At 69.4% G+C, this 55,551-nt stretch carries 57 protein-coding genes and 3 pseudogenes; 20 read left to right on the forward strand and 40 right to left on the reverse strand.

Features of this window, described 5'->3' with window-relative positions:
• Positions 1-359: 359 nt before the first annotated feature.
• Positions 360-680 carry a hypothetical protein gene (locus tag AB0I76_RS00005; protein WP_357027415.1) on the forward strand — a complete coding sequence of 107 codons (321 nt, stop codon included), beginning with the start codon at positions 360-362 and terminating at the stop codon, positions 678-680.
• A gap of 154 nt (positions 681-834) precedes the next feature.
• Here the strand turns inward: AB0I76_RS00005 and istB are convergent, their stop codons facing one another.
• Entirely contained in the window at positions 835-1,623 is a 789-nt protein-coding gene (gene istB, locus AB0I76_RS00010) for an IS21-like element helper ATPase IstB (protein ID WP_334606033.1), read from the reverse strand.
• Positions 1,623-1,940 (reverse strand): annotated as a pseudogene (locus tag AB0I76_RS00015) (IS21 family transposase); the annotation flags it as partial. The pseudogene AB0I76_RS00015 and the gene istB, both read right to left, overlap by 1 nt.
• A gap of 764 nt (positions 1,941-2,704) precedes the next feature.
• On the opposite strand from AB0I76_RS00015, the gene AB0I76_RS00020 reads away from it, so the two are divergent.
• Together AB0I76_RS00020 and AB0I76_RS00025 are read left to right on the forward strand one after the other, a co-directional pair.
• Positions 2,705-2,956, forward strand: coding sequence for a hypothetical protein (locus tag AB0I76_RS00020; RefSeq protein WP_357027419.1), 252 nt, complete (start codon positions 2,705-2,707; stop codon positions 2,954-2,956).
• A 359-nt stretch (positions 2,957-3,315) separates the two neighbouring features.
• Positions 3,316-3,768, forward strand: coding sequence for a hypothetical protein (locus AB0I76_RS00025; RefSeq protein ID WP_357027422.1), 453 nt, complete (start codon positions 3,316-3,318; stop codon positions 3,766-3,768).
• 143 nt (positions 3,769-3,911) lie between these two features.
• On the opposite strand, the gene AB0I76_RS00030 is transcribed toward AB0I76_RS00025, so the two are convergent.
• From AB0I76_RS00030 to AB0I76_RS00060, 7 genes and pseudogenes are all read right to left on the reverse strand, one after another.
• Positions 3,912-4,490, reverse strand: coding sequence for a hypothetical protein (locus AB0I76_RS00030; protein WP_357027425.1), 579 nt, complete (start codon positions 4,488-4,490; stop codon positions 3,912-3,914).
• 462 nt (positions 4,491-4,952) lie between these two features.
• A complete protein-coding gene (locus AB0I76_RS00035) occupies positions 4,953-5,876 on the reverse strand; it encodes an alpha/beta hydrolase (RefSeq protein WP_357027428.1) in 924 nt (307 codons plus the stop codon).
• A 235-nt stretch (positions 5,877-6,111) separates the two neighbouring features.
• On the reverse strand, positions 6,112-6,891 hold the full coding sequence (locus AB0I76_RS00040; RefSeq protein ID WP_357027431.1) for a helix-turn-helix domain-containing protein: 780 nt from the start codon (positions 6,889-6,891) through the stop codon (positions 6,112-6,114).
• A 281-nt stretch (positions 6,892-7,172) separates the two neighbouring features.
• Positions 7,173-7,400, reverse strand: a pseudogene (locus AB0I76_RS00045) (tetratricopeptide repeat protein); the annotation flags it as partial.
• A 74-nt stretch (positions 7,401-7,474) separates the two neighbouring features.
• Entirely contained in the window at positions 7,475-8,389 is a 915-nt protein-coding gene (locus tag AB0I76_RS00050) for a TIGR01777 family oxidoreductase (RefSeq protein WP_357027434.1), read from the reverse strand.
• Positions 8,386-9,177, reverse strand: a complete 792-nt coding sequence (locus tag AB0I76_RS00055; protein ID WP_357027436.1) for a DUF2071 domain-containing protein — start codon at positions 9,175-9,177, stop codon at positions 8,386-8,388. Before AB0I76_RS00055 ends, AB0I76_RS00050 begins: the two co-directional genes overlap by 4 nt.
• Positions 9,178-9,604: 427 nt before the next feature.
• A complete protein-coding gene (locus tag AB0I76_RS00060) occupies positions 9,605-10,162 on the reverse strand; it encodes a GNAT family N-acetyltransferase (RefSeq protein ID WP_357027438.1) in 558 nt (185 codons plus the stop codon).
• 229 nt (positions 10,163-10,391) lie between these two features.
• Between AB0I76_RS00060 and AB0I76_RS00065 the strand changes: the two genes are divergently transcribed.
• On the forward strand, positions 10,392-11,015 hold the full coding sequence (locus AB0I76_RS00065) for a hypothetical protein (protein WP_357027441.1): 624 nt from the start codon (positions 10,392-10,394) through the stop codon (positions 11,013-11,015).
• A gap of 329 nt (positions 11,016-11,344) precedes the next feature.
• Positions 11,345-12,520 (forward strand): VOC family protein, encoded by a 1,176-nt coding sequence (locus AB0I76_RS00070; protein ID WP_357027444.1) that lies wholly within the window; start codon positions 11,345-11,347, stop codon positions 12,518-12,520.
• 296 nt (positions 12,521-12,816) lie between these two features.
• Here AB0I76_RS00070 and AB0I76_RS00075 read toward each other — a convergent pair whose 3' ends face one another.
• Positions 12,817-13,413, reverse strand: coding sequence for a TetR/AcrR family transcriptional regulator (locus tag AB0I76_RS00075; RefSeq protein ID WP_357027447.1), 597 nt, complete (start codon positions 13,411-13,413; stop codon positions 12,817-12,819).
• A gap of 69 nt (positions 13,414-13,482) precedes the next feature.
• Here AB0I76_RS00075 and AB0I76_RS00080 point away from each other — a divergent pair, with 69 nt between their 5' ends.
• The gene (locus AB0I76_RS00080) at positions 13,483-13,857 is read left to right on the forward strand and encodes a nuclear transport factor 2 family protein (RefSeq protein WP_357027450.1); all 375 of its coding nucleotides are present in this window, start codon (positions 13,483-13,485) and stop codon (positions 13,855-13,857) included.
• A gap of 153 nt (positions 13,858-14,010) precedes the next feature.
• Here the strand turns inward: AB0I76_RS00080 and AB0I76_RS00085 are convergent, their stop codons facing one another.
• Together AB0I76_RS00085 and AB0I76_RS00090 are read right to left on the reverse strand one after the other, a co-directional pair.
• Positions 14,011-14,433 carry a PRC-barrel domain-containing protein gene (locus tag AB0I76_RS00085; RefSeq protein WP_357027453.1) on the reverse strand — a complete coding sequence of 141 codons (423 nt, stop codon included), beginning with the start codon at positions 14,431-14,433 and terminating at the stop codon, positions 14,011-14,013.
• Between the two features lie 103 nt (positions 14,434-14,536).
• Positions 14,537-15,208 (reverse strand): putative glycolipid-binding domain-containing protein, encoded by a 672-nt coding sequence (locus AB0I76_RS00090; RefSeq protein ID WP_357027455.1) that lies wholly within the window; start codon positions 15,206-15,208, stop codon positions 14,537-14,539.
• Between the two features lie 536 nt (positions 15,209-15,744).
• Between AB0I76_RS00090 and AB0I76_RS00095 the strand changes: the two are divergent.
• Positions 15,745-16,845, forward strand: a pseudogene (locus AB0I76_RS00095) (sigma-70 family RNA polymerase sigma factor); the annotation flags it as partial.
• A gap of 459 nt (positions 16,846-17,304) precedes the next feature.
• Here AB0I76_RS00095 and AB0I76_RS00100 read toward each other — a convergent pair.
• The 4 genes from AB0I76_RS00100 to AB0I76_RS00115 form a co-directional block, all read right to left on the reverse strand.
• The gene (locus AB0I76_RS00100) at positions 17,305-17,676 is read right to left on the reverse strand and encodes a DUF1330 domain-containing protein (RefSeq protein WP_357027458.1); all 372 of its coding nucleotides are present in this window, start codon (positions 17,674-17,676) and stop codon (positions 17,305-17,307) included.
• A 180-nt stretch (positions 17,677-17,856) separates the two neighbouring features.
• A complete protein-coding gene (locus AB0I76_RS00105) occupies positions 17,857-18,003 on the reverse strand; it encodes a hypothetical protein (protein WP_357027461.1) in 147 nt (48 codons plus the stop codon).
• A gap of 155 nt (positions 18,004-18,158) precedes the next feature.
• The gene (locus AB0I76_RS00110; RefSeq protein ID WP_357027464.1) at positions 18,159-19,247 is read right to left on the reverse strand and encodes a Rieske 2Fe-2S domain-containing protein; all 1,089 of its coding nucleotides are present in this window, start codon (positions 19,245-19,247) and stop codon (positions 18,159-18,161) included.
• Positions 19,244-20,068: a c-type cytochrome gene (locus AB0I76_RS00115; protein WP_357027467.1), complete on the reverse strand. Its 825-nt coding sequence runs from the start codon at positions 20,066-20,068 to the stop codon at positions 19,244-19,246. The genes AB0I76_RS00110 and AB0I76_RS00115 overlap by 4 nt, the downstream gene beginning before the upstream one ends.
• A 220-nt stretch (positions 20,069-20,288) precedes the next feature.
• Between AB0I76_RS00115 and AB0I76_RS00120 the strand changes: the two genes are divergently transcribed.
• Positions 20,289-20,804 carry a YetF domain-containing protein gene (locus AB0I76_RS00120; protein ID WP_357027470.1) on the forward strand — a complete coding sequence of 172 codons (516 nt, stop codon included), beginning with the start codon at positions 20,289-20,291 and terminating at the stop codon, positions 20,802-20,804.
• Positions 20,805-20,876: 72 nt separating this feature from the next.
• Here the strand turns inward: AB0I76_RS00120 and AB0I76_RS00125 are convergent, their stop codons facing one another.
• The 5 genes from AB0I76_RS00125 to AB0I76_RS00145 all read right to left on the reverse strand — a co-directional run bounded on the left by AB0I76_RS00125 (position 20,877) and on the right by AB0I76_RS00145 (position 25,476).
• On the reverse strand, positions 20,877-21,275 hold the full coding sequence (locus AB0I76_RS00125; RefSeq protein WP_357027613.1) for a MerR family transcriptional regulator: 399 nt from the start codon (positions 21,273-21,275) through the stop codon (positions 20,877-20,879).
• A 65-nt stretch (positions 21,276-21,340) separates the two neighbouring features.
• Positions 21,341-22,840 (reverse strand): SulP family inorganic anion transporter, encoded by a 1,500-nt coding sequence (locus tag AB0I76_RS00130; RefSeq protein WP_357027473.1) that lies wholly within the window; start codon positions 22,838-22,840, stop codon positions 21,341-21,343.
• 849 nt (positions 22,841-23,689) lie between these two features.
• Complete coding sequence (locus AB0I76_RS00135; protein ID WP_357027616.1) at positions 23,690-24,436, reverse strand: ATP-binding protein; 747 nt, start codon at positions 24,434-24,436, stop codon at positions 23,690-23,692.
• Between the two features lie 5 nt (positions 24,437-24,441).
• Positions 24,442-24,807, reverse strand: a complete 366-nt coding sequence (locus tag AB0I76_RS00140; RefSeq protein WP_357027476.1) for an STAS domain-containing protein — start codon at positions 24,805-24,807, stop codon at positions 24,442-24,444.
• 159 nt (positions 24,808-24,966) lie between these two features.
• Entirely contained in the window at positions 24,967-25,476 is a 510-nt protein-coding gene (locus tag AB0I76_RS00145; RefSeq protein WP_357027479.1) for a MarR family transcriptional regulator, read from the reverse strand.
• Between the two features lie 50 nt (positions 25,477-25,526).
• Between AB0I76_RS00145 and AB0I76_RS00150 the strand changes: the two genes are divergently transcribed.
• The 3 genes from AB0I76_RS00150 (at position 25,527) to AB0I76_RS00160 (ending at position 27,878) form a co-directional block, all read left to right on the forward strand.
• Positions 25,527-26,324, forward strand: coding sequence for a potassium channel family protein (locus tag AB0I76_RS00150; RefSeq protein ID WP_357027482.1), 798 nt, complete (start codon positions 25,527-25,529; stop codon positions 26,322-26,324).
• A complete protein-coding gene (locus AB0I76_RS00155) occupies positions 26,302-27,477 on the forward strand; it encodes a PP2C family protein-serine/threonine phosphatase (RefSeq protein ID WP_357027485.1) in 1,176 nt (391 codons plus the stop codon). Before AB0I76_RS00150 ends, AB0I76_RS00155 begins: the two co-directional genes overlap by 23 nt.
• Before the next feature lie 65 nt (positions 27,478-27,542).
• Positions 27,543-27,878: an STAS domain-containing protein gene (locus AB0I76_RS00160; protein WP_357027488.1), complete on the forward strand. Its 336-nt coding sequence runs from the start codon at positions 27,543-27,545 to the stop codon at positions 27,876-27,878.
• 42 nt (positions 27,879-27,920) lie between these two features.
• On the opposite strand, the gene AB0I76_RS00165 is transcribed toward AB0I76_RS00160, so the two are convergent.
• From AB0I76_RS00165 to AB0I76_RS00180, 4 genes are all read right to left on the reverse strand, one after another.
• On the reverse strand, positions 27,921-29,123 hold the full coding sequence (locus AB0I76_RS00165; protein ID WP_357027491.1) for a DUF2254 domain-containing protein: 1,203 nt from the start codon (positions 29,121-29,123) through the stop codon (positions 27,921-27,923).
• Between the two features lie 138 nt (positions 29,124-29,261).
• On the reverse strand, positions 29,262-30,188 hold the full coding sequence (locus tag AB0I76_RS00170) for a mechanosensitive ion channel family protein (protein WP_357027494.1): 927 nt from the start codon (positions 30,186-30,188) through the stop codon (positions 29,262-29,264).
• Positions 30,189-30,296: 108 nt separating this feature from the next.
• Positions 30,297-30,551, reverse strand: a complete 255-nt coding sequence (locus AB0I76_RS00175) for a GlsB/YeaQ/YmgE family stress response membrane protein (RefSeq protein ID WP_357027497.1) — start codon at positions 30,549-30,551, stop codon at positions 30,297-30,299.
• A gap of 46 nt (positions 30,552-30,597) precedes the next feature.
• On the reverse strand, positions 30,598-31,029 hold the full coding sequence (locus AB0I76_RS00180) for a hypothetical protein (protein WP_357027500.1): 432 nt from the start codon (positions 31,027-31,029) through the stop codon (positions 30,598-30,600).
• A 365-nt stretch (positions 31,030-31,394) separates the two neighbouring features.
• Here AB0I76_RS00180 and AB0I76_RS00185 point away from each other — a divergent pair, with 365 nt between their 5' ends.
• On the forward strand, positions 31,395-32,924 hold the full coding sequence (locus tag AB0I76_RS00185; protein ID WP_357027619.1) for a metallophosphoesterase: 1,530 nt from the start codon (positions 31,395-31,397) through the stop codon (positions 32,922-32,924).
• 43 nt (positions 32,925-32,967) lie between these two features.
• On the opposite strand, the gene AB0I76_RS00190 is transcribed toward AB0I76_RS00185, so the two are convergent.
• From AB0I76_RS00190 to AB0I76_RS00205, 4 genes are all read right to left on the reverse strand, one after another.
• Positions 32,968-38,334 (reverse strand): hypothetical protein, encoded by a 5,367-nt coding sequence (locus AB0I76_RS00190; protein WP_357027503.1) that lies wholly within the window; start codon positions 38,332-38,334, stop codon positions 32,968-32,970.
• 284 nt (positions 38,335-38,618) lie between these two features.
• Positions 38,619-39,290 carry a hypothetical protein gene (locus AB0I76_RS00195; RefSeq protein WP_357027506.1) on the reverse strand — a complete coding sequence of 224 codons (672 nt, stop codon included), beginning with the start codon at positions 39,288-39,290 and terminating at the stop codon, positions 38,619-38,621.
• A gap of 161 nt (positions 39,291-39,451) precedes the next feature.
• Positions 39,452-40,081: a hypothetical protein gene (locus tag AB0I76_RS00200; RefSeq protein ID WP_357027509.1), complete on the reverse strand. Its 630-nt coding sequence runs from the start codon at positions 40,079-40,081 to the stop codon at positions 39,452-39,454.
• Positions 40,078-40,380, reverse strand: a complete 303-nt coding sequence (locus AB0I76_RS00205) for a hypothetical protein (RefSeq protein WP_357027512.1) — start codon at positions 40,378-40,380, stop codon at positions 40,078-40,080. The genes AB0I76_RS00200 and AB0I76_RS00205 overlap by 4 nt, the downstream gene beginning before the upstream one ends.
• Positions 40,381-40,673: 293 nt before the next feature.
• Between AB0I76_RS00205 and AB0I76_RS00210 the strand changes: the two genes are divergently transcribed.
• The 5 genes from AB0I76_RS00210 to AB0I76_RS00230 all read left to right on the forward strand — a co-directional run bounded on the left by AB0I76_RS00210 (position 40,674) and on the right by AB0I76_RS00230 (position 42,644).
• Entirely contained in the window at positions 40,674-41,261 is a 588-nt protein-coding gene (locus tag AB0I76_RS00210; protein WP_357027515.1) for a carboxymuconolactone decarboxylase family protein, read from the forward strand.
• Complete coding sequence (locus AB0I76_RS00215) at positions 41,258-41,431, forward strand: hypothetical protein (RefSeq protein WP_357027518.1); 174 nt, start codon at positions 41,258-41,260, stop codon at positions 41,429-41,431. The genes AB0I76_RS00210 and AB0I76_RS00215 overlap by 4 nt, the downstream gene beginning before the upstream one ends.
• Entirely contained in the window at positions 41,428-41,607 is a 180-nt protein-coding gene (locus AB0I76_RS00220; RefSeq protein ID WP_357027521.1) for a hypothetical protein, read from the forward strand. The genes AB0I76_RS00215 and AB0I76_RS00220 overlap by 4 nt, the downstream gene beginning before the upstream one ends.
• Before the next feature lie 218 nt (positions 41,608-41,825).
• On the forward strand, positions 41,826-41,963 hold the full coding sequence (locus tag AB0I76_RS00225) for a hypothetical protein (RefSeq protein ID WP_357027524.1): 138 nt from the start codon (positions 41,826-41,828) through the stop codon (positions 41,961-41,963).
• 240 nt (positions 41,964-42,203) lie between these two features.
• Positions 42,204-42,644 (forward strand): VOC family protein, encoded by a 441-nt coding sequence (locus AB0I76_RS00230; RefSeq protein ID WP_357027526.1) that lies wholly within the window; start codon positions 42,204-42,206, stop codon positions 42,642-42,644.
• A gap of 324 nt (positions 42,645-42,968) precedes the next feature.
• Here AB0I76_RS00230 and AB0I76_RS00235 read toward each other — a convergent pair whose 3' ends face one another.
• A complete protein-coding gene (locus tag AB0I76_RS00235) occupies positions 42,969-43,643 on the reverse strand; it encodes a uridylate kinase (RefSeq protein ID WP_357027529.1) in 675 nt (224 codons plus the stop codon).
• Positions 43,644-43,994: 351 nt separating this feature from the next.
• Here AB0I76_RS00235 and AB0I76_RS00240 point away from each other — a divergent pair, with 351 nt between their 5' ends.
• The gene (locus AB0I76_RS00240; protein ID WP_357027532.1) at positions 43,995-44,435 is read left to right on the forward strand and encodes a hypothetical protein; all 441 of its coding nucleotides are present in this window, start codon (positions 43,995-43,997) and stop codon (positions 44,433-44,435) included.
• Positions 44,436-44,686: 251 nt separating this feature from the next.
• Here AB0I76_RS00240 and AB0I76_RS00245 read toward each other — a convergent pair whose 3' ends face one another.
• Positions 44,687-45,211 (reverse strand): hypothetical protein, encoded by a 525-nt coding sequence (locus tag AB0I76_RS00245; RefSeq protein ID WP_357027535.1) that lies wholly within the window; start codon positions 45,209-45,211, stop codon positions 44,687-44,689.
• Positions 45,212-45,322: 111 nt separating this feature from the next.
• Positions 45,323-45,874 (reverse strand): GNAT family protein, encoded by a 552-nt coding sequence (locus AB0I76_RS00250; RefSeq protein WP_357027537.1) that lies wholly within the window; start codon positions 45,872-45,874, stop codon positions 45,323-45,325.
• A gap of 50 nt (positions 45,875-45,924) precedes the next feature.
• Between AB0I76_RS00250 and AB0I76_RS00255 the strand changes: the two genes are divergently transcribed.
• Positions 45,925-46,545 carry a TetR/AcrR family transcriptional regulator gene (locus tag AB0I76_RS00255; protein WP_357027540.1) on the forward strand — a complete coding sequence of 207 codons (621 nt, stop codon included), beginning with the start codon at positions 45,925-45,927 and terminating at the stop codon, positions 46,543-46,545.
• A 354-nt stretch (positions 46,546-46,899) separates the two neighbouring features.
• Here the strand turns inward: AB0I76_RS00255 and AB0I76_RS00260 are convergent, their stop codons facing one another.
• The 5 genes from AB0I76_RS00260 to AB0I76_RS00280 all read right to left on the reverse strand — a co-directional run bounded on the left by AB0I76_RS00260 (position 46,900) and on the right by AB0I76_RS00280 (position 52,069).
• Entirely contained in the window at positions 46,900-47,358 is a 459-nt protein-coding gene (locus AB0I76_RS00260; protein ID WP_357027543.1) for a hypothetical protein, read from the reverse strand.
• A gap of 341 nt (positions 47,359-47,699) precedes the next feature.
• A complete protein-coding gene (locus AB0I76_RS00265) occupies positions 47,700-48,677 on the reverse strand; it encodes a S66 peptidase family protein (protein ID WP_357027546.1) in 978 nt (325 codons plus the stop codon).
• Positions 48,678-48,989: 312 nt separating this feature from the next.
• Entirely contained in the window at positions 48,990-49,679 is a 690-nt protein-coding gene (locus AB0I76_RS00270) for a hypothetical protein (RefSeq protein WP_357027549.1), read from the reverse strand.
• Between the two features lie 318 nt (positions 49,680-49,997).
• A complete protein-coding gene (locus tag AB0I76_RS00275) occupies positions 49,998-50,912 on the reverse strand; it encodes an RNA polymerase sigma-70 factor (RefSeq protein ID WP_357027552.1) in 915 nt (304 codons plus the stop codon).
• Entirely contained in the window at positions 50,909-52,069 is a 1,161-nt protein-coding gene (locus tag AB0I76_RS00280) for an FAD-dependent oxidoreductase (RefSeq protein WP_357027555.1), read from the reverse strand. The genes AB0I76_RS00275 and AB0I76_RS00280 overlap by 4 nt, the downstream gene beginning before the upstream one ends.
• Positions 52,070-52,224: 155 nt before the next feature.
• Between AB0I76_RS00280 and AB0I76_RS00285 the strand changes: the two genes are divergently transcribed.
• Positions 52,225-53,184, forward strand: coding sequence for a sulfotransferase (locus tag AB0I76_RS00285; protein ID WP_357027558.1), 960 nt, complete (start codon positions 52,225-52,227; stop codon positions 53,182-53,184).
• Positions 53,185-53,190: 6 nt separating this feature from the next.
• Here AB0I76_RS00285 and AB0I76_RS00290 read toward each other — a convergent pair whose 3' ends face one another.
• From AB0I76_RS00290 to AB0I76_RS00300, 3 genes are all read right to left on the reverse strand, one after another.
• Positions 53,191-53,658, reverse strand: a complete 468-nt coding sequence (locus AB0I76_RS00290) for a hypothetical protein (RefSeq protein WP_357027561.1) — start codon at positions 53,656-53,658, stop codon at positions 53,191-53,193.
• A gap of 81 nt (positions 53,659-53,739) precedes the next feature.
• Positions 53,740-54,453, reverse strand: coding sequence for a hypothetical protein (locus tag AB0I76_RS00295; protein WP_357027564.1), 714 nt, complete (start codon positions 54,451-54,453; stop codon positions 53,740-53,742).
• 40 nt (positions 54,454-54,493) lie between these two features.
• The gene (locus AB0I76_RS00300; protein WP_357027566.1) at positions 54,494-55,390 is read right to left on the reverse strand and encodes a sulfotransferase domain-containing protein; all 897 of its coding nucleotides are present in this window, start codon (positions 55,388-55,390) and stop codon (positions 54,494-54,496) included.
• Positions 55,391-55,551: the final 161 nt, after the last annotated feature.

Below are 55,551 nucleotides of genomic sequence, written 5' to 3' on the forward strand. Positions count from 1 at the left end.
GGCCGGGCCGCGCCCGATCGGCGCGGCGCAGGGAAGGGCACGCCAGGTCCGAGCGGCGGTCGCGGCGGCGAGCTGGTCGCGGTTACCGCGCCTCCCGCGGGGGCGCAACGACTCCGAGATGGTCGGGGGTCCGTCGGCGGGTTGCGGTCCGTGGGTGGTTGCGCTGGGCCATCCCGCCAGCCGTCGACCCGGGCGAGCCGAGCAGACCACCGATCGGCCCGCCAGCGTCCGTACGTGCGTCAAGGCCGTCTTGATGTGGCGGACCGATCGGCGGCCCGCTCCCTAGGTGGGCGGGTCGGCGGCAGACGGGATGGCAGAGGATGCGCTCTACGGCATTCGCCGGATCGAAGGAGGACGACATGATGCCTGCGCGGAATGAGGACCAGGAGGCGGCCGAAGCGGCCGTTGCGCACCTACTGACGGAGTCCCTACTGATGATTCGCTACCTGGCAGCGGCTGATGGGGAGCAGCCCGTGTCGGACAATCGCCGCCAAGAGCAGGTGCATACCCTGGCCGACCTGTGCCACAACCTTCCTGCCTGGCTCGATCCGACTCGCCGCGACCGCATCCATGAAGGCATCGCCTACATGTGGCGCACCGCTTCACCAAACAAGCGACGATGGGTTCGGCAGTGCTGGGATGCGATCGGCTACGACTACCGCTGGCTCATGAGTGACTAACGGGGTGACGACGCCCACGAACAAGGCCGGACGTCTACGGACGCTGACCGACTGTTTGGGCTGCCGACGCCGCTACCCGCCCAGTGTCAACGCCGGCTCAACCTTGACCCCTCTGCTCCGGCCGAATTTTGACCCCCTCGCTGGTTGTTGATGTTCAGTCGTTGGTCTTGCTGGCCGCAGGGACGCGGCCGAGGTCGCGGTCCTTGAGTCGGTAGCTGTCGCCCTTCATCGAGATGACCTCGGCGTGGTGAACGAGGCGATCGATCATGGCTGCGGCGACGACGTCGTCGCCGAACACTTCGCCCCACCGGCCGAAGGGCTTGTTGCTGGTGACGATCAGGCTGGCTCGTTCGTAGCGGTTGGAGACGAGCTGGAAGAACAGGTTCGCGGCTTCGGCTTCGAAGGGGATGTAGCCGACCTCGTCGACGATCAGCAGCGGGATCCGGCCGAGCTTGACCAGCTCGTCTTGCAGCCTGCCGGCGTGGTGGGCGTCGGCGAGGCGGGACACCCACTGGGCGGCGGTGGCGAACGCGACCCGGTGTCCGGCCTGGCAGGCCCGGATCCCGAGACCGATCGACAGGTGAGTTTTGCCGGTGCCGGGCGGGCCGAGGAAGACGACGTTCTCCCGGCCGGTGATGAAGTCGAGGGTGCCCAGGTGGGCGATGGTCTCCCGCTTCAAGGACCGCTGGTGGTCGAAGTCAAACTCCTCCAGGCTCTTGCGGGCCGGGAACCTCGCTGCCCGGATGCGTCCCTCACCGCCATGGGCCTCACGGGCGGCGACCTCGCGTTGCAGGCAGGCGGCGAGGAACTCCTCATGCGTCCACGACTCCGCCCGAGCCCGCTCCGCCAGGCGTTCCACCGACGCGGCCAGGGACGGCGCCTTCAGGGCACGGGTGAGGAACGCGATCTCCGAGGCGACGTTGCGGCTGGTCTTGGCGGCCATCACGCAGCCACCTCATCGAGGCCGAACAGGCGGTCGTAGTCGCTCAACGGCCGGCGTTCAACCTGCGCGTCGACGGCGGTCGTCGGGGCGCGTTGGGCAGCGATGCGCAGGTCGGCGGCGGCTTGGCGGTGGGCGGGATCGGTGATGCTCTGATGGCTCGCCCAGCAGCGGTCATGCCGAGCCACCGCCCGACCGTCGCAGAACACCGTCACCTGGTCGCAGTCGGCGGTGACCTCGACCCGCCGGCCAACCACCGACGGATGCACCGAGTAGTCGTTGCCGTCCAAGCGCACGTAATGATCGCGAAGTTTTCGGGTCAGACCGCCCCAACGGCGCCGCCCCTACATCCTCACTGTCAGTTTTCAGGCGGAGCCGACACCCAGCTCGTCGGCCGCCGATCATTCCTTCACACCGAACCGGTCGGCACGTAGCAGGGCTAGGGGCAAGTGGACTCAAGCGAAGCCCTGCACTACACCAGTATGAGGCGAGGGTAGGAGCTGGACCTGCCAGAAGTCAGCACTCGGACCAGGCCCCGCTTGACGATCTGGAGCTGCTGATCAGGCAAGCGAAGGGTGAAATGGACCTCCGTCGGTAGACCTAGTGTCGTTGCAGTCTGATCAGTGAAGACCAGCCGCAAGTCACTCGTGTCACTGGGAGGCATCATGGGCAGCGCTGGCTGCCGCGAGGGCGTGACCTCGCATTCGATCACCTCCCCATAGCAGCCACGCTCGCCGTACGGGCCGACCCCGATCCAGTAGGTGTCCCATCCGCGCGGTTTGTCCTCCTCGCTAGCGCCGGGGCATTCCTGGAAAATCAGCGACCACGACTCTCGAAGCGGCTTCTCGCGGATCCCGAGGATGTAGACCAGGTCGTCCGCCTCAGCGGCGTCTCGCAACACCGCAGGCAGGTCGTTGCTGGCAGGTTCCCACGTCACTCGTCCAAACCTAGAGGCATGCAGCGCGCAAGGGGCGCGTGCCCGATCCGTGCCCGACACAAGGGTCAGCAAGGGCCAGCGGCGGGTTGCTGGCAGCCCTGGCACGAACGCCGAGTACTCCTTGACCGGCCGCCACGACTACTCCGCGTGCAGACCAATCCGATTCCCAAGCTGACAGTCGTCCTGCAAGATGGCCGGGTGGACGCCTGGGAGTCGATCGACGACCTCATCATGCAACGACGGATCATCTTTGCGATGCAGGCGATCCGTGAGGCCGAGGGGTGCAGCCTCCAGCGAGCGATTGACGTCTTCGCGGAGCGGTACGAGATTCTGCGGCGGACCAGGCCCGATGACTTCGAGGTCTCCCGTGATGAGTACGGGCGCGGCGTCTACACCTGAATGGGTGGGTGACGAACTGGCTGACAACCACGGCGTACCCACGTTAGGCAGCTACGAGAGCGCTCGTGAGGGCAGCAGGGCTGACGGCCCAAATCGCACCCCGGGTCCCGCCCATTACTGTGCGGACGACCCTGCTGCCTACCGGCCAGTCTGCCACCTGTGGCGTCTCCTGTTGCTGCCGACAGCAGCGGTGACAGCAACCCGCGCGGACGAAGCCACCCAGGGAGGACCGACGCCGGACGATGGCCCGAGGCCAGAGACGCCGACGGACCATGCCGGACGAAGCGCCCAGAACTTACAAGCGAGGGGTCTAGCGCAACCGGGTGGACGGGGAACAGCGGAGCCACGAAACTCGGCGTGTGATCGACATGCGAGAGGTCGGGGTGCGGGTCCTGGCCGGTGACCTGGCTAGCGAGGAGCTGCCGATGATTGCGGCGCAAGCGCTTGCCGAGGGGCTGGATAGCCCATCGTTGCGGGAACTCGCTGGGCTCTCGCGAGGCGAGTACCGCGAGGCGTGCGAGCTGCTGGACCAGGTGGTCGACGAGTTGGGCTTGCCTGCGCTGCCAGACGCCGACCAGGCCGTCTGGGAGGTGGTGGTCTCGTATGCGCGACGTTTGGTGTCCGGGGCCCTCACGCCGGTGGATGGCGCACATGCCATCGCCGCCTGTGCCGGGTCTCTAGGGTTCCCGGAGCCCCTTGCCACGTTCGCCTTCCTGGCCGACCTGTGGGAGAGCAACGCGGCTGAGCACGCCCAACTTGAACAGGACATGGTGCGCGAGGCGGAAGCCATGCTGCGGGGCGTGGGTGACTAACTGAGTGACGATGGGTCGGATTCCACTGGACGAGCACGGACGAGCATTGACCATGCCAGCAGCCCGGAGCCCGACAGAGCAGCAGGTAAGCGCGCTGTGATTGTTGCCTGGGGGTCAAGCAGTCGGGCGTCGGCCCTCCCCTCTCACACGTAGTCACGCCAGAAGGTCACAGTCACCCTCGGCTCTCGGAACTCCTGATCGATGTAGTGGGCGAGGTCGTGGGCATACACGATGGTGTCGGTCAGTTGGTGGATGGAGAGCACGGGATGCCCGAAGGAACCGCGGCTGGCCGGCAGGTAGCGGTGGGCGTATACGGGAACCATCCGGGGAACGTCGGCGAGAAGTCGCTTCGCCTTGACCATGCGCCGGACGAGGTCGTGAGGGCGACTGCTCCACCCGGGTGGCCACTCGCCGTTCTGGATGTCGTCGAGCGCGGTTGCGAACGGCCATTCGATTTGCTCTTGCAGGGTGGTGGAGCCGAGCTGGCGCCAGTTCGGCCAGCCCCAACTTGCCTTGTCGGGGTGGTCATCGTGGCCAGGTGTCCAGACTGGCAGCCCGGCCGCGAGGAAGGCGCGGTGGTCGTCGGCGAACTCGAAGCCGAACCGTCGCTCGATGCTGACGAACTCGGCGTCGGTGAGCCCCGGTTGGATGTCCACCAGGCCCAGGTCGGCTAACCGGCGAGCGGCCTCGATACCCAACCCGACACCGGCACCATTCGTCACCAGAGAAGCGTAGCGACCTGGCCGCCGCGTGCGGGTGATGGGAGGCGCGGGAGCAGCAGAGAGGCAGCGAACGCTACGGCAACCGATAACACCGGAAGTGGCTGGAGCCCGAACAACGTGCACGGACTGAGGGTTTCTGGCAGCCGACGACAGCCGTCGGTGCCTCGCAGCCGCGTTCACACCGAAGAGGTCACTGGTTCGGTCCCAGTATCGCCCACGCAGGTAGAGGCCCGGATCACATTGATGATCCGGGCCTCTCTCCATTCCTGAGTTACTAACTGAGTGACTATCGGTCCGCAGGACCGAAGATCGCATCCATGACCTGTGCGCCACCGAGTAGCACCGGCCTTAGTTGGTGCCGGTAGACCCTCCCCAGCAACCGTGCCGGGCCGTGTCTCGCGGTGGGGTCGATATTCGCCGGTGGTATGGACTGCTCGCCGGCCTCATCATGGCCAGTGGCGGTCATCCCTCTGCCTCTCGTGGCCGGCCTGACGAATTCGGGCGTAAGTGACCGCGCAGGAAAGCGAGGATCTCGCGGCGCGCAGGCCGTGCGGCCGGTACCAGGCGGGGGGTGCTGAGGAAGGTGTGGGTGGCGTTCGGATAGCAGGTCAGGCGGGCATCGGTGCCGTCTTCGCGGAGCCGTTCGACGTACCGGCGTCCGTGGTCCGCTACAGGGTCCAGCGCGGCGGTGACGACCAGTGCCGGTGGCAGGTCGGCGAGATTCTCGAACTTCACCGGAGACACGGTGCGCGGGTCGAGCGTCGATGGCACGCTGAGTTTGCGGGCTGCGCGCAATCGCGACAGCGGAAGCGTGGGGTTGTCAGCGTTCTCGGCCATCGAGGGGTAGTCGACCATCGTCTCGGTCCAGTCCGTGGTCGGATAGTTGAGTACCTGGGCGCGGAGCGGCGGGCCGTCCTTGCGGGCACGCAATGCGACGAGTGCGGCGATCATGCCGCCGGCACTTTCGCCCATGACCGCGACGGCGCCAGGATCGATGCCCCAGCCGATGGGGTCGTCCAGAATCCGGGTAAGCGTGTCGTAGCCGTCCTCGATCGGCTGAGGCAGTAGGTGCTCCGGGGCGAGGCGGTACTCCACCGCGACGACCACGGCCGGGCAGCGGGCCGCGAGGTGGCTGTTGAGCCAGTCGTTCTGCGCGGCGGTGCCCGCGATGAAGCCTCCACCATGGAACGAGACAATCAGCGGCAGCTTCCGTTCTGCCTTCTTCGGGCGGTGTACTCGCAGCATCAGCCGACGGCCGGGAAGATCGATCATGGCGTGCTCGATGCGGGTGCGACGGTCCGGCAGACCGGTGACGATACGTCCGGCCACAGACGATGCCGCCCGGTTGGCCTTCTCGCGCGCGGCGATCACCTGATCGTCGGTCATGGCCTCCCAGTCCCGGACGTCCCTGAGAATTCGGGTGCCCAGTGGCGCTTTGCCCCTCACGTCGTCCCGGGCCCGGGCGTGTGCTCTGACATTGGCTGTCTCCTACCGTCTGTCAGGCGGCTCAGGGTTCACCGCCCGCTCGCAGGTCATGACTGCCAGCATCGCCAGCGCCTCGCTGGGTTGTCTTGGAGAAATGTTCCGCTCTGCAGGTCAGCCCCAAGAGCGCCGGCTCAAGTCACACCCTGGGCGCCTGCTCCTGCGCAGGCCACGCGATATGGTCGACCGCGAGCCACGGCGCGATCGCCACGGCGGTGGGTGTCATCCCGGCAATGGCCATGACATCCCGACAGAGGTGGGACTGATCGACAAAGCCATTCTCTGCCGCCACACGGGCGGCGCTGTGCCCCGCGGCGAGGCGGTGCGCCACGTGGTCGAACCGGACGAGCGTCGCGGCGCGCTTAGGCGTAAGACCGACCTGGGATCGGAACCGGGACCACAGCCGCTTACGGCTCCATCCCACCTCGGCCGCCAGCCGCTCGACCCGAACCCGCCCCCGGCTCCTCACCATCTGTCCCCAGACGAAGGCGATCTCTGGATCCATCGCCGGGCCTGTCTCATGTCGTCGAGCGAGCGCGGCCTCCATGACCGTGAACCGGGCGTCCCACGACCCGGCAGCGCGCAGTTGCTCCTGGGTCCGTTCGGTGTCGCGCCGCCCCCAGAGATCCTCGAGGGTGACCACGGTCGCGCCCGGCTCAGCCGAGGCGCCCAGCACCGCGTGCGCGACCACCGGCGATAGCCGTACCTGCAGCACGTCGACATCGCGCCCGCATCCTCGAACGCTGCCCGCGGCCATGCCGACGACGGCGCTGCCTCGCTTCCGCTCTCCACTGATGTCATCGACGAGTTCCGCGTCGCCGAAATCGATGAACACCGTGAATGCCGGGTACGGGACCATCTGAAGATCGACCGGACTGTCCGTTCGACCACGGAACCCGGCCATGCTGATCCCCGCCATGCGACCCAACGCTGACGGGACTGCGACGTCCACCACAGCCCCAGCGACACGAACCAGTCCTCCAGGTCGCACGCTGTCATGTTACGAGCCACCCGAGCGGTGTCCGCATTCCAGCCCACCGCCGCCGTCCCACGGGTCTCTCGGCCAGGTTCAGATCTTCCAGAAAGCGCTTGACCTGTCCGCCAGCTCGACGACGACCGTCTCGTGTACACCTCGACGCCACGGTTCGCTGGAGTTGAAGCACCAGCGTGGGGGTCTCCGAGTGGATCGAGGATCTGAAGTGCCTGCTGCCAGCAGCGCTGCGCCTCGTCAGGTTGGTCGGTGGCGTGGAAGGTGTCGCCGAGGGCGGCGAGGGTGAGTCCTTCGCAGCGTCGGTCATCGAATCTACGGAAGAGTTCCAGAGCCCGATGATGCTGTTGGAGGGCTTCGTCGAGTTGGCCGGTCTGCTGGTCTGCCAAGCGGAGGGGGTAGGAGCACGTGCCGGATTGAGCTCGATGTCCACGACTCACCGGCGCGAAGGCCGGGCCGGCCTATTCGGCGACGCTGTTCGCCGATCCTTGCCCGGTCGGGCCCACGGGTGCAGTCATCGGCGGGCTGCTCCGCTGAGTAGGTCGGCGACCGCGGGTCCCAACTCTGGATGAGTGAACTGGAAGCCGGCATCGCGCAGCCGCTTCGGGACGCACCGACGGCCGGTTAGTACCAATAGCGGATCGGCGCGCATGAACACCGATCCGACCCGGACCAGAGGCGCAGGGGTGGGAACACGGGCGGCACGACCTGTCGTCCGGCGGAGCGTGGCCATGAGATCGCTGTTGCGTACGGGGTTGGGGGAGGTTGCATGCACGATGCCCGACAGCGCGGGGTCGTCCACGCAGCGGCGCACGATCGCACACAGGTCGTCGATGTGCAGCCAACTGATCCACTGTCGACCGCTGCCCATCCGGCCACCGAGACCCCACCGCACGAGTCCGGTCAGTCGATCGAAGGCCGGGGTGTCGCGGTCGAACACGATGCCGGTACGAAGCGTGACCTGGCGCGCCGCGGTGATCTCCGCCGCGGCGTCCTCCCACGCCCGCGCGACACCGGCCATCTGCGGTGGATCGTCGGCGGGCGGGGCCGACTCGTCGAGCTCCGCCTCGCCGGCGTCGCCGTATATTGCCAGCGTGCTCATCTGTACGAGCAGTGGCAACGGCCGGTCCAGACCAGTGCAGGCGCGGGCGAGCGCCCGGGTAGGTTCCGTTCGGGAACGTGTCAGCAGCGCGATGTTGGCCGGCGTCGGCCGCCGGAACACCAGTTCACCGCAAAGGTTCACCAACGCCGCGTCGGACAGTTCAGCTGCCCAGGGGCCGACGGTTCGGCCGTCCCAGTGCACCTGCCGCCCCCACCGGACCCGCGTGGCCGAACGACTCAGTATCACCACGTCGTCGCCCCGACCGGTCAGGTCGTGGGCGATCCGTTGCCCGAGCGCCCCGGAACCGCCGGCGATGACGACCTTCATCGGCTGCAGGTGACCGGGCCACCGGTGGGTCGCACCGCCATCGGAGGCAGCGGATTCCACGTGGCTGGGACATTTCGCATGAGCAGCCCACAGTCGGGTATCGCGGATCCCGGGGGGAACCGGGCCGGGTCGTCGAAGAACGTGGACCGTACCGAGGCCAGGTCCACCGGCGTGACCTGCCAGCCCTGGGTGAGCAACTCCATCCCGTCGAGGTGGCTCGGATCTGGCGTGGTCGAGAAGCCGGTGGCACCGCGCCGGAAAAACCCTGACGCCTGATCGACGTCATGGAATAGATGGCTGCCCGAGAGGGTGGCTGCCGTGCGGACGTGGACGCCGACGCGTACCGCATCGACCGGATCGGCGAAGGCGATCCGCAGCTCGCTCGCGCTCTCTCTCACGTCGAAGCGGCTGAGGTGGTGCCGCCCGGGGAAGAGCCTGCCGCCGACCCAGGAGTTGAGCCGGGAACCGGTGTCACGGCGTGGGATGTAGACGCCGCGGGTGACGCCGTCGGGTGTGTCCCACTCAACCGCGATCCGGTGCGCGGCGTTTTCGCTACGCAGGCCGAACGGTGCGGGCACGGCTGGGAGCCGGACTCCGCTCAACCGGATCAGGCAGATGCCCGACACGGCCCATCCGTTGACGACCTGCGGTCGCAGTGGGGCGGGCAGCAGCCGTGCGGTGGCCTCCGGTTCCGTGCGGTAGTTCACGAGGAGGCGGCGCTGGACGACGCTCACCAGTCGGGGGGCTCTCATATGGCCGCCTTCCCTATTCCGGCGCACCGCCGGCATTGCCGGAGTAATACCTGCTCGGACAGAACGCGCTCCCAGGTTTGAGCGATCGCTCAAACGGAAGCTTACGACGTTTTGAGTGAGCACTCAATCCGGCGGTCACGGTCGGCCGAGCATTGAATAAGAAGTCTGATAACGCGATATGTCAACAAATTGGGTGCGCGCCTGTGTCGACAGGGAGGAACTGATGGGTTCCAACCGCATGTCGTCGGGGCTGACTGTGGGGGCAATGTCCGGTGCGCCGGTGCTGGTGGCGGCAGCCTCGAACGGAGGGGTTAGAACGGTGGGGTCGAGCAGGTAGAAGGGCTTTGGCGTGGCGAGTAGCGGGACCGCCATGTAAAACGGAGCCAGCTACCGACTCAAGAACCGCCTTACCGGCATCGACGGCCACGCCAACGTCGCCTGAACCCCGGCCCAGGACCCCCACTCATGCATCTCGAGGACGAGGGCTTCGGATCTTGGAGAAGACCACCGCGTCAGCGCGACGGCCGGGGAAAGTCAGGAAGCTGCGCAGCACACCCTCCTGCTCGAAGGCAGCCGCGGTGAGAACCCGCCGCGACGCCTTATTGTCCGGCTCCACCCACGCCTCCACCCGCTCAATGCCCACGACGTCCAACGCCCACGACGACACCAGCCTCGCCGCACGAGTGGTGATTCCCCGCCCCCGCGCAGACGGGATGAGCCAGTAACCGAGACCAGCCACCCCCGGCTGCGGCCGAAGCATGAGCACGACCGAACCGAGCGCTTGATCAGTGACCGCGTCAGCGATCGCATGGGAGACGCCCTCACCGCTATCGGCTCGACTCCACTGCCGACGGAGGAATGCCCGTCCTGCGTCGACTGAGAACACTTCCGGAACCGATGTGGCCTCGACAATTCGCGGATCCTGGGCTGCGGCTCGAACACACTCCAGATCATCTTCCCGCCATGAACGAAGACGAACCGTCCCATCAGTAAGATCAACAGCAGGGTAGGTCAACGGCACTGAACCAAGCTATGCCACAGGCCGTCCCCCGGGAATCCCCGCCGACGCCGCCCAGCCCGATTGACCTCCCGCGGCCCGGCCATGTTCATCCGTATCTACCTGGGGACGCGAACTCGTAGGCCGACAGCGTGACAAGTATCGGAGGTCGATGTCACGACCGGCCGACCGCTGGCTGGCGCGAGCCCAAGGACCGCCGACAACCCGCTTCGTGTGAGGGAGCGCCCAAGCCGTGGGTGTCGGCAACGCGACAGGTTGCCGGGCGTGGGCGGGCAGCGTGTCGACGGCGGCGGACAGCATGATCTGTCGAATGCGTACCCCATTCAGCCTCACTACCTGCGCCATCGCCGCTATCCTCGGCTTGACTGCCTGCGCCACCAGCACGGGCACCGGTGAGACAACCCCAACGGCTCCCAGCCCTGCGGTCAGCAGCCCCGCCGTTCAAAGCCCGCAGCCTGCGGCTTCAGCCAAGGTCGACGCCAAGGCCGTGCTCGCGAAGCTGACCGCCGCGAAGGTCGGGCTCACGCGCGGCGCGGTCCAGAACGAAGACACCGATCCGAACAACCTGCTGGGACGGCCGAACGGCTACACCTCGCGGGCGTCCGCTGACCTGCCCGGCGGCGACACCACCAGCGACAGGTACGGCATTGACCGCGGCCTCGTGATCGAGGTCTTTCCCTCCGCCGCCGACGCGGATCGGCGCTCGACGTACATCCAGGGCCTGCTCAAGAACGCCCCGATTCTCGGCACCGAATACCACTACCGGACCGGCGACGGCACCGTGTTGGTGCGGGTCGCCGGTCGGGTGAAGCCGACAGCTGCGAAGAAGATCGAGCAAGCGGTCACCCAGGTCTGATGCGGCTGGCTGGAGATCAGCCCTGCCATGCGAGTGCGGAGCCAGGGGAATAGCTATCGCGCTTGGCGCTATCCCTGGTGGGTGGGGCCGGCGTAGCGGTACATCGGCGGCGTGCCGGTGCTCGACTGGCTGCAGGGGGTGTTCCTGCGCGCCGAGGTGGAAGCCGTCTTGGTAGAGCAGCACCACTGGTGGCAGCGTTCCCGCCTCACCGACCTCGACCGGTGCGAGCCACCCATCGGCCGCCAACGGCGTACATCAATGCTTTTCGGCCGGGGCATGGTCACTATCCGGGAAGGAGATCGTCCGGAACGGGCTCTACAGTGTCGGGCATGACAGAGGTCGGAACGGATTGGCGGGTGGTCGATGGCGTTGCGACGGCATGGTTCGACGCGCCTTCGCTGATCGAGGGGGCTGCGCTGGCCGGGCGCATCATGGAGCTGTCGCCCGGGATCGTGGTCGACCTGCGCGCGACAGGCATGCGCGTGCGCCTCGACTCGGACGGGCACGCCGAGGCGGTGTCGGCGGCCGCGCGGGATCTCGGGCTCGCCGCGAACCCTGCCGTGCTTCAGCACCTGAGCGTCGTGTTCGAGTCCGCGAACCCGTCTGTGGTGAGGCGGTTCTGGCAGGGCGTGCTCGACTACGCGCCTGGGGATGACGGCGGTTTGGTGGATCCGCTGCGGCGCGACCCCGCGATGCGGATCCGGCAGTCGACCGAGCCACGGCCGTTGCGGAACCGCATCCACCTCGACGTGGTGCGGCCGGCCGCGGCGGTCGAGCAGGCGGGTCTTGGTGAGGCATCGGGACCGTTCGGGGTCCGTCACGCCGACCCCGACGGCAACGAGGTCGACCTGGTGCCGGGCGATGCGCTCGGCGAGGGGATCGGGACTGCCGACTGGCAGGCGGTGTTCAGCGCGATGGCGTGCTACCGCACCACCTCGCCGACGCAGCAGCGTGACCTGGCCGTCGCCGCGGCGGCGCTGGCCGACGACAGGGGCTTCCCGTTGCTGGTCGACCTGCGCCCCGGGCTAGTGATCATCGACAGCGGCAAGGACCAGTGGGACGACGACGCCCACGGCCTCGAGCTCGAGTTCACCGACCTCGCCGGAAACCTCCAGACAGCCGCGCGCGAGGTCGGGGCCACTGCGGATCCGGGGCTGTCGCGCTTCGCTCAGCTCTTCCTCGACGCCGCCGACGTCGCCGCGGTCCGCGCGTTCTGGGTCGCCGCACTCGGATACACCCACGACCGGCGACCCGGGGTCAGCGACATCCGCGATCCGCGGCGGCTGAACCCGGTGCTGGTGTTCCAGGAGCTCGACGCTTCGGAGACGGAGCGGCGCCGGCAGCGCAACCGCATCCACGTCGAGCTCGCCGTGCCGTCGGACCTCGCGCAGACGCGCCTCGCCACGACCGTCGCAGCCGGTGGCCGGCTCCTTGACGAGTCAGAGGATCGCTGGCGGGTCGCCGACCCCGAAGGCAACGAAATGGTGATCGTCAGTGGGGGATGAGCTGGCGTTTGGCCGAGTTCCACGCTCGGCGGCTTCCCGTCAACGAGCGCTGTATCTCCGCCGCAACCAGGGTCGGACACGCACGCCACGCTTGAACGCCAGGGACGACGCGCCGTACAACGACGGTGATGGTGTCTGCCGACAGCTCGGCCTCGGGCGCCGCTCGACGCGACCTGAGGCGGCTCTGCGAAGTTAGCGGGGTCAGGCGGCTCTGCAGCTATCTGTCGCGGGCCTCGGTAACCGTCGTGGCGGACCTTGGCGTGATGGACCCGGGAGTGGCAGGAAGCCGTCGCTGATCAGGGCTCGCGGGCACCGTACACGCGCAGGATGCTGTGGCGCAGCGCTGCCGCCGTCTCCGCGGTGGTCATGCGGCCGGCGGCGACCTCGCCGCCGGCCGCGTGCCCGAGCGCGATGGTCGCGGAGACCAACCAGGCCGGGCTGAGGGTGCCGTCGAACTCGCCGGTGGCCTGGCCACGCCTGATCAGCCGCTCCAGGCGTTCGATGACCGCGGCATGCTGACGGTCGGAGTCCGCCTGGTCAACGGCGGTCACCGAGGGGTGCAGGAGCAGCGGGTACCGGTCGAACAGCCGCCAGGTGACGTCCAGCCAGTGCAGCAGCGCGTCGGTGACGGTGCCGCTGTCAACATCGGCGGCGTCGAGGGCGGCGACGGCTTCGGCGGTGATGCGCTCGATGACCGCGGCCACCAGCAGCGGCCGGGACGGGTAGTGGGCGTAAACGGTTTGGCGGGTGACGCCAGCTGCGGCGGCGACCTGTTCCACCTTCGCGTCTGGATGCCGACCGAGCACCTGGACGGCGGCGTCGAGCACAGCGGCGGCGCTGCGCTCGGCGTCCGAACGCCGCCGGCGGCGCCGACCACCCGTTATCTCCGACACGTTGTCTAATCTACCGCCTGGCATTATCGTATACACGATGTCAAAGATAAGCTCAGTCAGGGAGATCGCATGACGCCCCGTACCGATCTGACCGGCTATCTGGTCCGCTATCCGCAGGAGGCAGGACTGGGCGACGAGGATCCGGCGACTGTGCTGGACCGCTACCACACGCCGGACTATGAGCTGGTCAACGACGGCGTGCTGCTGGACCGGAAGCGGCTGCTGGATCACATCCGTCCGGCCCGTAGACGGGCCGCTGGTCTCCGTGTCGAGGTGGAGCAGGCGCTGGTGGACGGCGACCAGGTCGCCGCCCGGTACCGGCTTATCGCAGAGCTGCTCAAGGGCGGCACCATCACCACGGAGATCTACATGTTCGGGGAGTTGGCTGCCGACGGCCGACTGCGCCGCGCCATCCAAGCCACCCGGACGATCCCATCCGCATAGGTCCACAGGTACGCCAACCGGCGCTTCGACGGTGATGCCCACCGTGAGGTTCGCGCCCGCCCGATTGGGGCTCTGGCTTGAAACGTCTGGTGCCTCGCTCGGCACCCGGTGGCGTGCCGGTGTGGTCCGGCACGCCACCATGCCTACCGACCCCTAGAAGCGGTGGAGGGGATAGCTCGGGTAGACGTAGCCGGCTCCCCAGTACGGCGGGTATCCGTAGTAGCCGTACAGGGACTCGTAGTACTCCGACTCGTCGACGAGGTCGGGGTCGTAGCGCGGCGCGTCGGACACCCGGTCCCGGGACTCACTCACCCATACGGTGTCGTCGGAGATGTTGGTGACGGCGTCGACCAGTATGAACGAGTGGGTGGCGCCCAAGCCGAGGATGCCGCCGTGTTCCACCCGCAGCATCCGCACCTTGTGCTGCTGGCTGTCGACGAGCAGGTCGTCGACCTTGCCAAGGTCGTTTCCGTCCCGGTCGCGGACCTTACGCCCGCGGATGTCCCGGGCCGGGTCGGCGAGGACCTGGCCGCTGTCGCTGATTCTGGTCAGCGCGATGGGGCTCTGGCGCTTCATCGTGGTGTCCCTTCCCAATGCCGGTTGCCCGCAGGCTGTCCGGCTGCCACTACCGTGTTGGTGCGGCGGGCAAACGGCCGAGCCGACCCCGCCATGCTCACAGTCAGGCGAGGTCGATCGGTGCTCGTCGGGCGACGCCGGGCCAGTGATTGACGTATCCGTCTCTGTCGAAGGAGATCGTGGCGTTGCCGGTTTCGGACTCGATGCGCACACCACCGCCGGGCAGCGGCTGCCGCTGGCTGTTGACGACGACGACGGCCAGGGACGGCGGCACGACCAGGCCGACCCGGGCATTCGTCGGGGCCCCTGCGGCGCTGTGCCGCCGTGGCAGCGTGGCGAACAGCGGTGCGCGGGCGACGGCGATCTCGCCGACAGCGTCGAGGCGGTCGGTGTCGTCGATGCCGGCCAGTGGCGCTTCCGGCCGTCCGACACGGCGTAGTGCGGCATCGAGATCGCCGCTCTCGTGGGTGTCAACCCGCCACTGTGCGGCGTCGCGCTGCAGGTGTACCCGGCGGCGCCAGCCGGCACCCTCGGCGCTGACCGACAGCGTGATGCACCCGCCGTCGGGGTCTCGGCGCAGGCGGTAGTGCAGGCAGTAGGGCAGGATGCCGCCGGTGACCGTGACGCCGTCAGCGGCATTGAGCTGCTGGTCGACGACTGCCAGGTCGGTCCCGACAACGTCGAGGCGTTGCCACAGCAGCGCACGGCCCAGGGCCGGATCGAGCAGGGCAGCTTGCTCCTGTGCAGTGTCCCTGGTGAGGGTGAGGCCGAACATGTTCGTCTCCCTTCGTCGGTCGTGGCGGCTGGCTCTACCCGTCCCGGTCGCCTCCGACGCGCGGCCGTCCACGGTTTCCGTGGCGATCTGCCCTCGGTCAAACGTGCCTCCGGGTAGCGCCAGGACGGTCCGGCACCGACCAGAAACGAGCCGTCCGACCATCTGCGGCATCCGCAGGCGGCGACGTGTCCGTGCGTCAGTCACTGCCGACAGCTGAGGCACCAGATGGCCGCAGGGCGTTCGTGGGACCCCTCCGCCGAGCTGCGGGGGTGGACGACCGCCTCCTCGGCCTGCCGCTTTGTCGTTGCACGGCCCGATGACAAGTCCGTGACGATCTCCCAAAGACGGTTTCCGGCCGGGCGTCGAGGAGACTGCTGAGGTCGAGGCACCGGACGGCAGGCACAGTACCCAGCGCCCGAATGGCAGGCGCGATTCCTCAGGAACCCGTACCGGCTCCGCGACCGCCCGTGCGTGCGCGGCTCGCGGCCGCACGGTTCCGACGACTGCCGTCACCCCTCGACGACCACGGGAGCGACATGTCTTCGATCGACGCTGTCCTGGACACCACTGCCCCCGCCGACGTCGGCGTCGGCGGGACCGGGCCGCGGGAGCAGGCGACCGTCGCGGCGATCCGCCGGCTACGCGATCCGCGCTGCGCCGGGCAGGAGCGCGACCGCCTGCGGCAGTCCGTGGTGTGCTGGCACCTGCCGCTGGCCCGACGACTCGCACGGGGCTACCAGCACCGCGGCGAGACCCTCGACGATCTGCAGCAGGTCGCGGCGCTGGCGCTGGTCAAGGCGGTGGACGGATACGACCCGAACCGGGCGAGCAGCTTCACCGGCTACGCCACCCCGACCGTCCTGGGCGAGCTGAAACGGCACTTCCGGGACCGGGTGTGGAGTGTGCACATGCCGCGGCGGCTGCAGGAGCGGTGCCTGGAGGTCACGCGCGTGCGCGACGAGATGACGCAGCGCCTGCACCGGCCGCCATCGACCGGCGAACTCGCCGCCGCCCTCGGAGCAGGTGAGGCGGAGGTGCGCGCGACCGAGGGCAGCATGTCGGCGTATCGGGCGGACTCCTTGAACCGGCCGGCGGGGCTCGACGGCGGCTGCGATCAGCAGGACCTGCTCGGCGCGCGAGACGAGGCCCTGGAAGCGGTGTGCGACCGGGTGACGCTGCACGCCGCCGTCGAGCGCCTGGCACCCCGGGCCCGCCACGTGGTGCGCCGATACTTCTTCGGCAACCGGACCCAGGCGCAGATAGCCGCCAAGCTGAATACCTCGCAGATGACGGTGTCGCGGGTACTCACCCAGGCCCTCGCCGAGTTGCGTGCGGTGCTGTCCGAACGGAAATCGGAACTGCTCCCCGTCGGGAGCGGCGGCGGGGACCTGGGCGTGCGGACGTATGACGCCGGCCGGGGTTGCACCGTGGTGACGGTTGACGATGTCGTGGACGCCGCCGCGGCAGCGCGCCTCCGGCAGCTGCTCATGGACGTGGCGCTCGCCCGGCGGCCCCGCATGCTCGTCGTCGACCTGCGTCACACAGGGCGCCTGCCGATGGTTGCCGCCCGGGCCCTGCTCGACGCCCGCCACGCCTGCGGACACGTGCGATCCCGCATCTGCCTGGTCAACGTCACCGCCGAGGTGTACCGCACCCTCTGTCGCACAGGCCTCAACCGATTGTTCGACGTCCGCCCCGTAACGGGGCCAACTACCGGTCGTACACCTGCTCCGCCCGCCACAGTTGGCGACCGCACCGCAGCTGCCCACCCGACCGGCGCGGTGCGGTACCGTGCCCTCGACGCGTCCCGACCGCCCGCTCATGTGCCAATCGGAATCGGCCAGCGGACCCCGGTCGTCGCCCTCCGCGCCCTGCCGGTACCGCCTGTCGCGATGGCAGGAGCCTCCCCGTCCATTCCTGCCGCAGCCGCCCGTACCGCCCGGTTCACACGGCCTCCTCTGCACGCGACCAGACCCCGCCGCAGACCAGTACCGAGGTGTGCCGGTACGACCTGGCCTGTGGCGGTCACGTCGCTGCGGAACCAGCCATCGATCGCCTCGTTGCCGGCCGGGGCCGCGCGCCTGCTCGCCAGCCGGTCAGCCGCTGACCCACGGCGAGGTCGGCTGCAGGACCGCCTCCCGCAGGGCGATCGTTCGCCACCGGGTGACCTCCTGGTACTCAGGGTCGGCCACCATCCGGCTGAAGGCCGTCCGGCTCGGGTACCGCACGAGCAGCACGGCGTCCCACGCCTGGCCCTCCTCGGCCACCAGGGCCGGGCCGCCGTCGCCGGCGTAGAGCACCTCACCGCCGTGGCGCGGCAGAAACGTCTCCCGCAGCGCGGCCGCGTACCGCTCATACGACGTCCGCCCGCCGTCGGCGAAGCGTAGGAGGTTGAGCATCACCACGGGCGCGTCGGGATCGGCGGCGAGAAACTCCTTGAGGTCGCGACCGGTCGGGTCGACTGCCATCGTGGTGTCTCCTGTCGTCGAGGGTGGCGACATCAGACCACAGGTTCCCGGCGTCGGGAACCACCAGGCGCCGACGGCGCACTCGCGTCCACGAAAGACGTGACAGGGTGACAAGGGGTGCGGCTTTTCAGGCCGTGCAGCTCAGTAGGTTTCAGCGGCTGGGAAGCGAACCGGCCTCGTTCAGTGCGTGACGCGGTAGCCGCGGAAGTCGTACTGATACAGGCCGGCGGCGTCCGAGCCCGGACGGCCGGTGGTGGGGTCCTCCCGCAGCACGTACACCATCCCCCGTTGCGGCGCGGCGGTCCTCGTCGCGGGCGAGGCGGTCATCGGTTCCTCCAGCGGTTCGACGTACACCGGTTGCAGATCGATCTAAAGCCGACGGTTTCCGTCGAGCGGGCCCCCGTGGAACTCGGCGACGTCCTGTCGGTTCACGCGGCGCCCTCCGGCCTCGGTTGCGTCGTCCGTCGGTCGAGTCCTGTTGGTCAGGGACGTTCCCAGAAGTCGGGGCCGATGGGTTCCTGGTAGTCGGAGGAGGCGACGAAGAAGCCCTCGTCGTCGACCTCGATGGGGAGTTGCGGGAGACGCCGGCTGGCGGGGCCGAAGATGGGTCTGGCGTTGTCGGTGATCAGGAACTGCGACTGGTGGCAGGGACAGAGCAGGCGGTTGGTCTGCTGTTCGTAGAGGCTGGCGGGGCAGCCGGCGTGGGTGCAGATCTTGGAGTAGGCGATGTAGTTGCCCCACATCCAGTCCTGCTTGCCGACCTCCTGGTTGTTCTCACGCGCCCGCAGGGCGTCCAAGGGTCGTAGATGGATGAGCAGGGTGACGGAGTCGGCGTACTGGTTGCTGACGCCGTGTGGGATGCCGGGGAAGACGGTGACCTGCGCTCCGGGGAGCAGGTCGGAGGGGCGTACCGGCCGGCCGTCCTCGCGGACCAGACGGACGCGGGTGACGGCGCCCTGCTCGTCAGCGGGAGCGAAGCCGGTACGGAACAGTTGGTTGTCCTCGTGGGGGTCGGAGATGAGGCCGCCGACCAGGGGCGCTGCGGCGACCGCACCGACGGGAACCAGGCCCGCCAGCAGGGACACACCCAGCAGGGGACGGCGTCTGACCCCGAGTTCGTCGGCCATGTGCAGCATGGTCTGACCGGTGATGACCCGATCGTCGGAGGTGACCGCCCCCTCGTGGCGGTCCTGGATGGACACCTCCTTGGGCAGCAGCTTCTTGCCCCACACGAGGATGCCGAACCCGACACCCAGCAGGGCGATGCCCATCGTCGTCCCCAGCAGGGGGGTGTAGTACTCCTCGATCTCCCCCAGGAGGCGGTACCGCCAGGGCCACCAGATGAACACGGCGAGGAAGGCGGTGCTGGCCAGGCCCGCGGTGAGGAAGAGCAACGCGACGGTACGGACCAGCCGCCGTTCGGCCTTGGAACCGGCGACGATCTGCGGCTCGTAGTGGACGATCTCGATGTCGTCGCGGCGGGCGCCCTCGCGGACCACCTCGAACCGGGACAGCGCCCGATCGGTGACGTCGACCGGTTCGCGGCTCTGTTGGGTGCGGTGCTCGGTCACGACTTGCCCGCGATCCAGAGGCTGGCGAAGACCAGCGCGACGATGCCGACCAGGAAGATCGCCAGCCCCTCGGTGGAGGGACCGTAGCGGCCGAGGTTGAACCCGCCGGGATCGTGGTCGGTCTGGATGACCTGCTGGATGTAGGCGATGACGTCCGCCTTCTGCTCCGGCGTCAGGGTGTTGTCGCCGAAGATCGGCATGTTCTGCGGACCGCTCAGCATGGCGGCGTAGATGATCCGGTCACTCGCCGGGTAGAGGCTGGGAGCGTACTTGCCGGAAGACAGGGCCCCGCCACCGCCGCCGAAGGCGTGGCACTGCGAGCAGTTGACGCGGAACAACTCGCCGCCGCGGGCGAGGTTGGCGTCGTCGACCAGCGCGTCGACGTTGTCCGGCACCACGGGTCCCACGCCGAGGGAGTCGATGTACGCGGCGAGTTGACGTACCTGCTCGTCGGTGTACAGCGGGGGTTTGCGTTGCGCCTGGGCCTCCTGGCGGGCCAGGGGCATCCGGCCGGTGCCGACCTGGAACTCCACCGACGCGCCACCGACGTTGATCAGACTGGGGCCGCGCCCCTCGACGCCCCCGGCGCTGCGGCCGTGGCAGGTGATGCAGCCGACTTCGAACAACGCCTCGCCCTCGGCCGCGGCGGCGCTCAGCCGAGGCTCCTCCTGCGCCTGGGCGGCGGGCGTGAACAGGGTGTAGGCGCCACCGGCCAGCACCAGCGCGATGACCATCCGTACGACGCCGGCGGTCCGTCGTCGGAAGCGGCTGAGGCGGGGTCGTTCCCCCGGCCCGGTGGAATGACGGCGTGGGTTGCGCATGACGTCCTTCTGTTTCGCAGGCGGGCGGCTGGGCGACTGCTGCACGTTCTTATACCAAAATGCGGCATTCGCACTAGTCATGCGGGCGCTTCACGCCGCTACCCGTCTTCGGAGCACCAACGCGCACCGGCCCCTTTTTCGGGCGGCTGCTCTTGTCGCGCGGGGAGGCTCGCGGATCGCCTCTCGCGTGCCGGGCGGACATCGTGGGTACGGCACTGCGATGCTGCTGAAGAATCCCGCCGACCTGCTCCGGCTGGCGGTCGTCGCGCTGATCGTCTACCCGGCGCTGGTAGTGATCCTGCGGCTGTCCGGTAAGCGAACCCTGTCCAAGCTCAACGCGTTCGACCTCGTGGTCACCGTCGCGTTGGGTTCCACCCTGGCCACGATCCTGCTGTCCCGCGACGTCTCCCTGGTGGAGGGGATCCTCGCGTTGACGCTGCTGGTGGCGCTGCAGTACGTCGTTGCTCTGCTCGGCGTGCGCTGGCCGTCGTCGCAGCGGCTGATCAAGGCACGACCGACCATGCTGCTGCGCGACGGGCGGATGCGGCACGCCACCATGCGCCGCCTCCGGGTCGCGGAGAGCGAGATCCGCCAGGCCGCGCGTAGCCAGGGCGTGGGCGACACCCGGAGCCTCGCGGCGGTGGTGTTGGAGACCGATGGAAGCCTGAGCGTCCTCACACGGTCACGGCTGGGCGACGGCAGCAGCCTGGCCGACGTCGTCGACCATGGCCGGTAGCGGCGCTCCTCGAGGAGGCCGTTCCTCATGGCGGGCCGGCTCCCCGAGGCAACCGCACCCCGGGCGGCCGGTTCAGCGGTCTCGTTCCGGCAGGTGACCGCCATGGTGGTCGAGTTTGGCGCGGAGTGTTCCGGCGAAGCCTTCGGCCGTGGCGAGTTGCTCGCGCAGCGCGGTGACGCGGGTGGTGGCGGCGGTGTGGAACATGTCGAGCCGGTCGAGCAGGGCGGCCCGGTCGGTGCCGGTGGCGGTGTCGAGGGCGTCGAGGAGGGCGAGGAGGTCGCGCATCTCGTCGAGGGTGAAGCCGAGGGGTTTCATGCGTTTGACCACCGCAAGGCGGTCGAGGTCGGGTTCGGTGTAGAGGCGGAAGCCGCCCTCGCTGCGCGCGGAGGGGACGATGAGGCCAACTTCCTCGTAGTGGCGGATGGTGCGGATGCTCAGCCCGACCCGTTCGGCTGCCTCGCCGATCTGCATGAGCCGGCCGGTGACCGGGCCGGAGGCGTGCCGCCCCGGCCCGGTGTCGCGGCCGGTGGCGGCCATCAGTGGCCGACGCCGAGTTGGCCGGCGAGGGTGTCGTGGATGCGGGCGCTGGGCTTGTTCAGCTCGATGATCTCGACGGTCTTGCCCCGGTTGGCGTACCGGGTGGTGATCGCGTCGAGGGCGGCCACGGAGGAGGCGTCCCAGACGTGGGCGTGGGTCATGTCGATCACCACCGTGTCAGGGTCGCCCGCGTAGTCGAACTGGCCGACGAGGTCGTTGCTGGAGGCGAAGAACAGCTCACCGTGCACGGAGTAGATGCGGGTGCCGCCGTCGGGGTCCAGGACGCTGGTGACCTCGACGAGGTGGGCGACCCGCCGCGCGAAGATGACCATGGCGGTGAGCACGCCGGCGACGACGCCGACGGCGAGGTTGTGGGTCGCCAGGGTGGTGACGACGGTGGCCACCATGACGATCGTCTCGCCGTACGGCATCCGCTTGAGCGTGGCCGGGGCGACGGAGTGCCAGTCGAACGTCGACACCGCCACGATGATCATTACGGCGACCAGGGCGGCCATCGGGATCACCGCGACCACGTCTCCGAGGGCGACGACGAGGATCAGCAGGAACACGCCGGCCAGGAACGTCGACAGCCGGGTACGGGCACCGGACGCCTTCACGTTGATCATCGTTTGGCCGATCATGGCGCAGCCCCCCATGCCGCCGAAGAACCCGGTGACGATGTTGGCCACGCCCTGACCCCAGGACTCGCGGGTCTTGCTGGACGAGGTGTCAGTGATGTCGTCGACCAACTTCGCGGTCATCAACGACTCCATCAGCCCGACCAGCGCGATCCCGAGGGCGTACGGGGCGATCAGGGTGAGGGTGTCCATGGTCCAGGGGATCTGCGGCAGGCCGAGGGTGGGCAGGCTGTCCGGCAGGGCCCCCTCGTCACCGACGGTCGGCACGGCCACCCCGACGGCCACGGTGACCACGGTCAGCGCCACGATGGCGACCAGCGGCGCCGGGACCGCGCGGGTGAGCCGGGGGAGTCCGACCATGATCGCGAGGGCGACGGCGACGAGCGGGTAGACCAGCCACGGCACGCCGAGCAGGTGCGGCACCTGAGCGGCGAAGATCAGGATCGCCAGGGCGTTGACGAAACCGACCATGACGCTGCGCGGGATGAACCGCATCAGCTTCGCCACGCCGAGCACCGCCAGGAGGATCTGGATGGCGCCGCCGAGGATCACCGCCGCGATCAGGTGGTCCAGCCCGTGCTCCTTCGCCAGCGGCGCGACCACGAGGGCGATCGCGCCGGTCGCGGCGGAGATCATCGCCGGCCGGCCACCACAGATCGCGATGGTCACGGCCATGGTGAACGAGGCGAACAGCCCCACGCGCGGGTCGACCCCGGCCAGGATCGAGAAGGAGATCGCCTCCGGGATCAGCGCCAGGGCGACGACCAGGCCGGCGAGGACCTCGGTGCGGAACACCCTCGGCGACAGCCAGGACGGACGGGACGGGCGCGGCCGGGAGACCGCGGACATCACAGAGGGCATACAGCCATTTCCACTCGGGCGCATCGCGGACGCGCATGGTTCCAGGCCCCGAGTCGGGGCAACGCAGCTGCTCGCTGCCTGGCGACGCTCGGCTTCTCGTATTCGACCCCTGCGGGCGGCGTCGCCGAGCAGCACCATGGTCACTGCAAAGGACACCCTGGTCCCGCCGATGACCGCGATCGAACCCTACCCTCGCGTGAGGGTAGGGTCTGCCGCCCGTGATGATCATCACGCGCCCTGGCGGCAGGCCCGAGGCCGAGCAGGGGCATGTCCGTGAACCTCGGGGCCTCCGGTGGCGCCATGGCTGTTCACCATCGTCCGTCGCGCGGTAACGAACCATCTGCGGGACCTGTACCGGCAGCCCGACCTGGTCGAGAGCGACGAGGCCGTGGACGACGACGTCGCCGGTGTGCTGGACCGCAGGCAGGTCAGCGAAGGGTTGACCGGCACCCACGTCGCGTTCTCCGTGATGATCGTCATCGGCCTGTGCTGGGCGGGTGTCGCCGGCTGGGCCCTCGGCCGCCGACCGTTGTTCGCCGCGGACCGGGTGATCTCCGCCGGCCTCGCGCTCACCGCCAGTGTTCTCGTCACTCTCGCCACCGTGGCGATCACCCTGGCCCGGGGCAGCGTGGTGGGACTGCTGGCCGGACGGCGTTGCTCAGCCGCCGATGGGATCTTGAGGAACGGTCGGACGTCGACGTGCCACCCCGACGTCGGGAGGGTCACGATCGATCGCTCCTGCCCGTCGGTCCGCTGGCTCTGGCCCTGCGCCACCTCTCCACGAACAGGCGCGCCGCGGCGGTGGCCACAGCCCTCGCGGCGGCTCTCGTCGCCGGAATCGTCCTGCTGTCACGCTGACGGCGGCAGCGCCGGGCTGTCGATCTGCGCCCAGACGGTCTTGCCGTCGCCGAAGGCGAAGAAGCCCCAGTCGGTCGCCAGGGCATCGACGATGGGTAGGCCCCGGCCGCCTTCGGGTAGCTGACCCGAATCCGTCACCACGGCCGGGCGCGGAGTTCCGACCGCCCGGTCCCGGACGCTGATCCTCAGGGACCCCGACAGAGCCGTGGCCGTGATGTCGACCTCGGTTGCGGCATGCAGAACCGCGTTGCTGATCAGCTCCGAGGCGATCACCATCGCCCGGTCGGCTGTCGAGTGCATGCCCCAGGCCCGGCAGTGTGCGGCGACCAGGCGGCGAGCGGCGGCGGGCGACTGCCGGTCGGCGGGCAGGCTCAGGTGCGCCCGGCGGGGATCGACTGCTTCCTGCCGGGCGGGACCCTGAACGGTGGCTGTCCTGAGCGTCGTCTGCCTGCCGAGGGTGGCGTGCAGCAGCCGGCCGGTGGGGGTCAGGGAGTTCACCGACAACACCAGTTCCGGTCCGTTCGTCCGGTCGGTCGCCCACCTGCTGAGGAACGCGGCGACGGTTGCCGCGTTCGAGGTCGGGATCGCATTCAGATCGAGGACGAGGGCCAGCGGAGCGTCGAGACCGCCCTCGAGCAGCAGATCGGCAAGCCGTGGTTCCTGGTCAGGGGTGAGGGTGCCCATGAGGGTGATCGTGGTGCTGCCGCCGTCGAGGTCGCGGAGGATCCGCCAGGTCATCGGAGTCACGAGTGCCGTCCGCGGGCCGACGAGCCGTAGATCGTGCCGGTGGGTGTGGTGGCGGGACGGCTGAGGGTGGCCGCGACGCCGGCGACGCGGAGTACCTCGGCGACGATGCCGGTGGCGTTGCGGAGGATCAGGACGCGTCCCTGCCGGGCGGCCAGCCGGTGGGCGTCGACCAGTTCCTTCACCGCGCTGGAATCGATCAGGGTGGTGTCTCGCAGATCCACGATCACCCACTGGGAGGCGGTCGCCGCCAGGGTCGACTCGACAGCGGCGCGTACGTGACCGGAGAAGGCCATGTCCATTTCTCCGGCCAGGAAGAGGGTCCTCGGCGTAGGGCCGTCGCCCGAGGTCCGGATGGTGAACACGAGGAGTGTCTTCGCCTTTCCCGATCCAGGTCTTCGCTGACGGATACCTGCACGGTTGCAGCTAATGCGGATCGGATGCAACCGTAACCTCCCTGGTCGCGAATGAGCAGGGAGGGGCCGCCCTCGCGGGCAGGGGCTCCGGCGGTGCGGCCCGGGAGCCTAGGGAATCTCGGCGGACTGCTCCCAGCGCTGCCACCACTGGTCCTCCGTGGGCTCGCCGGCCGCGATCACCAACGCGTTGATCAGCTCGGCGGCCGTCCGGTGCCCGGCGCCAACCGCCTGCACCAGGCGTCGGATCTCCTGGGTCCGGTGTCGCATGACGTCGCCCACCAGCGTCTTGCCGGCCTCGGTGAGGGTCAGCAGAGCCACCCGTCGGTCCGAGGGCCGCTGGTGCCGAGCCACCAGGTCCCGGCGTACCAGGCGGTCGCACGTCCTCGTCGCCGTGGACGGGTGCACGTGCAGCGCGGCCGCCAGGTCCACGGTGCGCAGCGGACCGCAGGAGGCGAGGACGACCAGGGTCCGGTACTGCGACAGGGTGACCTCGACGTCCAGGGTCGCCAGGGTTCGAGCGGTGATTCCCACCACGGTGCGGCTGAGGGCCGAGAGTCCGTCGACCAGTTCCTCGCCGCCGGCCGTCGACCGGACATCGCTCTCCGCGTAGAGTTCCACTGGAAGATGATTGCACGTGTACACGCAAAACGTTCGGGGTGGAGCCGTTCATGCAGACGAGCAACCACACGCTCCCGGTCGACCGCGCCACGAGGTGGGAACACCGCACGGCGCTGCCGCTGACGATCCTGTCGGTCGTCTTCCTGGTCGTCTACGCGGCACCCATCCTCCGGCCCGACCTGGACCGGCCGTGGCAGCGGGTGTGCGAGGTCGCCACCGTCGTCATCTGGCTGGTGTTCTGGGCCGACTTCCTGGTGCGCCTGACGCTGACCGACCGCCGGCGGAGGTTCCTTCGGCAGCACCTGTTCGACCTGGCCGTACTGGTCCTGCCCGTCCTTCGGCCGCTGCGGGCACTACGGCTGATCACCGTGGTGCTGACCCTCAGCAGGCGGACGGAGACGTGGGCCCGTGGTCGACTCGCCGTCTACGTCGGTGTGACCACCACGCTGCTGGTGCTGGTGTCCGCGCTCGCCGTGCTGGACGCCGAGCAGTCGTCCGCGGAGGCCAACATCGCCTCCTTCGACGACGCCCTGTGGTGGGCGACGGTCACCATCACCACCGTCGGCTACGGGGACCACTATCCGGTCACCGTCGCCGGGCGCTTCGTCGCTCTGGGGCTCATGGTCGGCGGCATCGGTCTGATCGGCTTCGTCACCGGTTCGCTGGCCACCTGGATCGTGGAGCGCGTCTCCGACAAGGGGCAGCCGCCCGCCGCCACGAGTGAGGACATCGCCGTCCTCCGCGCCGAGATCGCGTCCCTGCGTCGGCAACTCGCCCCGCCGGCGCCGCGGAGCGGCGACGACGACGAGCAGGAGTTGCGCACCGATGCGTCCCATCCCTCCCGCTGACCGTACCCAGGGCAGGGAGCCAGCCGCCGGTCAGCACACCGACGGTCGCGTCTCCAGTGGTTCCACCCGCTGGCGGGGGCTGCCCCTGGCCCTGGGGTTCATCGCGACGATCCTGCTGGTCGACGTCGTGGCCGGCACGCAGGCCGTACTCATCGGCTTTCTCAGCCTGGCTCCGCTGTTCGCCGCCGCCGTCGACACCCCCCGCCGCACCGCCCTGGTCTCGGCCGCCGCGATCTCGGCGGCGGTGGCCGCCGGACTGCCCAGCGGAATGCTCGGCGGCCTCGACCACCTGCTCCGGGTGGCGGTGGTGATCGCCGTCAGCCTGATGGCGGTCTACGTGGCACGGGCCCGCACCGGGCGAGAGGAACGGCTGCGCCGGATGACCGAGATCGTCCGGGCCACGCAGGCCGCGATCCTGCGCGAGCCGCCCCGGCGGGCGGCCGGAGTCCAGGTCTCCGCCCGGTACGTCTCCGCCCACGAGGAAGCCGGTGTGGGTGGCGACCTGTACGAGGTTGTCGCCGACCCGGAACAGCTCCGGATCATCGTCGGTGACGTCTGCGGCAAGGGGCTCGACGCGGTGCGGCTGGCCGCCGCGGTGACCGGGGCGTTCCGCCAGTCGGCGATCACCCGGTCGAACCTGACGCAGGTGGCGTGCGACCTGGACGACCTCGTCGGCCGGGAGCCGGTGCCGGCTCGGGGCACGACGTTCGTCACCGCGGTCCTGGTGGAGCTGCGCGGGGCCGAGATCCGTCTGGTCAACTGCGGTCATCCCGCGCCGATTCTCCGGCACCGCTCGGGCGAGCTGGAGGAACTCGGTACGCGTCCGCCGGACCGTCCGCTGGGCCTCGGCGGATCCCGGTCGGCGGCGACCGTGCACCGCTGGGAGGTCGGTGAGCGGCTGCTGCTGCACACCGACGGCCTGGTCGAGGCACGTGACCGCGCCCGGACCTTCTTTCCGTTGGCCGCGCTTCGGACGTGCCTGGCGGGGCCGAGCGTGGACGCGTCCCTCGACGCGGTGTGGAACGCCGTGCGCCGGCATGTGGGCGGTGAGCCCCATGACGACATCGCCCTGCTGCTGGCCGAGCGCCTGCCCGCGACCGAGGGATCGGGGCCGTATCCCCGCAGCCTGGTCCGCGAGACCGGCGCCGGGTAGCCTTGTCCCAGGGTTTCATGTATGGATGCAGGTATCCGGTGCCTCGGCCTGGACGGGAGAGCAGCGTGGAGTTGTCGACCGACACGATCCGCACCGGCTCTGCCGTACGGATCCGGCTCAGCGGCGAGATGGACGTCGCCACGAACGGCCTCGTGCACGACGCGGTCCTCGCGTCGTTGACCTCCGACTCGGTACGGCAGGTGGTCCTCGACCTCGCCGACCTGACCTTCATCGACTCCTCCGGGATGGGCACCCTCGTCGCCTGCCAGCGGGCCGTCGACGTGCGCGGCGGGACCCTCCGGCTGGCGAACCTCACACCCTTCGTCCGACGCCAGCTCTTCGCCGCCGGCCTGCTCGGCCTCCTCGGCGGGATGGAGAGCGACCCGGCCGGCGGAGCCTGACCAGCCTCGCGTCGGTGGCCGCCACCGACGCCCTGCAGGTCGTCAATGGTCGTCACCGCCCGGCGGTAGCCGACGGCTGATCGCCGTCCGGTGTGCGGGAAGCGCGACGGTTGCCAGATCGCGGAGTACGGCGTCCAGCAGCCGCGCGACACGGGGCTGCTGACCGGAGACGAGTCGGATGTCGTCGACGATCATGGCCAGGAGATCGTCGTACGGGACCCCGTCGACCCGGACGCGGACCCGACCCTCGTCGTCGCGGACGACGTGAACCGGGTCGGGGCGCGTCGCGAGTCGACGGAGGAGGTCGTGTGCCTCCTGCACGGCCCGTACGGCGGTGGTGACGTCGTTGACCGCCGGGGACAGCGCACGTTCGGCGATGTCGGCCAGCTGCCGGAAGCCGAAACCGACGTCCCGTCCGGGGACGCGCTCCACGCCGATGGTCACGCCCTGGTCGACCCGTTCGGCGGGGACCGTGCGAGCCGTGCCGCCGGCAAGCTGGTGTACTCGCACCAGGGGTGAGCCCGCGACGACGAAGTCCCCCAGTGCGGGGACGACGGTGAAGGCGCAGTCGTACTCGCGTGCCAGTCGAGCGAGCAGCGCGAGATCGACATCGCTGACCATCCCGGGTTCCGGGGCCGGCGCGGTCTGCGTGACCGCGCCGGGCACCACCACCGCCTGTTCGTCCGGTGGGGGAAGGTGGTCGATCGACCGTCGGGTCTGCGCGCCGATCGAGGCGATGATGTGCGACACCCGCATCACGGTGGTGATGTGGTGCAGGTAGTAGATGAAGAGGCCGGTGCTGGCCAGGACCAGCGACATGGCCACCGCGAGCGACAGGTCCGGGAACCGCTCCGACTCGCGATCCGGTAGCGCGGCGAGCACCACCATGGCGAACAGGAAGGTGGCGACGAACGTCCCCAGCGTCGCCTGGATTGCCCGATCCTGCAGGAAGGTCCGGAGCACCCGGGGGGAGTACTGGCTACTGGCCAACTGCAGGGCCACCACCGTGATGGAGAAGACCAGTGCGGTGAAGGAGATCATCGCCGTGATGATCGCCGACAGCAGCGACCGGGCCCCTTCGGGTCCGCTGGGCAGGATCCCCTCGACGGGAAGGTCCAGTTGAAGCTCCAGCACCGACAGGCCGACCGCCGTCGCCACCGCGCCCAGCGCGAAGACCGCCGGCACGAGCCAGAAGCTCTCCCGGACCGCGGCGAGCCCCGCGGACAGGGTACGGGGACGGCTCACCAGGTCCACTTCCTCGACGTCACCCGCTCATCGTGGCGCACTGCGTGCGAACGTGCGCCCCGTCCGCCGTGCTGGCCTGGCCACCCTGATCGGCGCTGGGACGGTCGTCCTCGTCCGCCGGGGGAGAGGCGGCGACCGTCAGCGGTTGTCGGCGTGGACGGTGAGGGTTTGCGATGCCTGCGGTGGGTGGATGGTGATGTCCTGCGTGATCGACGCCACCCGTATGCCGTTTTCCGCGAAGCGGTCCAGCACCCGCCGGGTGACCTGGTCCTTGACCTGTCGGGCGGCCCGTACCGGCACCACGAACCGTGCCGACAGCTCGACCCAGTTGGAGGTGGCGCGGACGAACACGCGGGGATCGACCTCCGCCTCGGCCACCGGGTAGCGGTGGCGCATCTGCTCGATGGCGCGTCGCGCCTCGACCGTCGAGGAGATGTTCTGCGCCTCCTCGCACAGGATGCGCTCCGCCAGGTGCCAGTCGGCCTCATAGGGGACGGGCAGGGCCAGTTCCTCCCACAGATGGTCCAGCACCGTGCTGCTGTTGTAGACCGGTGTGTTGAACACCAGGCGGTTCGACAGGGACACCACCCGTCCCGTGTACTGACGGCCGCGAATCCAGGAATCCGGGTCGGAGGAGGAGCCGCTCTCCAGGATGCGGGTACGCAGCGGAGTGATGTCCAGGACGTCGCCGCGTACGCCGCACATCTGGATCCGGTCACCGACGCGGTACTGCCGGCCGGTGAGGATGCTGATCCACCCGGCGAACGCGCCGATGACTTCCTGCATGGCCAGTGCGAGCCCGGCGGCGAGCAGGCCGAAGACCACGCCGACCCGGCCGGCGAACGGTCGCCAGAGCAGGGCCAGCGCGAACAGCAACGCCACGACGGTCAGGTAGTGCACCGCCTTGCGCAGGTAGTAGCGGTTGGTGGTGTCCTCCACCCGACGGGTGGCCAGACGTCCGGCCAGTACGGCGAGCACGATGGCCAGCACGATCAGCACGAGGCTGGTCACGAGGCGACCGCTCACGCTGCTCGTGTCCCAGACAGCCTCCAGGAACCGCTCCATGCTGATTGCCCATCGTCTTCGGCGGCGACCCGCGATGCGGGCCTGTCGCGTCGTTTCCACCATAGGCAGCCGCCAGCGGCGGAATCCCGGAAACGGCTTGGCGGGGAGCTAACCTCCGGAGCGACGACCGGCGCCGGTGGCGGCCAGGATGACGGTGAGGCTGGCGCAACCCGCCTGGGCGATGAAGCCGGGAAGGCCGAGACCTCGGACATCGACCCCGCTCAGCACGGCGACGACGGTGGCGAGTAGCGCTGCGGTGACGCCCAGGACCGGGGCCAACCAGCGCGGAATGGCATCGCGCGCCGGTACTGCCAGGTGACCGAGCGCGCCGGCGACCAGACCGACGACGATGGCGCCCAGCATTGCACTGACTGTCATTGCTCCTCCCGTGTAGGTGGAATCGGGTGGCTCACTCCCAGGTCCTCAGCGCCTGCGCGACGAGTGCGGGCCTGCCCTCGAAGGCCCGGTACGGGCCGGGCGGCCCGAGGGCGTAGTGGTCGGCGAGGTCACGGTGGGAGAACCGGATCACGGTGCCCTGCACGGTCACCAGCTGCGGCGGAGCCGGCGCGGACGGGCCCGCCGACAGCACGAGCAGGATCCCGTTGGTCAGGTCCACGTCGCGTACGACGAAGGCCCTGTCGGCGATGACCCGGTCGACGGTGGCGGTCACGGTGAGCCGGTCGCCCACCTCCGCCCGGGCGATGGTCCCCAGTCGGGTGGCCGGCGCCGGCTCGGGGCTGGGCTGGGGGACCGCGGGCGGGTTCGTGCAGCCGGCGGTGAGCAGGATCACCGCCGACAGCGCTGCCAGGGCCGGATGCATCGGGCCGAGCCACCTGTCCACCAGCGATTCCTTCCCCTCAGTGGTGCCGCCTGTTCAAGGACTTCCCGCGCATGTGGCGACCCGACCGCGAAACCATGACGGTTGCGTGACCATCTCGCCGGCGGTTCGGTCGCGGCCCAGTGATGGTCCGGTGGCCGCGACATGAATCTGGCCGGTGCCCATCCCCGCGGGTAGCCTGACAGCCACACGGACTGCTGCATGCATACATGTTTCGTGGGCCGAGCACCGCGGACGGAAGACGGAGGTCCAGCAGGGTCGGGCCGGAGCCGTGGTGCTGCGCTTTCCGCCTCCCCTCCTTCCCCGCAACAGATCGGACTCCGACCGTGACTCCACACCCCGGTGCCCGTCGGTCGCCCTACCGCCTGGTGGTGCCCGTGCTACGGCGCACCGCGACGGGTGCGTCGCGAGTCGTCCGTTCCCGGTGGTCCAGGCGGATCGTGACCGCGGCGGCTCTGGTGACCGTCACCGTCGTCGGTGTCACCATCGGCGTCCTGCTGGGTGCCCGGGGCGAGAGCGACGTAGGACCGTTCCGGGTGGCGTTCCACCTGACCCTCGGCACCGAGGGGGGCACCGAGGTCGCGGTGCCACCCCTGGGCTCACTCTTCGTCGACAGTCACGACGGCCCGGCCCAGCTGACCGTCCGCCTCGACTCGCTGGACCAACGACGCACCGAAGCGCTGATCAACGATCCCGCAGCCCTGGCGCAGGCCGGAGACACCGCGCCGCAGGACCTCCGCGACGCGCTGGTCCGCCTCGGGCTGCGTACGCTCGGAGCGTCAGTCCTGGTCTCGATGCTGCTGGCGGCCGTGACCCTCCGGTCCGTCCGCCGGGTCGCCTGGTCCGGCGGTCTTGCCCTGCTGATCACCGGCAGCACCCTCGGCGTGGCCGCCGGAACGCTACGACCGCAGGCGTTGGCGGAGCCGCGCTACGAAGGGCTGCTGGCCAACGCCCCCGCGCTCATCGGTGACGCCCAGCGCATCGCCGACGACTACGGCCGCTACGCCGAGCAGCTGCAACGGCTGGTGGGCAACGTCGGAAAGCTGTACGCCACCGTGTCCAGCCTGCCCATCTACCAGGCATCCCCGGACACCACCCGACTGCTGCACGTCTCGGATCTCCACCTCAACCCGGCCGCCTGGCCGGTGATCCAGACCGTCATCGAGCAGTACGACATCGACGCGGTGATCGACACCGGCGACATCACCGACTGGGGCAGCGAACCCGAGACGAACTACGTCTCCATGATCAGCCAACTCGACGTGCCCTACGTCTACATCCGCGGCAACCACGACTCGCCCCGCACCGCAGCTGCGGTGGCCAGCCAGCCGAACGCCGTCGTGCTGGACAACTCCGTCACGGTCGTCGCCGGGGTGACCATCGCCGGCATCGCGGATCCTCGCTTCACCCCGGACAAGCGGGACGCTGCCTCCGGTCCCTGGGACGAATCACCGACGACGGTCGAGGGCACCGGGGAGCTCCTGGCCACCACGATCCGCGCCCTGGACACACCCGTCGACATCGCGCTGGTCCACGACCCGGCGGCCGCGCCAGCGCTCAACGGTGCCGCGCCACTCGTGCTCGCCGGTCACACCCACCGCCGAGAGGTGACGGTACTGCCACCCACCGACGGGATGACCACGCGACTCGCGGTGCAGGGCTCCACAGGCGGGGCGGGTTTGCGCGGACTCGAAGGCGACGAGCCGACTCCGCTGGCCATGTCGGTGCTGTACCTCGGCCCGGACCAGCAGCTCCAGGCGTACGACGACATCCGGGTCGGCGGCACCGGCACGGCGCAGGTCAGCCTCGACCGGACGGTGACCGACGAGGCTCCGCCGATCAGTGCCGCCGTGCCGTCGACCGCGCCCACCCCGGTGGGTCGCCCCAGCGACCGGTAGGTCCACCGGCTTAGGTCAGCGGCGCCGACCGCGCGGGGATGGGTCACCGCTGACGGCCGATGCGTGCGATCCTGCTGCGCAGCGCGCCGATGATCGCCGCATGGACCGGGTGCATCGCCTCCTGCTCGTCCACCGACAGCAGGTTTCCGGCCGCCGCCCGGCGTAACGCCGCAGCGAGTCGCGCGCCGTCCGGCTTCGCCGCCAATTCGGCGAGGATCGGTTCGCAGGCCGTTTGCTCCCGCAGCCCGCCGGTGTAGGCGGCCGCCACCGCGGCGATCGCCGTCTCGTGGTCCGCGACCACCTGGTCCAGGCCGAACAACTCGGCTACCGGGATCCGGTATGCGGCTCGCACCGCATCGGCGACCGCCGCCGCCGCCCGGCGCGGGGTGCCGATCACCTGCGTGACAAGTTCCCCGAACCGCACGCCGGGCACCTCCTCCACCACGGCGACGATGCTGTCCAGGGTGGGAATGACCCGGGCGCCGTCCGGCTGGTACAGGTGCGGTGCCACGTACCGGACCGTCAAGTCGGCCGAGGCGTCCTGACCGTCCAGCCTGCAGACGACCGCCGACGCGAGCAGATGCGACGCCTTGGCGGTCGACGTCTTGGCCGGTCCGTCACCGATCGCGAAGTAGTAGTGCTCCAACGCGATCAGTGGAAGGCTGACATCCTGGCTGTCCATCCCCTCGTACGCGTCGGCCAGCGCCTGCAGGCGCCACGGGGCCTCCGGCGCCAGCGCTCCTGCCGCCCGGTCCAACGCCACGTCGAACCGCGCCCGAGTCTCCGCGTCCAGGTTGCCCGAGATCACCGCTCGCACCTCGTCGTTCACCTCTGCGACCTCGGCGGTGCGTCGAAGAGGGCTTAGCAGCGTGACCCGGTCCAGGCTGTGTAGGGCGAGCTCGACGCGACTCGCGCCGCGCAGCTGCATGTTCGCCGCGAGATCGTCGTGGAAGTCGAGGGCCAACTCCCAGTCCCGCAGGGCAGCTGCGGCCAGCAAGCCGAGGGTCAGCAGCTGGTCTCGCACCGTGGACGGGTTCACCGGGTCGGTGCGGCTGGGTAGGTCCGGCTCGCCGCGCAACTCGTCGCGCAGCGGTGCCAGCTCCGCGAGGACCTCATCCCAGCGGCGCAGGTCGTTGAGGAGCTGCAGCCGCCGCCCGAGGTCGAATCGCTGGCTCCACGGCCCGAATCCGGCCCGCCGGCGATGCGCGATGGCCTGATCGGCGTACGGCAGCGCCTCGGTGAACTGCTTGCGGACGCGCAGCAGGCCGCTGAGCTCCGCCGCCCGCAGACCCGCCCGTACGTTGTCGTCAGCGTCCACCGCAGCGCGGTAGTCCGTCTCGGTAAGGGCCAACCGATCCTCCTCCGGGCAGCCCCGTACCTTGTCCCGCCACCGAATCGTCCCCAGCACGCGGCGAATGACGGCGGCATCGGCGGGATGAAGCTCGGTGATCAGGGCGGCATCGTCCCGCTCGCCGCCGACAACCCGGCGGATCGCCGCGGCCAGCCCTCCCGCGTCGGTTCCCGGATTCATCGGCTGCAGGATCGCGGTGAGCTGGCGGTCCGCCTGCGCGTCACCTGCCGCCGCCATAGCGATCATCGACATCAGACCCTCCCAGCGCGGCAGGTTGCCGGTCAGGTCGAAGCCCTGCTCTTCGGCGGCACGCCGGACGTCAGCGAGCAGTCCACGGAACTGTTCCTCGGCCCGGCTGCGACACTGCTCCGACGCCTCGGCCCCCCGAAAGATGCGGTCCTGTTCCGCCGGATCGGCGGCGAGCAGCGCGTGGACCACCTCGCGGAAGCGTACGCCGTCGACCCGCTCGACCCGGGCCGCCAGCGTCGCGAGGTCGGCCGGCAGCCGGCTCTGCCCGTAGGTGTGCAGATCGGTGGCGACCGTGTGCAGGAACCGGGACAGCAGGGCCGACCCGGTGATCCGGGTCAACAGCGCGGCGGCCAGATGGTGGCCGAGCTGTCCGGCCGGATCGGTGCCGAGTTTCCCGAGATGGTTGCCGAGCAGTTGGTGCCCAGCGGCGAGGTCGGCGGCGAGCGGATGCCGGTAGCCCAGCCGCAGCGCGGTCTGTTCCAGGGCCACCGCCTCGGTCAGGTTGCCCTGCTTCGCGGCGAGCAGGGCCTGGGTGCCGATCACCCGGGACAGGCTCAGCTCCGCGCCGTGATCGTCGAAAACCCGCTGACAGTACGTCAGCACCTTCCGGGCCTCGTCGAAGCGACCAAGCTGGATCAGTGCGTTGGCGTCGTTGAACCAGAAGAACGCGACCTCCGCCTCGGCGGCACCCCGCCGCTGGACGCTGTCGAGGAGAAGCTGGTTGTGGTCGAGCGCGACCTGCCACAGTTCCAGGGTCAGGGCGGCACTCACCGCGAGGCTGAGGGCCGCCTGCCGAACGATCCAGGCCACTTCGCCCTGCGGCGGCCCGCCCGGCGCGGTCGGCTCCGTCGACAACGTACGCAGCTCGTCGAGGACCTTGGTCACCTCGGTCAGTGCCTGCCCGGCCTGGCCGCTCTCGTGCAGCACCTGCAGCCGCGTCACCCGGGCTCCGGCCCGTCTCCATGGACCCGCGCGCTGGACCAACTGCTCATGTCGCTCGGCCAGCTCCAACGCTTCGGCGAGCCGTCCCTGCTGGTGCAACTGGTTGGCCAAGGCGTTGGCGGCGAACGCTGCCGTCTCCTCATCAGGATCGGACAACGCCTGCCGCAGCAGCCGTTCCGCCTCGACCGGGTCCAGGGGTTGCAGCGCCTTGGCGACGACCAGGTCCCGTCCGGGTGTGGCGGGGTCCAGGGCAGCGGCGTAGGACAGGGCGATCCGCGCGGTCCGCGGACTGGTGTCGCGGACCAGCGCCGCGCCGAGGCATCCGGCCGCGCGGGCGAAGCGTGACTGCCGGAGCAGGTACGGCACCGCCGCGAGAAACGCGCCGACCACCACCGAGGTGCTTTCCCGGTCGCCGCGGTCTTCCTGCGCCTGGGCGATCTGGTGCCAGGCGTCGGCAAGAGCGAGGTCCACCGCGCTGGCGACGTGCGCCGGCGTGTCGGCCCGTACCGTCGCAGCGACGGTCGGGTGCAGGTCGTACCGGATCACGTCGGTGGCACCTGTCCCGTCGACACCTGCCGGCATCGAGGTGCCCACGAGTGTCCGCCGCTGGGTCAACGCCGCGGCGGCGAGCACGGACAGCATCGCGTCGGACGGTGGGGCCGCGCCCTGCCGACCCACCGTTTCCCAAACGTCCGCCCAGACAACGCGAAGGGTGCCGGGGAGACGGTGTGCCGGCTCGACCGCCGCGAGCATCTGCACCATCAGCAGCGCCGCCGGATCGAGCCGCCGCGTCGTTTCCCGGGTCCAGCCCGTCAGCGTGTCGCCGAGCCACTGCTCGCCGCCGGCCGCCTGACCGGTCACCTGGAGCAGGCGGGCCAGTTCCGCCGGGTCGACCGCCGCGGCGTCGGCCAGCTCCAGCAGCTTCGGATGACCCTGCGCGGCGGCCAGCACGGCAGTCACCAGCGCCCTGTCCAGGCGGTACGCCGATTCGTGCGCCGACGTGGAGCCGGCCGAACCGGGTCGGCCGGCGGGATCGTCGATGTGCAGCAGCCGCCGAAGGTTGGGCAGTTGCCGGACCAGGACACGCGCCTCGCTGTCGGACAGCGGTTGGACGCTCATCTGGCGTACCCCGGCACCGATGGGCGCGGCCGGCGGGATCCGGCTGGTAACCAGCAACCGGGTCGGTCCCGAGCGGGCAGCGAGCACGGTGAGTAGGTCCGACCAACGTCGATCACGCCACTGCCCGCCCGCAGTCAGGAGCGACTCGGCATTGTCCAGCACGAGCAGGGTCCGGTGCCGGTCGCACCGGTCGAACAGGTCGGCGGCCGCCTCCAGCCACCCCTGCTGATCGTTGGCCGCGACGAGCGGGGAGGCCACGGCGTCACCGACATGACAATCGACGGCGTCGACGAAGGCGGCCACCGTGTCCTGCTGGTCGGCGTCCCGCTCGGGAGCGGACCAGAACACCACCCTGTCGAAGTCGTCCCGATGCCGGTGCACGAGTTCCACCGCGCAGGCCGTCTTGCCCACCGCCGCCATCCCGGTCAGGACGATGACCGGGTTGCCGCTGTCCGGTCGCAGCCCGGCCCCCGCGACCGTCATCACCTGCTCCCGGCCGACGAACCGGTCCGGCGCCGCGGGCATGGACCCGGTCGACGGTGAGGTGAAGCCCGTCAGCGGGTCGATGGCGACCGGCTCTGTGATTGTCGGCGCGACCAGCAGGTCCGCTCTGACCACGGTGACGTCGTCCGGACCGATCAGCACCGGCGCTGCCAGCGACAGCGCCGGCCGGGCCGCCGACACGCCCGCCGCAGCGACCTTCCGGACCGCCTGCGCCGCCGCCGTGCCGGCATCCGATCCGCCGTCGAACAAGGCGGTGTAGAAGGCGATGGCCACGTCGCCGGCGACATCGTCGGTCACCGGGTAGCGCATGGCCAACACGGTGCAATCCAGCTCCCGGGCCAGCCGCACCCCCAGACTGGCCGGCACGGCGGCGAGGTCCGTCACCTGAGTCCCGGGCTGGTCGAGATCCACCCAGCGCGGTGGCGCAGCCGCCGACTCGCACGCCGAGACGAATACCAGCCGCAGCCGGCCACCGCCCGGACGGAGCAGGTCCACCAGGGACGAGGCGTCGATCTCGTCCGGCGCACCGCCCGGACCTTCCAGCAGCAACCCGCTCTGCCGTCCGTGACCGGACAGGTGCAGCACGTCGGGGCCACCGTCGCGTGCCATCCGGTCGGCCAGCACCTCGCGGGTCACGCCCCACTGAACGATCTCCACATCGACCGGGCGGTTCAGCTTGCGGATCAGGCTGGTCAGCTGCTGCCGCTCCGAGCGCAACCGCAACGCGGTCGATCCGGTGGGCAGGCTGAACACCGCCAGGAGCCGTACACCGGTAGCCGATGGCATCGTCGTGGGGGCGCTGTCAGCGTTGACCGTGAACGACACCTGCACCCTTTCGCTCCGAGCCAGTGGGACGCCGTCCAGGTGGGCCAGCTCCAAGGGGAGCGCGGTCAGGAACGTCGCCTCAGCCACCCGAATCCGCAGGCGCACCGGAGTGTGTCCGCCAAGCTCCGCCATGACCCCCGGGCCGAGGACCTCCAGCGCTATGAACCCGCCGAGCCGAGCCACGACCTCAGCGGCACTCGCCACCCGCCGGTCCGGCTCCGCGCGCCAGCTCAGGTACGCGTGCAGGTCGGTAAGGGCAGCAACCTCCCAGCGCCGCCGGTCGAGTGTGACGGCGTGTTCGGCGAGCTGCCGTCCGGTGCCCGGATCGACCAGCACCCATCGCCAGTGCAGCGGATCGATCACGTCGACAGCGCAGAGGTCCAACCGTCGTACCGACGTCTGCTGGTCGGTGTCAACCATGGCTCTCCCATCGCTGAAAGGGCGGTTGTCGGGCGAACGGTGTGCCTCCACACTGGCACGGTGACCGAAGAGGAACCCAGCCGTGACTGGCCACCGGAACAGCCCGATCGGTGTCCCATCTGTCAGGTCCCGCCCGAGGCCAGACACCTCGACACCTGCCGGTTCACCGGTATCTGGCAGGAAAGACGCGACCGGCGTAGGTAGCGCGACGGCACCCGGCTGACCTGCCTGTACCGCCGCTGTGGCAGAACCAGCGGCGATCCGCCGGAGAACGCCTGGTCGGGTCAGCCAGCCGGCTGTGGTGTCGGATCACCGTCAGCGGCCCGACCGTCGCCGGGCGGATCCGCCGGCCCGGGACGCGAATGTTCGGGCCGGTTCGGATCCTGCGGAGGGACCGGGGGATCCGGCGGGGCGATCCAGCGGACCAACCGGTTGAGCCACCGCAACGGGCGGCGGCGATCCGCGTCCGCGGCCCACCACCGTGCCCACCAACCAGGGCGACGCCAGGCGATCAGGATCGCCACGGTCTCCGCGACGCATCCCCACCCGAGTACGGCGATCGCGGCCCACCGCGTACCGGTCAGGTCCTGGGGATCGGCCGGCACCAGGAGGACTGCCGCGCCGATCAGCAGAAACAGGACCCCCAGGTTGTAGTGGCGGCGGGCACGGCCGATCCAGAACCGCCACGCGGCCTGGTGACGTCGCAACTCCCACTGGACGACACGACGCCGCTGCAGGTCTGCGGCGTCCGGATACCAGGCGAGAGCTTCGCTCGGCGTCACGGAATAGCCACGAGCGCGGGCGTGCGACTGGACCGCCCGCAACAGCAGGATGATCGCCGCCCCGAACAGCAGCAGGGACAGGCTCGGCCACCTCAGGGCGTTCTCGATCTGCAGCACCAGGCCGAGCAGCGTGACCGCTGCCGCCGCCAGCAGCGGTGCCGCTATCCCGCCCAACCCATCAGCAGACTGGTAGGCACCGTAGGGATTCGGAGGAGCCACACCATGGCTGGCGAAATCCGTCGGTGGTCCATTGGGCTCTGTCGCCATCGGGCCATCGTGCCAACCGGCCGCCACAGGGGGACTTACCCGAGAGGTGCCGGCCTGGGAGCCCTCGCTCAGCGGCGACGCCTGGCGGTACCTCCGGCCTGGTTTCCCGCCGGGCGAGCAGCTGGGGAGGACGATCGGTTGCGCTGGCGGGGCGCCTTCTCCACGACGATGGCCCCGCAGGCGCCACAGAACCAGCTCCGACGCCACAAATCCCGGTCACGTTCGTAGCGGGTGCTGCTCTTCGCTACCCGCTCGCGATCGGCCGCCGCGTCGGCGCGGAACCTGAGGTACTGCCGGGCGGGCCAGAGCACTGCCGCGATCAGGGCGACCGTCGCCCCGACGAGAAAGAGGTCGTTGCTCAAGAAGGATGTGAAGACCCACAGCGCCAGCAGAATCACGAACGGACGGAGATACGGCCTGACGCGGAATGAGCGGTGCCGCAATCGTGGACGCCGGGGCGGTGCCACCCGCGACGCGAGGGAGTTGAGCACCATGGTGCCGTTGCGGACCCGCCGGGTGCTCTCCTCCCAGACGATGGCGGTCTGCCGCATCGGCGCGGCGCTGCACTGTGGGCACCGTTTACCGCCCCGGCCGTCGGCGATCTGGTTGACCACCTTGATGGACGCGGCGTTGTACTGGAGGTCGACCTGCTGACCGGCCTGGTCGAAGATCAGGTCGTCACCGCCTGGTTCGCTCACTGGAGGCCCTGCACGACGGTGGCGATGGCGGTGGCGATGGCGGCGGCCGGGCCGGCCACCTCCGCTGCGCGACGCAGCAACTCGACCGCCCGGCGTGGATCGCCGCCAGTGGACGCCGTGCGGGCCTGCTCCAGGTAACCGCGGACCGGCACCATCGCCTCGGCGTCGTTCTCGTGGGCCGCCCGGGAGATAAGACCGTCAATCTTCTCGACGAGGAGCCGGTGCCCCTCGTGGACGTGAATCGTCTCGCCGTTGATCTGATTCTGGACTCTCTGGTGCTGCTGGTGGAACGTGGCCACGGCATCTCCACATGCTGTCCATGCATCGAGGAAGGGAACGTTACCAAGGCGGTAACACGCGCCAGAAGACAGACGAGCGACCCCGTCTGTCGCCCTTCCGATAGCAGCCCGACCGCCGCCTACTGTTCCAGCTGGCCGACCGCGCCGTTGACGCAGCGATGGAGTGCACCGATGCCATCTGCGACGACAGACCAACGGATCCTCGGGCACGATGTCACATCCGCGGCCATGCCGGTGTCTTAATGGCGCGACGACACCAACCCGTCGGCGCAGTCACCGACACAGGAGGAAACGTGGAGCACACCCGCATCCCTGCGGCCGAGATCACCGGCGTCAAGGGAAGGCTGATCAAGCGGATGATCGAGAAGAAGCTAGGCAAGGTGCCGACGGCGGTGGGCGTCTACTGGCACAACCCCAAGGTGCTGTTCGCCAGCTTCGGCTTGGGCGGCAAGCTGCAGAAGTGGGACGCCTGCGACGAGGGCTTGAAGTCGTTCGCTCACATGGCGGTCGCGTCGCTGGTCGGCTGCACGTGGTGCCTGGACTTCAACTATTTCGAGGCCCGCAACAAGGGGCTCGACGTGGAGAAGGCGCGCGAGATCCCGCGGTGGCGGGAGGCGGACGTGTTCACTCCGCTGGAGCGCGACGTCCTGGAGTATGCCGAGGCGATGAGCCAGACACCGCCGACCGTGACCGACGAGTTGGTGGATCGGCTGCACGCCGAGCTGGGGCCTGCCGCGGTGGTCGAGCTCACCTCGGTGATCGCATTCGCGAACATGAGCACGCGTGGCAACGTGGCGCTCGGCATCGAGTCCGATGGCTTCGCCGCCGCGTGCGGCTTGAAGCCGCTGGCCGAGCGGCCGGCAGTACCGTCCGCGTCGTGAGCGAGGACCCCCTCGTCGCCCACCGCAGCCTCCTGTTCGCCGTCGCCTACGAGATGCTCGGCTCGGTCGCCGACGCCGAGGACGTGGTGCACCTGGCTGCGGTGGGCGACGTCGGTCGACGCCGAGCGCTACGAGGTGCGGAGCCCCGGGGGTACGTCGTGGGATCGTGACCCGGCTCTGCCTCGACCGGCCGCGCACGCTCGCGCAGCAGCGCGAGGAGTACGTGGGCGAGTGGCTGCCCGAGCCCTTGCTGACCAGCCCGGACGTCGCCGAGGACATCGAGTTCGCGGAGAGTGCGGCCACGGACGGTGGGGCCCGCATGACCGGCGTAACGTGCGCAGGATGACGCGGCGCGACGAGTCGCGCGGCGTCGACAGGTCAACGCTGCTGAGAGGTCTGCAGGCACGACACGGAAGGCATTGATATGCCGGCACTGATGGTGACTACATCACCTCACTGGACGGGTACGGTGCGGCCGAGGGCTGGCCGGGCTTGTGGGGCCTGGGGGGTCCGGAGTACTTCGCGTGGCTCGGCGAGGACGCCAAGAGTGAGTAGACCCTGCTGATGGGGGCGAACACGTACCGCTTGTTCGCCGGCTTCGCCGAGTCCGGCCAGGAGGGGATCGAGGAGCTCGCGGCCATCCCGAAGGTCGTGTTCTCCCGCTCCTCGGCTGCGGTCACTGCTGAGAGCGGTGCTGGTTGACCGGTACCGGGTGGTGGTGTTCCCCGTCACCAACGGGGTGACCGGCAGGGACCGGATCCACGACGGATGGCCTGCCGTGGCACTGCAGATGGTCGACTCGCGCACCTTCGACGACGCCCGCACCGAAGCCCTCCGCCGCCTCAAGCGACCTCGCTCACCCATCTTTCAACACCGTCAAACCAGCCCTTCGATCACGGCAGGCACCTCGTTCCGGCCGCGGTCTGACATAGGAGAGATTCCGTGTCCATCAGACTCGACAACGTCGGCATCGCCGTCCGCGACCTGGAAGCCACGATCGCCTTCTTCACCGACCTCGGCCTGACGGTGCTCGGACGCGCCCGGATCAACGGCGAGTGGGCTGACACCGCCGTGGGTCTGGACGGCAACACCGCGGACATCGCCGTGCTCCAGACACCCGACGGCAACGGTCGCATCGAGCTGTTCCAGTACGTGCACCCGGACGCGATCGAAGCCGAGCCCGTCCAACCGAACACCATCGGCATGCACCGCGTCTGCTTCGCCGTGGACGACATCGATGCAGCCCTCGAGGTCGCCACCAGGCACGGCTGTCACCCGCTCCGCGGCGTCGCCACGTACGAGGATGTCTACAAGCTCACCTACCTCCGCGGCCCCAGCGGCATTCTCGTGATGTTCGCCGAGAAGCTGCAGAAGGCGGATTGACGCCTGGGCCCGCCAGCAGCGCTCGAGGTGGCCGGGCCACGTCCGAGTGTGTTCTGAGGGCTGTGCTGGCCGCTGTCGTCGTCAGGGTTGGTGCACACGTCATCGAGCTACGCCCAGTCGTAGAACCTCGGCCTTCTGGAGCCGGCGCCTGCGGAACGGCGCAGCTGCGCCGAAGCGGGAAGGTCGGCGGCGATGCGGTCGGCGCGAACTCCGGTCTTGGCGAGTTCCTCCTCGGCGCGCCGGCCCGCGGCCGCAGCACACCACGGACCGCAGCCGACGTGGACTGCCGCCGACGTCCGCACCACCTGGTCGAATTGAGTGCGGTCAGTGTGTTCGGGTCTCCCAGACCGGCTGCTGCGGCTCGTCGTTGTGCACGATGATGTCGACGTGATCGGTCGGGCGGACCGTAGAGAAGTAGAACTGTTGGGACGGGATGTAACGCTCGCGCCAGCGCCGTTCGACCTCGACCCGGGAGGACACCCGGTGCTCTCGGACCACGGCACGATCCACCGTCTTCTCGAACGCGGTCGACACGAGGATGCGCAGGTCCCACCGATCAATCAGTTCCGGGCGCATGAGGAAGACGCCGTCGAAGACCAGTACGGCGTCGGCGGGGGCAGTCCTGATCGGTGGGGACAGGGCAGTATCGGTGGTGCGGTCGTAGACCGCGTATTGGAAGCGCCGATCTCCTGCCGGACCAAGCGGATCGAGCAGAACCCGGTTGAGCGCGTCGTAGTCGTGGGTGTCGAAGTAGCAGCCTTCGGCCGAGTACTCGCCGCGCGGATAGCGCTGTGCCCGGGGGAAGAGGAAATCGTCGATCGTCGCGCGGATGACGCTGCGGCCCTGTCTGCGCAGGACGACGGCCAGCTCGTCGGCGAGCGTGGTCTTGCCGGCGGCGGGCGGCCCGTCGATGGCAACCCGCGTCGGGTGTGCAACGGTGACGGATCCGACTGCCTCAGCCAGGCGGCCGAGCACCTCGTCGCGGGTGCCGTGGTCCATGTCCTGCCCCGTCCTGGTCTCGCGAAGGTCGCCGTGTCGAGCCGACCTTATGCCCGCCAGCCTTTCGTGCCCGTCACTCCCCGAGGGAACGAGATTGCCGCGGGCTGTGGTCGCGGCGCGCGACGGACTGTGATGCCGGCGCTGATCGCTCGGTATCGCGTTACCGGTCATGCCGCCGGCCGGGTGGCTGACCGGGTAGCGCCAACCGTCCCTCAAGTTCTGGCCCCCAGCTACGAGGGAAATTGCACGATGGCTCTCCGTTGGATGCACCGGTGAACTGTGAAATCCGCACGACTGACTGGTGACAACAGGAGGCTGGCCGTTGTGTGCCCAAGTCCGCAACCTGGATCCATGACAGGAACAGTGATCCACAAAGCCGCCTCCCCTGCTGTTGCCGTGCTGCGGAGCCCCGCGCTGTGGTTGGGCGTTGCGCTCGGGGCGATCGAGCTGACTGCCAGGGGCCCCTTCGACCCGTACAGCCCGACAACGTTCATCCCCCCACTCCTCGCCCTCATCTACCTGATCTTCGCCGCCTTTCGGCACGGTGCGGACCGGTCCGTCGCGATGCGGATCCAAGCCGTCGGGCTGGTCTGCTTCACCGCACTGTCGGTGGTTGCACTGGTCGTGGATCCGGCACTCGGCCGCCATGTGGTCGCGGCAGGCTGGCTGGCCCACGCCGCGTGGGACTTCGCCCACCGTGACGGCCGCGTCGTACCGAAATGGCTCGTACGGTTCTGCATGCCGTTCGACCTCCTAGTTGCCACCTCGCTCGTTGCGGGGACCTGGTCATGAAGCGAACGTTCGTAGAGGTGGCCAGGAGCTCGTGCTGCCATGCCGTCTCATCGGCGGCGCGTCATCGGTGCCGCCGTGTGCATTGCCGGTTCGGCGGTTCCTCGGCAGGCCGAAGAGCAGAGGGGCTCCCTTCGCATGGCACTCGAGACAGGTGGGAATCACCTTGCCACGGTGCCGAGCTTGCGATGACCCACTTGCCGGACGATCGGGCGTGGCAGTCACATGGGTCGCTCTGGGCCGTGTGCGTCAGGTCAGTCGCCGCTGTACCCCACGAAGTAGATTGCGCGCGGCACGTCGCCGTCGTACCCGATCACGTAGCGGCCGTGCCATCGCTCAAGGCCGGTCAGGGTGCTGTTCTCGATCGCCTCGGCAACCGTGGTGGCAGCCGGTCGGTGTGTACCGAACAGCTCGTCCAGTTCCTCGGCTGGCACCGGTGCCACCATGTGCGGTGCCGATGTGGCCGAGACCCCGGTCATGTCGATGATCGAGTGGGTTCCGGAGAACGGCTGCGACGCCAACAGTGAATTCGGATCTGTCACCTCGATCTGCGCAGCGCGCCATGCCGCTCGCGACATGGTGTCGTCCGGTTCCCAACCGTCGTCGCCGAACGCGTCGATGACGCTCTTTCGAATCTCGGCAAGGTCCCACGCGACATAGTCTTCTTCGCCCATCGAGCGGGCCTGACTGTTCGGCTCTTCACGATAGAACGAGCCCCGGGCGTACGCCTCGCGGCGAGCTTCCTGCAACGCGCGGCTGAGATCCTGCTGATACGGCACCTGCCAGCTCCACGCCGATGCGCCCACCGCGTTCCCTTCGCCTCGTCACCGGGCAGGAGCGTACGTGCCAGCCGCATCGAGTCGGGAAGCGCGTCAGCAGGCCACCTGACCTCACTGGCCCAAGGCCCGCCATTCGGGAGCGAGGACCGCCCAGAGCTGTTTGTCGTAGCGCACGCCCTCGTACGGCCATGCCTCGCGGCGTACCCCTTCCAGCGTCATCCCGAGCCGCTGGGCCACCGCGGAGCTGCGATCGTTGTCGGCCCGGCAGTGCCACTCGGCCCGGTGCAGCCCTCGGGACGTGAACGCCCAGTCCAGCAACGCGCCACAGGCTTGTGTGACCAGGCCGTGGCCCTCACCGGACGGCTCCAGCCAGCAACCGATCTCGCACGAGCCGACAGCGGCGTTGAAGTCGGTGAACATCACGCCGCCGACCAGCGCCCCGTACCGCCAGATGCCGTACAGACGGGCACCGTCGCCCGCTTGGCGTTCCGCATACCGCTGAAGTGTGGCCCGTGCCCCGCCCAGGTCATCGGTGACGAACGCAGGCCCGACCCACGGGCGAATGTGCTCACGCGCCCGGTCGAGGTGGTCGGCGAACTCTTCGGCGTGCCAGACCTCCAGCGGGCGGAGACAGGCGTCGTCGCGCAGCGGCAGCGAGAACATTGAGACTCCTCATTTGCATAACAGATGTTGTGGAAATGTACCGTGGTGGCATGCCACGTACCAAGGGAGATCACGAGGCGCGCCGACGCGATGTCTCCGAAGCGGTCTGGCAGGTCATGGCCGCACGCGGCTTCACCGGCCTGACCCTGCGCGCCGTCGCCGCCGAACTCGACGCGACCACCGGCCTGCTCACGCACTACTTCCCCACCAAGCGCGCCCTGGTGGAGTACGCCCTCGACCTGCTCGAACAGCGCACGCTCTCCCGCCCTCGCCGCGACTCGGGCAGAGGTATGGCCGCCCTACGGGACGCGCTGCTGGACATGCTCCCGTTGACTTCCGAAGCCACCGACAGCAACCGGATCTGGGTGTCCTCCTGGGACGCCGCACTCTCCGACCCCGCTTTGAGCGCCGACTACGGCCGCAAGTACGCCGCAAGTCGTGACAGGCTGAGCGAGCGGGTGGCTGCGGCCCAGGAGCTCGGCGAACTGCGCATCGGCGACCCTGCGGAGATCGCGGCCGGGGCTCAATCCTTCGTACTGGGTCTGGTGGTTCAGGCCCTGTTCGCCCCGGCAGCGTTCCCGCCACAGCGGCAGGTCCAGCTCCTCGACGACTACCTGGCCGCCCTGGTCGCCCCGGATCGCTCTGACGCCAGGCAGTCTGCGCAACGATGACGGCGAACCGCATGCGGTACGCACCCCGCAGATCGGTCGTGCTGCGGTGGGAACGGCCGTGATCGGGTGTCGGCGTCGTAGACGGTGACGGTGTGCTCGTCGAGGCGGGGGAGCGAGATGGGGCTGCGAGACCTCCCGTGACGGTGTTGCGACGGCCGTCGCCGTCAACGTCGACCAGGTGCGGCAGGTGGTCGGGCACCGCGGGCTGGTCCAGGTCGAACGTCTTAGCGGCGTCCTCGGCGCGGCCGTCCCGGCCGAACCGAAGAACGGGGGTGGGGCAGCCGATCAGCCCAGCCGCGCCACGGCGGGGCGGTCCTTCCGCCCCGCCGTGGTCCTGTTACGGCGTGGTCGAGGTCAGTCGCCGGCAGGCGGCGCCGTCAGTTCGGCGTGCCGCACCGTGTAATCCCCGCGAGTCACCGTGGCGAACGCAGCCGGCGCGAGGCACGTACCGACTCGGGCCGGGCCCCACTGGCCCGCCTCGTTCTGGTCGGCGCTGGCCGACCAGGTGAAGCCGACCCGGTCGCGGCCGCGACCGCGACCGCCGTCCTGCACGCTGAAACCGACCCGCTTGCCGAGGAACTCGCTGGCTTTCCCGTCGGCGCGGGTGACGATGCCGGTCAGGGTCGCATGACCGGGGCTGGTGATCATGCAGTCGACTGCCGCTTCGAACCGTACGGTGATGTTTTCGTTGGCCAGCCAGTGCGCGACCCGCACCGTGCCTGTCGCGTCCGCGGGCGATCCCTGCTCCCCGCCGGGAAGCGGGATCGGGCGGCTGTACGGCGCCGACCGGGCGTCGAAGGCGAACGAGCGCACGTCGCCGTCCTGGCCGTACGGCAGGACGAACTCCGCCGATCCGGTCACCCGCGCCGGTCCGCGGTCCGTAGCTCCGGCCTGAGCCGCGGGTGCCACCGTGATCATCATCGCCGCGGCGATGCCCCATCCGAGTGTTCTGCGCATGGTCGTCCTCCCGATCCGGCCGCGGGGCCGCGGCTCTGCGTGACCTTCACGGTCCGCGATGCGGGTAGGGGATCCATCCCCTCCGAGGGGGGAACCGCTCCCTCGCGTGCGGGAAAACGGACCCTGCCGGGATGGCTACCGGACACCGGCGCGGCGTGGGCGGGCCGGGCAGACGGCGGCCCACCGATCGGCGTTGCTCAGCCGACCGGCCCCGCTGTCACGTGCGGCTGTACCGCTGGTTCGAGCAGTGACAACGTCCGCTGCTGCGCGTCGAGGCCGACGCGGATACCGACCGGCATCGGCAGATTCGGGCCGGCGTGTCCGAACTCGACGTTCCCCAGGACCGGGATGTCACGGTCGCCGAGGACGTCGAGGACTATGTCGGCAAGGGTCGGGGACGCGTCGGGCGCCCCGAGCCCGTCAATCGCGTACGGGACTCCCACGACCATGCCGGAGATCCGATCGAGGATGCCGCAGTGTCGCAGCACCTGCAGATAGCTCCACACGTACGACGCTTGGCCGCCCATCTCCTCCCAGAACAGCACCGCGCCGTCGAACCATTCGAGCGGCAGCGCGTAAGGCGTCGCCTGCGTCAGTACGATGCGATTGATCACCCCGCCGATCAGCGGGCCTTCGGCACGACCGGCACGCCAGCACTCCCACGACGGGCTGGCAGGCAGCGCACCGATCGCCTCTGTACCGGTCAGCAACGTCAAGTAAAGCTTCTCAAGCTCCGCTCGGCGCGCTGCGGGCGCAGCCTGCCACGCCCCGCCCAGTCCAGGCGTGGCCAGGTCGGCGTGAAACCCGACCAGACCCGTACGTGCATGGAGCACCAGATGCAGCAACGAGATGTCGCTGTAGCCGAGGATCGGCTTGGGGTCGGCAGCGATCGCCTCGACGTCGATCAGGTCGAGGTAGCCGAGCGCCGTCTGGCCGCCGTCATGCGCGATGATGGCGCGCACCTCAGGATCACGCAGAAGAGCGTTGAATTCCGTGGCGATTTCCGCCGGCGTGGCCGCGCTCCACCAATGGTGCCGTCCTGCCTGGAGCAGCGGTGCCCGACGCACCCGGAATCCCATCCGCTCGAGCACGACGACCGCCTGTTCGAGGTCGGGCTCGTAAGCGGCATGGAGCGGCCCGGACAGCGAGGCGACAACGACGAGATCGCCGGGCACCAGGGCACGAGGTCGAAGCGGTCGAGGCAGTGCAGCACCGGTCACCGACGCAGTGTCCCCACGTGCGCGACAACACGCCACGCACATACCGATCGATCGCCCCAACCGAAGCCGTCAGCTTCCCTTCAGAGGCGAGAAGACTGCGCTACCACTTCTCTCGCCACCACACCGCAGCATTCCCGCGAGTCCCACGAGGACGATGCATCCAAAACCACCGCAGAGTAGTAGAGCAAGGGCACCGAACAGCCCGAAGTCCCCGTAGTCCACGGCCTGACCATACGTACGCGGGCAAGGTCGTGCGTCGGGTCCGGGCTACCGCTTCACCAGGTTGCGCAGCGCGGCGAGCAGCGACCGGTGGCTGACCTCGGCGTAGATCTTCTTGTCCGGACCGAACAGGACGACGTACGGGCAGGCCTGGTCGTCGCCGCCCATGGCCTTGTCGAGCAGCTTCCGGCCGGTCGCCACCTCGTACACCCGAAGGCGGTAACTGGCCTTCAACAGCGTCAACGTCTCCGGCTTCGGGTCGTCGTACGTGCAGCGGCGGATCGTCGCGCCGGTGCTGACCCGGTCCAGGCCGGCGACCATCTGCACGTCCTTCGGATCCTCCGACGCCCAGGTCTGTTCCACCCGCTTGGACAGGCCCTCGTCGTAGTAGTAGCCATTGTCCTGACGGCGGTGGCCTCCCGGGCCGTCTCCGATGAGCAGCACCACCGGGTGCGGGGCCTTGCCGGCGCGCTTGGGCGACTGGGGGTAGTAGAGGATGCCGTCACACACGTTGCTCAGATCGGAGATCTCGGCCGCGGGAAAGTCGCTGGGCTGCGGCCCCAGCGGCACCGGCTCCGCGCTCTCGGGTGCGCCAGGGCTCGGGGTCGAGCTACCGGCCGCGGCCGGCCGCCCCGTCTCCGTCGCCGGCCTGGCCGCGTCGCGCTCCGTGGAGCGCAGGAGGAAGGCCCCGCCGACCAGGCCCGAGCAGGCCACCAGCAGCAGTACGCTCAGCGTCACGACGGCGATGATCAGACCGCGGTGGCGGGATGGCGGGTCGGCTGGCAGCGGCGTCCCGATCGGCGCGGTCGTGATGGACGGCGTGAACGGCTCACCTGCCGCGGGTGGCGCCTGCGGCGGTGGCGTGCCGTGGATGGGTGCCGGCTCGGGCGCCGCACCGGCTGGCGGCGGCATCCATGCCGCGTCCGGATGGCGCTCCCCGTCCTCCGTCGATCCTGAATCAGATCCGGCCCCCGTGTCGGACATGTCCATCCCCTGTCGATCCCGGCGAAGCGCGAAATCTATCAAGATCCCCGCCGGGTGGGGGCCCGGACCGTACTAGCGGCCGGTCTCGATGCGGTGGACCGTCCGGGTGCCGACGGCGTGGAGTTTGTCGGGGTTGGCGACGTTGTGGATGCCCGCGATGCGGCCGTCCTCGTCGAGGTCGAGGGTGAGCGTGGCGATGACGCGGCCACCGCCGCTGAACACGATGCCCGCCCGGCCGTTCACCTCGACCACCTCGACCGCCATGTCGGCGGGCGCGACGCCCTGATAGGGGCGGGCGGCGATGCCCGCGAACCAGGCGGCGACCCGGTCCGCGCCGGTGACCGGCCGCATCGCCTGGCGGACCTTGCCACCACCGTCGGTCCACAACGTCACATCCGGTGCGAGCAACTGCATCAGCATGTTGATGTCCCCGCCGGTGGCGGCGCTGAGGAAGCGCTCGGTGACCTTCCGCTGCCGCGCGTGATCGGCCGGGAAGCGTGGCCGCCGGGCCTGCACGTGCCCGCGGGCACGGTGCGCGGCCTGGCGTACGGCGTCCTCGGAGCGGTCGACGGCCTCGGCGATCTCGGCGTAGCTGAAGCCGAAGGCCTCCCTCAGGACGAACACCGCGCGCTCCAGCGGGGTCAACGTCTCCAGCACCACGAGCAGGGCCATCGACACCGCGTCCGCCGCGGTCACGTCGTCGGCGGTGTCGGTGCTGGTCAGGATCGGCTCGGGAAGCCACGGGCCGACGTACGTCTCCCGCCGGACCTGGGCCGACCGCAGCCGGTCGAGCGCCAGGTTCGACACGATCCGCGCCAGGTACCCCTTGGGGTCGGCCACCCGCGACCGGTCGGCCGCCGACCATCGCAGCCAGGCGTCCTGGACCGCGTCCTCGGCGTCGGCCGCCGTGCCGAGGATGCGGTACGCCACGGAGAACAGCAGGTTCCGATGCTCGTCGAACACCTGCCCACGCGGGTCGAGGGTCATCGGGTGTACCGGCCGCCGCGACGCCACGCGAACAGGCCCACGGACGGGAACTTCTTCAGCCGAACGTACGACGGCCACGGCGACGAGCTCACCGTCTCCTTGTACCAGACGGCTGGGCGGCCGGTCAGGCAGAGTTTCCTGGGGCTGTCGTCGGGGTGGGTGAACTGGACGACCGCGTCGTGACGGCCCAGGCTGACCGGGGCGTGGAGATACCCGAACCGGAACCGTCCAGGCTGTCGGCCGGTCAGCTCACGCGCGATCGACAGCGCGGCGTGCACACCGGTCGGCATGCCGCCCTGGCAGGTGCCGTGCATGACCCCGTAACCCTGCCGGATGGCGGCCGCGTCACCGATCGCGTACACCTGCGGGTGCGACACCGACCGCAGCGTGTGGTCGGTGAGGATGCGGCCGCGCTCGTCGACCCGCAGACCCGCCGCGGCCGCCAGCGGCGACACCCGCACCCCGCTGGTCCACAGCACCAGGTCGGCCGGGACGCTGTCGCCGTCGGCGAGGTCCACCGCCTCGGGCCGCACCTTGACGATCTCGGCACCGCTCACGACGCGCACACCGAGCCGGGTGAGCGCGCTCTGCACGTACGCCTTCGCCTTGGGTCCCATCGTCGATCCCGGCTCCTGCCTGCCGATGAGCACCACGTCCAGGGTGGGGTGCCGTTCGGCGATCTCGGCCGCCGCCTCGACACCGGTCAGCCCGCTGCCACAGACGGCCAGGGTCCCGGTTCCCAGGTCGGCCAGCCGCCGCGCCAGGAGCTCGGCGTCGTGGGCGCTGTTCAGGGTGTACGCGTGGTCGTCGACACCGGGAACGGCGGCGGTGTCGGCGACCGAGCCGAGCGCGTAGACCAGCCGGTCGTACTCCAGCACCCGCTCGTCGTCGACGCAGACGGTACGCGCGGCAGCGTCCACGCCGGTGACCCAGCCGTGCACGAAGTCCACGCCGGTGCCGTCCAAGAGGTGCGGGATGCGCAGATCGGCCAACTGCTGCCCGGACGCGGTCTGGTGCAACCGCAGCCGCTCGGTGAACCGCTCGTCGGCGCTGACGACGGTGATGCGTACGCCGTCGCGGCGCTTCGTGCGCGCGGCCAGGCTCACGGTCGCTGCCATGCCCGCGTACCCCGCGCCGAGGATCACGATCCTGTTCATGTGCCTGCTCCTTCTCGTGTTGAGGACAACCTCGAAACGAGAGGGCGAGGATCCGTCGTGAAGCGGAGTGACGGGGGTCACAGCAGGGGGAACCGGAATCGGGCGAGCGGCATATGTCGTTGCGCGAGCGCGGTGCCGAGACTTAGCTGAACGCCATGTCCGCACCTTCACCGATCTTCGTCGCGGGTACGGGTCGTTCGGGAACATCGCAGCTCGCGGACATTCTCGGTGACCATCCGCAGATCCACAGGATTCCGATCGAGACCCGGTTCATCGTCGATCCGGGTGGCCTGCGCGACCTGGCGGACGCACTCACGATTCGGTACGACCCGTACGTCGGGAACGACGCCCTCCGCAGGCTGAGCGACATCCTGACGGTGCGACTTGTCGGCAGGCGCGACAGAGATCGTGGTCATACCGTTCCCGTGGCCATCGGCGAGCGTCACTACTGGGACGCGGTGGGACGGCTGTGGTCGGAGCTCGTCGAGAGCACGTTCGACGAGTCCGTGCCCGGGGCAGGGTTCGGGCATGCCACCTGGCCTGCCGGGCCGTTCGAGCCGCAGAGCTACCGGCGGGCGGTCCCGAGGTACTTCGGCGATCGGCGCGAACTGATCGAGATCCTTCGTCGCGCCGTCGACACGATGTTCGGCGGAGCGGCTGCCGACGCGGGAAAGCCGACCTGGTGCGAGAAGACACCGTTCAATCTTCTGTGTATGGACTTCCTCTGGGAGCTCGTCCCTGAGGCGACCATCGTCCACATCAAGCGCCATCCGGTCGCGGTGGTCGCCTCACACGTCGACCAGCCATGGGCGCCGCCCACAGTCGACGGCGCGCTCGCCTGGCTCAAACCGGTCTACGACCGATGGCTCGCCTGGAAGGGCACGGCCGACCTGACGAACAGACGATACGTGGAGGTGAGGGCCGAGGACCTCGCGGCCGACTGGCCCGAGCAGCGCCGGGCCCTGTTCGAACTGCTCGGCGTCGACGACTTCGCCACCAGGTCGACGTTCCAGTCACACAGGCTGGAGAATCGCAATGACCAGCTCGACCCTGGAACCCGTGAGTTCGTCCGACGAGCACTTGGCGGTGTTATCCCCGCCATGGGCTACGCCTGACCGGATTCAGTCGACACGCAGGATCACCGACGGGCCGGTCAGTTCCTGTTCGGTGTACTGGCGGGGGTCCTGGTCGGCGACCATGACCAGGTAGGCGTCCTGCCCGGCCGGCACGCGAGGGGCGGAGAACGAGAATCGGCAGGTGCCGTCGGCGAGAGTCTGCGGATCGGTCAGCGTCCCGCCGGCGAACCCGCCCGTGGTCGTGATGAGCACCAGGGCGCCGTCGACGACGTCGGCGTGGGCGCCGGTGCCGGCGCAGCCGCCGCGGTCGTCCCTGGTGAAGGATGTGCCGTCGCCGAGCACCACCGCGCCGGAGACCATGAAGGTTTCGGTGGCCGGCCGGCTCGCCGCGCTGGGGGTGTTCGGTGCGCGGGTGTTGAGGAACATGGTGAGGGCGAGCGCGAGCCCCGCGGCGGCACCGGCCCACGTCCACACGGGGCGCCGTGAGGTCGGCTCCGGGTGCAACGGCTGCATGGGATCCCCTGGGGGTCGGCCGCCGGCGGTGCGGCGGGACGGTCACGGGAGTGTGGTCGAAGGCTCGTCCTACCACGGTCTTCAGACCAGGAGACGCTCCCGCATCCTCGCGCCCAGATTGATCCCGCCTACCGTGCGAGGACTGGACGCGTCGTGTACGTCGAGGTTGTTGTTGCGGCGCATCAGCTCACGGACCGAAGGTGGCAGCCGGGGCGGGTCGTCCATCACTGCGAGGACCTGCCCGGCGCTCGAGATCAGTCGATCGGCCAAGGCGGCGGCGTCGGTGTCCAGGCGTACCCGGCCGTACTCCCAGCCGGCGGTGGTGAGGTCGAGCACCTCGAACACGCGGGTCAGGAGCGGGTTCGGGTCGGTCACCCGATGGAGCCGGGGCGCCTGGCCGCCGACCACCGCGACGGCGGCGGCCAGCTGCGCGTACGGGTGGAAACCGCATGGCAGCGCGAAGAGTGGCCACCGCAGCGCCGGGCCGGCCTCCTTCCACAACGGCCGGTAGTTCCGGCGGTGTACCAGGAGCCGCCGGCCCGTCCGTCGGTGCACGTCGTGGGCCTGTGCCTGGAGGTCCGCGTGGGCTTCGTCGGCGACCTGGCTCACGATCCGGGCCGCCACCACCAAGCCGTCATCGCTGTTGAGCAGGCCCGTGACCGCCTCCACCTGCTCGGGAAATCGGATCTGCACGCTGGCGCCGTACCGGTACTGGACGTCCCGTAGCAGCGCCTGCTGCCGCCCCGCATCGAGCCGAACCCGCCCGCTGCCCAGCAACCGCCGGAGCCATCGCATGTCGCCTCGTTTCAGCAGTCCGTCCCGAACGGCGGCCATGCTAGTGCGTCGGACCCCACTCCGATGGGGACGGGGTGGCGTCGCGTGCGGGATAGCCGAGGACCTCCACGAGATCTCCCGTCGCCGCGGTGAAGGCCTCGTAGATCTCGTCGTCGAAGTGATTACGCCAATCGCCGGCCTTGCCCTTGCGGTAGTGGGAGATCTGCCCCGGGATCCCTACGTCTTTCCGCATCTTCGAGAAACTGTAGCGGGCGAGGAGTGCCTCCAGTTCGGATGGTGGCAGCGCGATCCCGCAGTGCCGCATCATCTGGTCGACTTCATCCATCTGCCGTTCGCCGGTCAGGTCTTCGTACCGGAACAGGCGGAAGGTCTCGGAACTCGGAGCGACCGCCCACGACCGAAGCTGTTTGAAGAGGTATTTCTTGGAGAGGCGATCGATGACGTGCAGCAGCCCCTCCTTCATCGGCGTCTCCTGCAGGACTTTGCGCGCCTGCGGGATGTCACCCATCGGCGCGTGCGAGTTCCGCAGGGAGAAGTAGCTCGAAACGACGATGTCGCGCGGATCCCGAATCACGAAGAACGCGCGGTGGTTGTCGGGTTTCGTGATTTGCTGGAAGCGCGGGTAGGAATGGAAGAGTGCCAGGGCTGCGCGGCCGGGTGGTACGACAGGCAGGGAGCGTCGCTTGTAGAAGCGCGGGTCGAAGGGCAGCAATCCGGAATAGCTGTAGACCACGGGATCACTGAACAGAGCCTTGATCCATTGGCTGCCCGTCTTGTGTACCGTGCAGTGATAGATGTTCTCGTACTCGCACCGGGCGATCACTGGAACCGTGAGCCGCATTTTGGTGTTGCGCGCTTCGAGTTGTGCTCGTCGCGCCACGATACGCATCGAATTGGGTGTGTGGTGCTTGGTGAACTTGACGGCGCGATTGATCATCTCTCTAGCCTAACCCGTGCCTGTGGAGCAGTGAGATTCGGAGTCTTGTCCAGGTGAACCGTGTCGGCGAGAACTTCAGGATTCACCCGCTCCGTCCCGTACGCCGACATGCCGCTAGGAATATCTCCGACGGTCCTATTTATGTCAATCCCCTGCAGGCG

It is taken from the genome of Micromonospora sp. NPDC049799, assembly GCF_040656655.1.
Lineage (GTDB): Bacteria > Actinomycetota > Actinomycetes > Mycobacteriales > Micromonosporaceae > Micromonospora.

Coding starts and splice junctions, on each gene's coding strand:
- AB0I76_RS00005 (WP_357027415.1), top strand. CDS start 360: ATGATGCCTGCGCGGAATGAGGACCAGGAGGCGGCCGAAGCGGCCGTT.
- istB (WP_334606033.1), bottom strand. CDS start 1,623: ATGGCCGCCAAGACCAGCCGCAACGTCGCCTCGGAGATCGCGTTCCTC.
- AB0I76_RS00035 (WP_357027428.1), bottom strand. CDS start 5,876: ATGACCGACGATCAGGTGATCGCCGCGCGCGAGAAGGCCAACCGGGCG.
- AB0I76_RS00040 (WP_357027431.1), bottom strand. CDS start 6,891: ATGGCGGGGATCAGCATGGCCGGGTTCCGTGGTCGAACGGACAGTCCG.
- AB0I76_RS00050 (WP_357027434.1), bottom strand. CDS start 8,389: ATGAAGGTCGTCATCGCCGGCGGTTCCGGGGCGCTCGGGCAACGGATC.
- AB0I76_RS00055 (WP_357027436.1), bottom strand. CDS start 9,177: ATGCCGGCGGTGCGCCGGAATAGGGAAGGCGGCCATATGAGAGCCCCC.
- AB0I76_RS00070 (WP_357027444.1), top strand. CDS start 11,345: ATGACAGAGGTCGGAACGGATTGGCGGGTGGTCGATGGCGTTGCGACG.
- AB0I76_RS00080 (WP_357027450.1), top strand. CDS start 13,483: ATGACGCCCCGTACCGATCTGACCGGCTATCTGGTCCGCTATCCGCAG.
- AB0I76_RS00085 (WP_357027453.1), bottom strand. CDS start 14,433: ATGAAGCGCCAGAGCCCCATCGCGCTGACCAGAATCAGCGACAGCGGC.
- AB0I76_RS00090 (WP_357027455.1), bottom strand. CDS start 15,208: ATGTTCGGCCTCACCCTCACCAGGGACACTGCACAGGAGCAAGCTGCC.
- AB0I76_RS00100 (WP_357027458.1), bottom strand. CDS start 17,676: ATGGCAGTCGACCCGACCGGTCGCGACCTCAAGGAGTTTCTCGCCGCC.
- AB0I76_RS00105 (WP_357027461.1), bottom strand. CDS start 18,003: ATGACCGCCTCGCCCGCGACGAGGACCGCCGCGCCGCAACGGGGGATG.
- AB0I76_RS00115 (WP_357027467.1), bottom strand. CDS start 20,068: ATGCGCAACCCACGCCGTCATTCCACCGGGCCGGGGGAACGACCCCGC.
- AB0I76_RS00120 (WP_357027470.1), top strand. CDS start 20,289: ATGCTGCTGAAGAATCCCGCCGACCTGCTCCGGCTGGCGGTCGTCGCG.
- AB0I76_RS00125 (WP_357027613.1), bottom strand. CDS start 21,275: ATGCAGATCGGCGAGGCAGCCGAACGGGTCGGGCTGAGCATCCGCACC.
- AB0I76_RS00130 (WP_357027473.1), bottom strand. CDS start 22,840: ATGCCCTCTGTGATGTCCGCGGTCTCCCGGCCGCGCCCGTCCCGTCCG.
- AB0I76_RS00135 (WP_357027616.1), bottom strand. CDS start 24,436: ATGACCTGGCGGATCCTCCGCGACCTCGACGGCGGCAGCACCACGATC.
- AB0I76_RS00150 (WP_357027482.1), top strand. CDS start 25,527: ATGCAGACGAGCAACCACACGCTCCCGGTCGACCGCGCCACGAGGTGG.
- AB0I76_RS00155 (WP_357027485.1), top strand. CDS start 26,302: ATGCGTCCCATCCCTCCCGCTGACCGTACCCAGGGCAGGGAGCCAGCC.
- AB0I76_RS00170 (WP_357027494.1), bottom strand. CDS start 30,188: ATGGAGCGGTTCCTGGAGGCTGTCTGGGACACGAGCAGCGTGAGCGGT.
- AB0I76_RS00175 (WP_357027497.1), bottom strand. CDS start 30,551: ATGCTGGGCGCCATCGTCGTCGGTCTGGTCGCCGGCGCGCTCGGTCAC.
- AB0I76_RS00190 (WP_357027503.1), bottom strand. CDS start 38,334: ATGGTTGACACCGACCAGCAGACGTCGGTACGACGGTTGGACCTCTGC.
- AB0I76_RS00225 (WP_357027524.1), top strand. CDS start 41,826: ATGGGGGCGAACACGTACCGCTTGTTCGCCGGCTTCGCCGAGTCCGGC.
- AB0I76_RS00235 (WP_357027529.1), bottom strand. CDS start 43,643: ATGGACCACGGCACCCGCGACGAGGTGCTCGGCCGCCTGGCTGAGGCA.
- AB0I76_RS00240 (WP_357027532.1), top strand. CDS start 43,995: ATGACAGGAACAGTGATCCACAAAGCCGCCTCCCCTGCTGTTGCCGTG.
- AB0I76_RS00250 (WP_357027537.1), bottom strand. CDS start 45,874: ATGTTCTCGCTGCCGCTGCGCGACGACGCCTGTCTCCGCCCGCTGGAG.
- AB0I76_RS00255 (WP_357027540.1), top strand. CDS start 45,925: ATGCCACGTACCAAGGGAGATCACGAGGCGCGCCGACGCGATGTCTCC.
- AB0I76_RS00275 (WP_357027552.1), bottom strand. CDS start 50,912: ATGACCCTCGACCCGCGTGGGCAGGTGTTCGACGAGCATCGGAACCTG.
- AB0I76_RS00280 (WP_357027555.1), bottom strand. CDS start 52,069: ATGAACAGGATCGTGATCCTCGGCGCGGGGTACGCGGGCATGGCAGCG.
- AB0I76_RS00285 (WP_357027558.1), top strand. CDS start 52,225: ATGTCCGCACCTTCACCGATCTTCGTCGCGGGTACGGGTCGTTCGGGA.
- AB0I76_RS00290 (WP_357027561.1), bottom strand. CDS start 53,658: ATGCAGCCGTTGCACCCGGAGCCGACCTCACGGCGCCCCGTGTGGACG.
- AB0I76_RS00295 (WP_357027564.1), bottom strand. CDS start 54,453: ATGCGATGGCTCCGGCGGTTGCTGGGCAGCGGGCGGGTTCGGCTCGAT.
- AB0I76_RS00300 (WP_357027566.1), bottom strand. CDS start 55,390: ATGATCAATCGCGCCGTCAAGTTCACCAAGCACCACACACCCAATTCG.